The organism is Aeromonas sp. R4-3, assembly GCF_040908275.1.
Taxonomy (GTDB): Bacteria; Pseudomonadota; Gammaproteobacteria; order Enterobacterales; family Aeromonadaceae; genus Aeromonas; species Aeromonas rivipollensis.
This window is the reverse complement of sequence record NZ_JBFODK010000033.1, coordinates 1-42332: the sequence shown is the minus strand read 5'-3', so window position 1 is coordinate 42332 and position 42332 is coordinate 1. Positions and strand designations below refer to the sequence as shown.

The window sequence follows — 42332 nt, the reverse complement described above, 5'->3', positions numbered from 1 at the left end:
GGGGGGGGGGATCTCCCTGCCTGAGCCATTTCCGGGCGGGCCCTCTCCACCACCACGGCACCCCGGGAAGTACATCGTGATGTCACAAATTATTTACATCTGTGGCAGTCAGCCGACCTCGGGGTCGGCTGCTTTTTTGATGGGCAAGCCGTTACAGTGATCCTGAAGAGCAACGACAAGGGGCCTTTAGGGGCCGAAGATGGCAGGGATCATGGCAAGTAGCTACACAGCACACCAACCGGACGATCAGGGCTGCATCCACTACTCGGAGGAAGAGCAGGGGACCTGGCAGATCCTGATCGCGCGCCAGCTCGCGGCGCTCGATGGCAAGGCCTGCGACGCATACCTGGCGGGGCTGGATAGGCTGGCACTGCCCCGGGATCGTATCCCGCAACTGGGGGAGATCAACGCCGCCCTGACCCCCACCACCGGCTGGTCGGTGGCCGCCGTGCCGGCGCTCATCTCCTTCGATCGCTTCTTTGCCCTGCTGGCGGATCGCCAGTTTCCGGTGGCTACCTTCATCCGCCGCCGGGACGAGCTCGACTACCTGCAAGAGCCCGACATCTTCCACGAGATCTTCGGCCACTGTGCCATGCTGACCAACCCCGCCTTCGCCCACTTCACCCACCTCTATGGCCAGCTCGGGCTGAATGCCAGCAAGGAGGAGCGGGTCTATCTGGCGCGGCTCTACTGGTTCACCGTGGAGTTTGGTCTCCTGCAGGAGGGGGAGGGGCTGCGCATCTACGGTGGCGGCATCCTCTCCTCCATCGGCGAGACCGCCTATGCCCTTTCCGGCAAGCCGGTGCTGCAACCCTTCGATCTGCTGGAGGTGCTGCGCACCCCTTATCGCATCGACATCATGCAGCCCGTCTATTTCGTGCTGCCAAGCCTGGATTGCCTCTACCGCCTGGGGCCGCAGCAGATCATGGCGGCGGTGGCCGAGGCCCGTCGCCTCGGTCTGCGTCCGCCCCGCTTTGCCCCGGCCTCTGGCCGGCAGGCGAGCTGAATCCGTTTCCAACCCATTCCATTGATGAAAGGAGTCCCGAATGTCTGAACTGGCAAATCAGCGGTGCGAAGCGTGCCGCGCCGATGCCCCCAGGGTGACCGAGCAGGAGCTGAGCGAGCTGATGCACGCCATCCCCGACTGGCAGCCCCTGGTGGTGAACGGCGAGCTGCAACTGAGGCGAGAATTTGCCTTTCGCAACTTCAAGGAGGCGCTGGCCTTCACCAACCGGTTGGGCGAGCTGGCGGAGGTCGAGTTCCACCATCCGGCGATCTTGCTCGAGTGGGGCAAGGTGACAGTGAGCTGGTGGACCCACAAGATAGGAGGATTACATCGCAACGACTTCATCATGGCGGCACGCACGGACGAGCTGCTGAGCTGAGATCCTGCGCCTCTGCATCTCCATTGAGAGGGCCTGCCCGGTGAAAACGGGGCGGGCCCGCATTTTTATGGGGGAGCGCTCGCACTGGCGGGATCGAGTCTGTATCATCCGGCTATTCAGAATGTTAGCTAGGAAGTGTGTGCCGAATGCGTCTTGAAGTCAGCTGTGAAGACCGTCTGGGCCTGACCCGGGAACTGCTCGACCGACTGGTGGAGCACAACATCGATCTGCGCGGCATCGAAATCGATACCTCAGGCATCATCTATCTCAATTTCCCCGAGCTGGAGTTTCGCGATTTCCAGCATCTGATGCCGGAGATCCGCCGCATTCCCGGCGTCTATGACGTCAAGACCATCCCCTACATGCCCTCCGAGCGGGAGCATCACGAGATAGAGGCCCTGCTCAAGGCGCTGCCGGATCTGGTCTTCTCCCTCGACAGCAAGGGGCGGGTGACCCAGGCCAACCAGGCCGCCCTCACCACGCTGGCGCTGCCGCCGGAAGAGGTGCGCGGGTTGGCGCTCGGCTCCCTGGTCAAGGGCTTCTCCTTCGCCCGCTGGCTGGAGGCGAGCGAGATCAAGCCCCAGACCTGCAAACTCAGCCTCGGCGGCGAGGAGTACCTCGGCGATCTGATGCCGCTGTTCGTGGCCGAAGAGAAGGGCAAACAGGCCCTGGCCGGCGCCGTTGTGGTGCTCAAATCCGCCCGCCGGGTCGGCATGCACTTCAGCGCGCTGCACGCGGTGGAAGTCGGGGGCTTCGAGCACCTGCAGGCCGAGAGCCAGAAGATGAAGGAGGTGCTGGCCCAGGCCGCCAAGCTCGCGATGCAGGATGCCCCCTTGCTCATCGTGGGCGAGACCGGCACCGGCAAGGAGTTGCTGGCCCGTGCCTGTCACGGCGCCAGCCTGAGATCCAGCCATCCCTTCATGGCGCTCAACTGCGCCGCCATGCCGGACAACGTGGCCGAGAGCGAGCTGTTTGGCTACGCCCCCGGCGCCTTTGGCAACAACACCGAAGGCAAGCGCGGCGTGCTGGAGCTGGCGAGCGGCGGCACCCTGATGCTGGACGAGATAGGCGACATGTCCCCCCATCTGCAGACCAAGTTCCTGCGGGTGCTGCAAGACGGCGTTTTCCGTCGGGTCGGGGACGAGCAGGAGGTGAGGGTCAACGTGCGCTTCATCTGCACCACCCAGAAGCAGTTGCTGGATCTGGTGCACGAAGGCAAGTTCCGGGAAGATCTCTACTACCGCCTCAATGTGCTGAGTCTGGCGCTGCCCCCCCTGCGCGAGCGCAAGGCGGACATCATGGCCCTGGCCCAGCAGTTCGTCTCCCGCTTTGCGAGCGAGTTGCAGCGCCCGCGTCCGCGCTTTACCCGCAACATGGCCGAGTACCTGACCGCCTACCGCTGGCCCGGCAACGTGCGCCAGCTGCGCAACTGCCTCTACCGGGCCATGACGTTGCTGGAAGGGGACGAATTAGGCCCCGAGCATGTGGACCTGCCGGTGGCGGCCGACGCCATGCCCCTTATCGACGAGTGGTTCGAGGGGGGGCTCGACGAGGCGGTGAAGCGCTTCGAGAGCCGGCTGCTGGAGCGGCTCTACCCGGCCTTCCCCTCTACCCGGCAACTGGCCAAGCGGCTCGGGGTCTCCCACACCGCCATCGCCAACAAGCTGCGCGAATATGGGATTGGCAAAAAGTAACCCTGAAGGCGTGCCCCCGGGGCGCCCGTCCTGGTCTGTGGCGTTGCCCTCGCTGCGTCGGCCGCTGACGCAGCCGATGCCAGTACGGATAGGCAGCCGCTGGGCGGCTGATAAGCTCGGTGCGACTCCTCTCTGGCACTCCCTCCATGGGCGTCGGACCACCCAGGTACCGATGTGGGCATAAGCGCGGGCATCATGCAGTTTTTCTCCTCCTTTCGGATCCTGGCGTGGCTCACGCCCCTTTGCTGCCTCTGGGTGCTGACCTGCGAGGCGGCACCGGCGACCTCGGCGGAAGTGCGCAGCGAGCTGGTGCGGCAAACCGTGCTCGATATCCTGAGCTACACCCGCTGGCCCAGCGAGCCTGCCAGGTTGCGGCTCTGCGTGGCCGCGCCCACGGAATATGCGGCGTCGCTGCTCACCATCCGCCAGCAGGCCAATGGCCGCCCGGTCGATGTGCATCGCTACGAGGTCGACGACGAGGCGCTGATCCAGCGCTGCGATGTGATCTATCTGGGGGTGCTGGTTCCCGAGCAGCGGCTCTCCCTGTTCGAGCGTCTGCGGGGGTACGCCATCCTCAGCATCAGCGAGCAGAGCCGCGAGTGCATCGCCGATGCGGTGTTCTGCCTGCAGGCCGGCAAAGAGAGGGTCCGTTTTCGGGTCAACCTGGATGCACTGGCCCGCAGCGGCGTGCGGGTGCACCCGGCCGTGCTCAAGCTCGCCAGAGCGGGTGCGGAGGCGCGATGACCATCAATCACGCCAGCCCCCGGCTCACCCTGCGCCAGAGCCTGGGGCGCACCCACATGATGATCTCCCTGACAGCCGTCTGTATGGCGGGCCTCTTCCCGACCATCACGGCGCTGCTGGCCCTGCGCCTCTATGCGGATCACAACCTCAAGCTGGTGGCGCGGGCCATCAGTTACACCGCGGAAGCGGCCGTGGTGTTCGATGACAAGGATGCGGCCAAGGATGCCCTGGAGGCCATCACCTCCCGGGAGGACGTGGCCAGCGCCCGCATTCTGCTGCCCGGCGGTCAGGTGCTGGCGAGCTGGCGCCGGGACATTACTACCCCCTGGAGCAGTCTGGAGCAGCATCTGGCCCAGCTTATCCTGCCGGGACCTGTGGAGCAGCCCATAGTGCGGGAGAACAAGGAGATAGCCCAGGTTCACCTGGTCGGTCACGGCCAGCACCTGCTGCGCTTCCTGTTGCAGACCCTGATGGCGACCCTGCTGTGCCTGCTGCTCAGTATCCTGGGGGCGCTCTATGTGGCGCGCCGGATGCAGCGTTCCATCACGGCGCCCCTCAAGGCCCTGACCGAGGTCGCCTACAACGTCAGCCGCCAGCGCGCCCTCAAGCAGCGGGTGCCGGAGGCCAACATCGCCGAGCTGCACGAGCTCGGGGAAGACTTCAATTCACTGCTCGACGAGCTGGAAGCCTGGCAGGCCCACCAGAAGCGGGAGAACGCCACCCTGCTGCACCAGGCAACCCATGATCCCCTCACCGGTCTGCCCAACCGGGCGCTGTTCGAGGCGCGGCTGGAACAAGCCATCCTGGCCGGGCGCACCCGGCAGGAGCGCTTCGCCCTGCTCTATCTGGACTGTGATCGCTTCAAGCAGATCAATGACAACCTGGGCCATGCAATCGGTGACGAGGTGCTCATCACGCTGGCGCGGCGGGTGCAGCATCAGCTCAGGCCCATGGACCTGGTGTGTCGGCTGGGCGGGGATGAGTTTGTGGTCCTGCTCTTTCCGGTGCATCAGGGGAGTGAGGTGCAGGATGTGATGATGCGGATCCAGCAAGCGATGAGCACCCCCGTGGTCTTGAGCGATGGCCGTCATCTGGGGGTCGGCATCAGCGTCGGCGCCGCCCTCTACCCCGAGCAGGGGGAGACGGCGGATACCTTGTTGCAGGCCGCCGACGGCGCCATGTATGAAGCCAAACGACAACGCAGGGAGGGACACAGAGACGACCAGACAACCACGTGAAATTGATATGGAAAATAATGAAAGGACAAGAATGATGACGTTTTTCAACCTGATGAGAGCAGGTCTGTTCGCACTCTTGCTCGGTGGGCTGGCGGCTTGCCAGAGCGCTCCCCAGGGCCTCACGCAGGCGCAGATCGCCGCACTCAAGGAGCAGGGGTTTCACCTGACCGACGAGGGCTGGACCCTGGATATCTCCAACAAGGTGCTGTTTGCCAACAACGTGGGGGCCCTCAATCCCGGCACCCGCCAGGTGGTGGAAGCCTTGGGCAGGGCCCTGATTGAGGTGGGGCTGAACCGGGCCCGGGTGGACGGTCACACCGACTCCAACGGCGAGGCGGCCTACAACGAGCAGCTCTCGTTGAAACGGGCCCAGTCCGTGGCCGAGGTGCTGGCGTCTGTGGGCATGCCCGCGGCCAACCTGGACATCCGTGGACGCGGTGAAGAGGCGCCGATCGCCGATAACGGCACCGCCGCCGGACGGGCGGAGAATCGCCGGGTCGCCATCATCATAGACAACGGCTGATCTGCCCAGCCCGGCGTCAGCGCCCTGATCCCGCCGCCGGGATCCTTCCTCTGGCCTGATCGCGTGTGTGCCACCACTCTCCCGCCGGAGAGTGGCTCTCTTCCTGCCATTCCTCCTGCATGATCTCGCTTTACATCTGCTCTCGCGCCCAGGCAGAGGGGGAGATGACGCCCTCTCAATGCCCCTGACTTGATCCAGCACAACACAGGGCTTAACTGATATTCGTTATCATTTGCATTATTTCCAGACGGTAACCTGCCAGTGATGACGCCACAGTTCACCCCGACCATGACGGGGCTCGCCACCCCGGATCCCCTGAAGTTCGCCTTCACCGCCAAGACCTCGGCCCATGCCAGCCGGGGCGGCGCAGGCCCCCTGACGCTGGACGACGCCGGCTGGCAAGCCTGGTGGCAACGGCCGAGCGAGGCCCGGGAGCGGGCGCTCTATATCCATGTTCCCTTCTGCCGCAAGCGCTGCAGCTTCTGCAACTTCTTCGAAAATGGCGCCAACCCGGCGCGCATGAGCCGCTATATGGCGGCCCTGTGTGACCAGCTGAGCCGGGCGGCGAAGACGCCGTACGCGCAGAGCAAGCCCTTCTCGGCCGTCTATGTGGGAGGCGGCACACCCACCGACATGGCGGCGGATGATCTGGCGCGCCTCGCCGAGGCTATCCGTCGTTTTCCGCTGACGGCCGATGCGGAAGTGACCCTGGAGGGGCGGCTCAACGGCTTTGATGACGAGAAATGGCAGACGGCCCTGGCGGGGGGCTTCAACCGTTTCTCGTTCGGGGTGCAGAGCTTCAACACAGAAGTGCGCCAGCAGGCGGCCCGTTTCGATGACAGGGAGACACTGCTCGCCCGGTTGGAGGAGCTGACCCGGGATGACGCCGCTGTCATAGTGGCGGATCTCATCTTCGGCCTGCCGGGGCAGGATGACGCCCTGTGGCGCCAGGACATCGCGGATGTGATGACCAGCGGCGTGCACGGGGTGGATCTCTATCAGCTCGTCGCCATGCAGGGCACCAATCTGGATCGGGCGCAGGAGAAGGGCCGACTCGGCTGGTCCGCCGATGGTCAGCAGCGGGCGACCATGTATGCCTATGGCGCCCGCACCCTGGAGCAGGGGGGCTGGCAGCGCCTCTCCTGCAGCCACTGGCGGCGAAGCGAGGCAGAGCAGAGCCGCTACAACCAGATGGCCAAGCGCGGCGCCGAGATCCTCCCCTTCGGTGCGGGGGCGGGGGGCAGCATTCATGGCCACGGCCTGATGTATGGCCGGGATCTAGGGGCCTGGCACCAGGCGCTGGCCGCCGATCTGCGAGCGCCCGGCATGGTGATGAGGCCCAACCCCAACGGGCCCATCGACGGCCTGCTGCGCGGTAGCCTCGATACCGGCTGGCTTGCCCTCGGGCGCTTGCCATCCCCCGTGCGGGCGCATCTGTTGCCGCTTTTTGAGCGCTGGCAGCAGCATGGCCTGGCCGAGCTGACCGGGGAGGCACTGGCGCTGACCCTGGCGGGGCGCTTCTGGAACGTCAATCTGCAGGCGGGCTTGTTCGAGTATCTGCAGTCAAATCCCATGGGAGGGGAGGCGGCAACCCCCGCCGCTCATCCGGGCGGGGCCCGGCATCATTCGCGGGTTTAGCGGGCAGGGGCAAGAGAAGGAGGGAACGAAAGGGGGCCGCTTGACGGCCCCCTTTCGTTATTGGTTGTGCACTTCCTCCACCCGCACCCGCAGCTCCCCCTCTGCGAGCATGGTGACCAGTTGCTGGCCCGGGCTCACCTGGGCGGCGCGGCTTATCACCTCGCCACTTGGCGTGCGGGTGATGGAGTAACCCCGCCCCAGGGTGGCCAGCGGGCTCACCCCGTCGAGCCGCGCACTCAGCATGGCGAGACGGTGGGCGGCCAGATCCTGGCGCTTGCTCATCAGGCTATGGAGCCGCTCGTCCGCCAGCTGGTGGCGGCGCTTGCCGGCGGCCAGCAGCGTTGAAGGGCTCCTGGCCTGCAGCCGCAGCTCGAGGTTCGCGAGGCGCCGCTCCCCCTGATGCAGGCGCAGATTGAGCAGCTGCTGCAGGCGGCCGGACAGCTCGTCCAGACGTTGGGACTGCTGCTCCAGCCGGCGCTTGGGATCCTGGTGATCCAGCCGCTTTTGCAGCAGCGCGAAGCCATGGCGGGCGGCGGTCTGGCGCCGGGAGATGGCCTGCAGCAGACGCTGCTTGAGGTGAACCAGGCGCTGGGCGCGGGCGCTTCTGTCCGGTGCCACCAGCTCGGCGGCGGCGGAAGGAGTGGGGGCGCGCAAGTCGGCGGCGAAGTCGCTGATGGTGACGTCCACCTCGTGGCCCACCGCGCTCACCACCGGAATGGCGGAGCCTGCGATGGCGCGGGCCACCGCCTCCTCGTTGAAGCACCAGAGATCTTCAAGGGAGCCGCCGCCGCGACCGACGATGAGCACATCCACCTCGGCGCGGCGGTTGGCAAGAGTGATGGCCGCGACTATCTGGGAGGTGGCGGCGCTGCCCTGCACCTGGGTCGGGTAGATGAAGACCGGCAGATCCGGCGCCCGGCGCTCAAGCACCGTCAGCATGTCGTGCAGGGCGGCGCCGGTGGCCGAGGTGACCAGCCCCACGGCGCGGGGCTCGCGGGGGAGCGGGCGCTTGCGGCCCTCGTCGAACAGCCCTTCGGCGCCGAGGCGGCGCTTGAGCTCCTCGAAGCGCAGGGCCAGCATGCCGTCCCCGGCGGGCTGCATCGATTCGATGATGAGCTGGTAGTCGCCGCGGGGCTCATAGAGGGAGACCCGCGCCTGCACCAGTACCTGCATGCCATCTTGCGGTCGGAACGGCACCCGGCGGTTGTTGCCCTTGAACATGGCGCAGCGCACCTGGGCCGAGATGTCCTTCAAGGAGAAATACCAGTGGCCCGAGCTTGGCATCGCCAGGTTGGAGAGCTCCCCCGTCAGCCACACCAGCCCCAGATCCTGCTCCAGTATCATGCGCACGGCGCTGTTGAGGCGGGTGACGGTGAAGATCTGCTGTTGCCTGCTCTGGCTGGATTCGTCGAGGTGGTTCAAGGCTGGCCCTGCTGCTGTGTCCGCCGGAGCGGGGAGAAAACGATGGGGCACATCTTACCCCAGTTCAGCCCATCCGCCGAGTCCGTGTCTGCGGCAGCAGCGGCGTCTGGCTTCAGTCTGCCTGTGCCAACATCCGAGCCACGGGGCCCGGCAGATGGCATTCAGCCCTGTGGCTGCGCTTTGGCCGGTTTGGCGGCCCTGCTCGGGCTCACCACCAGCCAGACCGCGAGACAGACGATGGCGCCGCCCGCCACGAAACCGCCGGTGAGGGGCTCGCCCAGCACCAGATAGCCCCACAGGATGCCAAAGGGCGGGATCAGGAAGGTGACCGTCAGGGAGCGCAGGGGCCCGATATCGGCGATCAGCCTGAAGTAGATAAGATAGGCGAGGGCGGTGCAGATGAAGCCGACCGCCAGCACGCTGGCCCACACCTCGGGGAGGGCCCAGTTGACGGCGGGGCCTGTCACCAGGGTGTAACCGAAGAAGGGGAGCAGGAAGAGGCAGGCGCCGAGCTGGCTGCCAAAGGCCACCAGCTTGGCATCGAGGCCGCCCCGCTCGCTGATCCAGCGCCGGGTCAGGAAACCGGCGCAGCCATAGCAGGCGGTGGCGATGAGGCAGGCCAGCACGCCGGTGACGAGATTGCTGGTCAGGTTCACCTCTCCCGTGGTGGTGATGAGGGCTATGCCCATCAGCCCCAGCATGACGCCGCTCCACTTGCGCAAGGTCAGCGTCTCGTTGAAGAAGGAGAAGCCGATGAGGGCCCCCATCAGCGGCGTGGTGGCGTTCAGGATGGCCGAGTAGCCGGCGGGCAGCCAGAGAGCGGCGATGGCGTACATCAGGAAGGGCACGCCCGAGTTGATGATGCCGAGCACCATGATGGATTTGAGCTTGCCCTGGAACTGCATGGGGGTGCGCAGCAGCAACAGCATGGCGGCGAGCCCGACCAGGGCGAAGAAGACCCGCAGGAAGGTGGTGTTGACCGAGCCAAAGGCGGGCGCCGCTATGCGCATGAACAGGAAGCTGGCGCCCCAGATGGCCGCCAGCACCAGCAGCCGCACGTAATCCGATGTTCTCATCTTCTCTCCTTGAAATGAGGGGTATGCGCCCGGGACCCTGAATGCAGAGTCCGCATCATGCGGGGGTGTCCCTCTCTTGGCAACCGGGGAATGGGGGCAATGAACCAGGCATCATCCGATGCCCGGTGGCGTCAGCCGTCCAGCCCCCATCTTGGGGATCCGTCTGTGTGGCTGGCTCATCGAGATCATCTGGCGCTGGCCCCGAGCCTCACTCGTTTTCCGGCTGACTCACGAAGGCAATCTTGTGCAGCCCGTGCCGGGAGGCCTGGGCCATGACCTTGGCGATGAGGCCGTACTCGACCCCCTTGTCGATGCGCAGCTGTATTTCGGGGATCTCGGGCTTGGTTTCGCCAGCCTCGCTCATCCGAGTGAGCAGGGTCTGCTCATCGACGGCCTGGTCGTTCCAGTAGATCTTGCCGGCGCCGTCGATGGAGAGCACCACATCTTTTTGCCTGGGTTGATGGACCTGGCTGCTGGCCTCGGGCAGCTCGAGCTTGACCGCGTTGGTGAGCAGGGGGGCCGTGATCATGAAGACGATGAGCAGCACCAGCATGACATCTATCATGGGGATCATGTTGATCTCGGACAGCGGCTGATCGTCCGAGTCACCTGGGAGTTTGCCAAAGGCCATTACATCTGCCCCTGTCTGGCGCTGTCGACGGCGGCCAGCGGCGTCACCCTGGCGCTGGTCTGTTCGACGCCGGTCACCAGCAGGGCGAAGAGGTCATAGGCAAACTCGTCCAGAGCCGCCAGCTTGAGGCGATTGCGCCGCACGAAGAGGTTGTAGACGAGCACTGCCGGCAGGGCGACGGCGAGGCCGAAGCCGGTCATGATGAGGGCCTCCCCGACCGGGCCTGCCACCTTGTCCAGGCTGCTCTGGCCCGCCGCTCCTATGGCCAGCAGGGCGTGATAGATGCCCCAGACGGTGCCAAAGAGCCCGATGAAGGGGGCCGCCGAGCCGACGGAGGCGAGGAAGGTCAGCCCCTGCTCTAGGCGAAGACGCTCGGCGCTGATGGCCTGGCGCAGGGCGCGCAGCAAGAATTCGTCGGGGGAGCTCAGTGTGAGGGAGGCGGCCCGTCCCTGGGAGCGCTCAATCTGGGCAACCGCCGTCAGCGCCGCCCCCGTTATCCTGCCGCAGGCTTCCCTTGGGGGCGTCTGGGCGAGCTGGTGCGCCATCGCCTGCACGCTCCCATGCTGCCAGAACTCATCCAGGAAGCGAGCGTTTTGGCGCTGCTCGCTATGGTCAAGCCAGAGCTTGAGCAGCCCGTAATAACAGGTGCCGAGCGACATCAGGACCAGCAAGATCAGCGGGACCAGGCCCACCCCAGTGTTTTGGCTGAGCAGATGAGCCATGCCCATGCCGCTTGTTTCGATTTCCGGATTCATGACTTATGCCCCTAACTTGAAAATAATGGTGACCCCGGCCCAGGCTGCGACGGCGTTGTCATTCTGCCTGGCCGGAATGAAACGCCAGCGGCTGACCGTCTTGCGGGCAACCATGTCCAGGCGCCGATGACCGCTGCTGCGCTCGACCTCCACCGACTCCGCCGTGCCCTCTTTGCTGACACGGACCTTCAATACCACCCGTCCCTCTTCTCCCCGTCTGCGTGACTCCGGGGGGTAGGGGGGCTCTGGGTTGTTCAATCTGGCGTCCCGGGCGATGGGGGCGCTGCTGCCCCCGCCTGTCCCGCTCTGGCTCGTCTTGACCGGGGTGCTGTTGCTGCCGGGACTCAAGGGATTGGCCGCGGTCAGCTGTGCGGCTGGGGCCGCCGGTGCCGTCACCGGCTTGGCCTTGGCGACAGGTTTGGCCACGGGCGCTGGCGGCGCCTTGGGCACCGGCCTGGGGGCGGGCTTCTTGACCACCGGCTTGGGCTGCTTCTGCTTAACGGGCGTGGGCGGCTTGACGACCTTCGGCGGGGCCGGGGTGAGCGCGGGCGCCGCCGGTCTGCCCGGCGCGTCATGCTGGTTCGACTCCCCGGCCCAGCGGGCAGAGAGGGTAATGGGGTCGGGGGGCGTGACGGGGGCGGGGCGGCTGCCTTGCATCAGCCACATGAGGGCGAGGTGCAAGACAAGGGCGACGGTCAGGCAGGCAAGGTGAACCGGGCCCAATCCCTGCTGGTCGCGGCCGTGGGTCGGCCTCATTGCGCAGGCATCCATCAGCCTGCCTCCTTGCTGGTCGTCATATTCGTACTCAAATGCCCATGGAATTGGTCCCGGATCCGGGCCTTGGCGCCCAGCATGCGCCATCGGATAGTGTGCAAACAAGAAACATTATCAATCGCGTTTTAATCGCAACCCTCAGTAAACAGGCACTGCCGGACCCTGACAGGGGCGCGATAAAGCGATGGGATGCTAGTGGCAGGCGCCGGGCTTCACCCCGGCCCGCGGCCTAAGCAGAAATGAAAGCGCTATCAATCACATATGCATTATTTGCGGGGCGATTCAGGTCACATTTCATACGTATCGGCCATGAGTCGGCTTGTGCACGCCCTAGACTGGCGTGACTCATTCGAAGGCGGGAATGTAGCGGATGGGGAATGCCGGGGCACACCGGCATCACACACAAAAAATGAAAATAAAGGACTATCAATGGCTAGATGGATACTCGCGGCCGGATTGTTGGGAACCCTGATCACGGCGCCCTGCGGGGCGGCGGCGGAGTGGTTCTTCCGGGGTACCGCGAATGGTTGGGCGGCGACCGCCATGGTGTCGACCGATGGGCTCAACTTTGATACCTGTCAGTTCTTCCTGGGCGGGGACGCCAGCGGCGGCCCGCGCTTCAAGATCGACCGATACGGCAACTGGCAGCAGAGCTACCCAACCGCCGACTACGCGGTCACTGCCAACACCCACTATCAGATCCGCATTCATGCCGGCACCCAGGCCATCACCACCACGGCGGTGGCGAGTTGCGAGGCCGCGGGGTTTGCCAGGACGCTGCCGCAGCTTCAGGTGCGCGGCACCTTCAATGGCTGGGCCAGCCTGCCCATGACGCTGGTGGCCGACCACCTGTGGCAGGCCGAAGCCTATATGGATGGCAAGGCCAACCAGCGGCTCAAGTTCGATCAGGCGGGGGACTGGGCCATCAACTTCGGCGACAGCAACGCCGATGGTGTGCTGGAGCGCAGCGGCGGCGACATCCTCTGGAGCGGCACGGGAATGGTGCGCTTCCAGGTCAATGACGAGACCCAGGCCTACAGCATCACGCCGCTCGGGGACGACAACCAGCCCCCCATCGCTGTCATCACCCCGGGCGGCACCCTGAATGTCGCTGTGGGGGATGTGCTCACCTTAAGCGGCAGCGACTCCACTGATCCCGATGGCCAGATTGCCAGCTATCTCTGGAGCAGCGGCGAGAGCACGGAGAGCATCAGCGTCAACACGGCTCAGGCGGGCACCTTCACCTATGGCCTGACGGTCACCGACGATCAGGGGGCCAAGAGCAGCAGCAGCGTGAGCCTGGTGGTGGCCGCCCCCCAGACCGGCGGCAACTGGTATTTCCGCGGTACTCCCAACAACTGGGGCCTGACCGCCATGACCAGCGAGGACGGAGTGACCTTCTGTACCGAGCAGGCCTTTGGCAGCAGCAATCCCCGCTTCAAGATTGATCGCAAGGGGGACTGGACCGAAGCCTACCCGGACCAGGACTACAAGGTGAGTGCCAACACCAGTTACCGCATCTGCTTCGATAGCCAGGACAAGACGCTGGAGGTGGCCCCCCTGGCCGGCGCCGACAATCAGGCGCCCACTGTGACAGCCACCCCGGCCCCGGGCAGCTATGCAGAGGCGCAGTCCATTACCCTCTCGGTGAGCGACGATAACGACAGCGCCCCCAGGGTCCATTTCACCACGGACGGCAGCCAGCCCACCACTGCGTCCCCCCTCTACGCCGGCCAGGCCATTGTCGCCAGCGACAAGGGTAGCGGCACCGATCTGGTGATCAAGACATTGAGTGTCGATGGGACCGGTAATCAAGGGGAGCAGAGCTTCAGCTATCAGATTGGCGAGAGCCCGGTGGCGGGGGGCGATTTTCGTGGCGAGAGCATCTATTTCCTGCTGACCGCCCGCTTCTACGATGGGGACGGGAGCAACAACTATTACAACCGGGACCGCTACAAGGCGGGGGATCCCCACTGGCGTGGCGACTTCAAGGGGCTCATCGAGAAGCTCGACTACATCAAGGATCTCGGCTTCACCGCCATCTGGGTGACGCCGCCGGTGGAGAACCGCTCCGGCCTCGACTATCACGGCTATCACGCCTACGACTTCTATCGGGTCGATCCCCGGCTGGAGTCGCCGGGGGCGGGCTACCGGGAGTTCATCCAGGCCGCCCACGCCAAGGGGATCAAGGTGATACAGGATGTGGTGATCAACCACTCCAGCCAGTACGGCCTGCGTGGCAAGACCTGGATCGATCGTCTGCCGGTCAAGTACTACGTGCCGGCAGGATCCAGCCAGGGGCTCATCAACAACGGGCCCTATCAGGGCAACCTCGGGGACTACGCCAGCGCCAACCGCTGTGACGATGACAACCCCGCCGCTCCCGACTGGTACAAGGCCCGCTGCCAGTCCGATCCGGCCGGCACCCAGCCCCTGATCGATCCCAAGACAGGGGCCAGCGTGCCGAGCGCAGGCTACAACCCCAACCGCTTCTTCGGCATCGATGCCCAGACCCTGGATCCCAGCTGGTATCACCTGGACGGTTTCATGTCCGGCGGCGACTGGGAAAACCCGCTCGCCCTGCAGCGCAAGCACATGGCGGGGGACTGCATCGATCTCGCCACCGGCAACCAGAACGTCAAGGATTACCTCAACGGCGCCATTCGTCAGTACCTCGACATGGGGGTGGATGCCATCCGTATCGATACCCTCAAGCACATAGAGCGGGACGAACTGCTGACCTATGTGCACGACTGGCAGGCCCACAAGCCGGGGCTGTTCGTGTTCGGCGAGAACCTGGTCAAGGGCACCGGCTGGGGATCCGAGCTGGCCAACGACAACGCCTCCGCGGTGATCCGCCCCTGGTGGTACACCCGCACCACGGCGAACCCGGCCAATCCTCGTGCTGGCGGAGATTCGGGTCTCTCGGTGCTGGACTTCTCCCTCTTCTCCACCTTCCGTGACAACGTCACCAAGGGGAGCTTTGGCGGAGTGGGGGGGATCTTCGCCATGGACTGGGTCTATGGGGATGCCACCAAGCTCATCACCTTCTTCCAGAACCACGACGTGGGGCCGGACAATGACTTCAAGTACCGCTATGGCGGGGAAGAGGGCAATGCGGCCATGACCTATAACCTGCTCTGGACCGCCCGCGGCATCCCGACCCTCTACTACGGGGAGGAGGTGATGTTCCAGGCCGGCAAGCCGCAAGACATCGACGGGGCCACCATGACGGTGGATCAGACAGGCCGTGCCTACTTTGGGGATGTGCTGGACAACCCGGCCACCCCGAGCCATCCGCTTTACCAGCACATCAAGCGCCTGAACCAGATCCGCAAGGCGGTGCCCGCCCTGCAGAAGGCGCCCATGAGCCAGGTGAACGAGTGGGGAAGCGGCATCAGCTTCGTGCGCGATCTCGGTGCCGAGGGGAGCTACGCCGCCGTGGGCCTCGCGGCCAACTCTGCCCAGCAGATAAGCCTGAGCGGCCTCAAGAACGGCACCTACAGGGATGCGGTTACCGGCACCACGGTCAGCGTCAGCAACGGCAACCTGAGCTTCCAGGTGCCCGCCTACTCTGCCCGAGTCTGGGTGCTGAACGGCCCCGGCAAGGTGGGGGCAGACGGTAAATACCTCAAATAAGGGGTGCCTGTGATGGTGTGCAGCGAGTCAGCCTTGGGGCCGACTTTTTTATGGCGCCGAGGCATGACGCGGGGGATGAGGGCTGGCGCATCCCACCTAGGTCGCACCGGGCGAGGCAAGCGCAGGGCCCAAGTTGCACACCTTTGGTGCGATTGCCCTGATATGGTGCATTTCCTTGTTGTTTGCCCTTGCGCCCAATCCCGCAGAAACATGTCAGACAGCCCCATGGCGCCCTCCTGGCGGGCATCTTCCATGCTGTAAAGTGACATTTTATCGGCATGATCAACCGAATAAACGGGTTTATTAGGAAGGACCACGACATGTTTTTGGGTTAATTGGGTAAACATGCTGATCCAGCACGGGAGTCGATCCCAGGATTGGTATGATCCATCTGTTTTTTGATGGATATACGGAATTTAAATTCGATTTTTGATGGTATATCGGACTCTTGTTTTGATTGGCGCTCTTTTTGCTGTGACTTGTCAGGCCCATGATGGCGATGTCAGGGGCAGGGGGCCGCAAGGTCGGGGGCTGGTGCCAGCAGGCTGAATGCACCGCCGCCATCCGTGCCGGAACGGTCTGGTTTTCGGGCAAGGGACGCCACAATCAATTCGTGTCAAGGAGTCATATGGAAGGTGAAATGACCATGCAGCCGGCGGCTGTGGGCAGAGGGTTGGCCCACACCCTCAAGGACGACGTCTACGGCATGATCCTCGGGGTCATGTTCATCGCGGTCGGCCTCAATCTGCTCAAGTGCTCCGGCATGATCACCGGCGGCATAGCGGGCATAGCCCTGCTGCTCGCCCACGTCAGCAGCCTGCCCATAGGGGTGCTCTTCTTCCTGGCCAACCTGCCTTTTCTGGTGTTCAGCTACTTCACCATGGGGCGGGGCTTCATGCTCAAGACGCTGGTGGTCAATGTGGCGCTCTCAGCCGCGACCCAGGGGGTGCCGCTGCTCTTGACGGTGAGCTACATCCACCCGCTGTTTGCCGCCCTGGTGGGGGGCACCTTCCTCGGCATGGGGGTGCTCTCCCTCGCCCGCCACAACGCCTCCGTGGGGGGCATAGGCGTGGTGACGCTCTGGCTGCAAAGGCGCACCGGCATCAACGCAGGCAAGAGCCAGATGCTGCTCGATGTGCTGGTGTTTGCGCTCTCCCTGCTCACCTTGCCGCTCTCTCTGCTGCTCTGGTCCACCTTGAGCGCGCTCGCCATGAACGCCATGCTGATGAACTGGCACAAACCCGGTCGTTATCAGGGGGGCTGAGTGGCGGCCCCGAGAGGGGGAGGGAATTGTTAAAAAGTGACCCTAGGTGCGCCTGGCGGGCATTTGGCTGCCAACGGCAAAAAAGATCATCTTGTCGCGAAAAAAGGCATGGTTACGCCTGAATTTATTGGTTTTTTGCCCCGTTGGCGGCGTTAAACCGGGCTACACCATAAAAAATTCAAAAAACTTCTTTACCAGTGACCAATGCATGAGTAAAATTTGTCGGCAATATTTTACACCCCCACTCCTCAACGGTGAGATATTGCCATGCTCAGGATTGCCAAAGAAGCGCTGACCTTCGACGATGTACTGTTGGTTCCAGCACACTCCACTGTTCTTCCGAATACCGCCGACCTGCGTACCAAGCTCACGTCTGCTATCTCCCTGAATATCCCGATGATTTCCGCTGCCATGGACACAGTGACCGAAGCCCGTCTGGCTATCGCACTGGCCCAGGAAGGCGGTATCGGCTTCATTCACAAGAACATGTCCATCGAGCAGCAGGCTGCCGAAGTGCGCAAGGTCAAGAAGTACGAGAGCGGCGTGGTCTCCGACCCCGTCACCGTACGCCCTGACATGACCATTGCCCAGGTCAAGGAGCTGAGCCACAAGAATGGCTTTGCCGGTTACCCTGTGGTCACTGACGGCAACCAGCTTGTCGGCATCATCACCGGCCGTGATGTGCGCTTCGTGATCGATCTCTCCCAGACCGTTGAACAGATCATGACCCAGAAGGATCGTCTGGTCACAGTGCGTGAAGGGGCCCCTCGCGAAGAGGTGGTTGCCCTGATGCAGAAGCACCGTATCGAGAAGGTGCTGGTGGTGAACGCCGACTTCAAATTGAAGGGCATGATCACCGTCAAAGACTTCCAGAAAGCCGAGCGCAAGCCGAACGCCTGTAAAGACGAGCGCGGCCGTCTGCGGGTCGGTGCCGCCGTCGGTGCCGGTGCAGGCAACGAAGAGCGCGTCGTCGCCCTGGTGGAAGCCGGTGTGGACGTGCTGCTGATTGACTCCTCTCATGGCCACTCCCAGGGCGTGCTGGATCGCATCAAGGCGACCCGCGACGCCTATCCTGAGCTGCAAATCATCGGTGGCAACGTGGCCACCGCCGCCGGCGCCCTGGCGCTGGTCGCTGCCGGCGTCAATGCCGTCAAGGTCGGCATAGGCCCTGGCTCCATCTGCACTACCCGCATCGTGACCGGTGTTGGCGTACCCCAGATCACCGCCATCTCCGACGCTGTTGACGCCCTGGAAGGCACAGGCGTGCCTGTGATTGCCGATGGCGGCATCCGCTTCTCCGGCGACGTGGCCAAGGCCATAGCCGCGGGCGCCAGCTGCGTCATGGTGGGCTCCATGTTTGCCGGTACCGAAGAGGCGCCGGGCGAAATCGAGCTCTATCAGGGCCGCTCCTTCAAGTCCTACCGCGGCATGGGGTCCCTCGGCGCCATGTCCAAGGGCTCCAGCGATCGCTACTTCCAGACCGACAACGCCGCCGACAAGCTGGTGCCGGAAGGGATCGAAGGGCGCGTGCCGTACAAGGGCCGCCTCAAAGAGATCATTCACCAGCAGATGGGCGGCCTGCGCTCCTCCATGGGCTTGACCGGCTGCGCCACCATAGACGACATGCGCACCAAGGCCGAGTTCGTGCGCATCTCGGGCGCCGGGATGAAAGAGTCCCACGTCCATGACGTGACCATCACCAAAGAAGCCCCCAACTACCGGATGGGCTGATGAAACGGGGCTCTGGCCCCGTTTCTTTAACACGTTTTTATCCCCACGCTTTTTGTGATAAATCAGCCTGATGCAGGAATAAAATGACTAAAGACATTCACCAGCACCGCATCCTCATCCTGGATTTCGGTTCCCAGTACACCCAGCTCATCGCCCGTCGTGTCCGTGAAATCGGCGTCTACTGCGAGCTGTGGGCCTGGGACGTAACCGAAGAGCAGATCCGCGAATTCAATCCGAGCGGCATCATCCTCTCCGGCGGCCCGGAATCCGTGACCGAGGCGGGCAGCCCCCGTGCCCCCGAGTACGTTTTCAACGCCGGTGTGCCGGTATTTGGCATCTGCTACGGCATGCAGACCATGGCCGAGCAGCTGGGCGGCAAGGTGCAATCCTCCACCCTGCGTGAATTCGGTTATGCCCAGGTCGAAGTGCTGGGCCACTCCGGCAAGACCAGCGCCCTCTTGCGCAACATCGAAGACGCCATCGCAGAGAACGGCCACGCCCTGCTGGACGTCTGGATGAGCCACGGCGACAAGGTCACCGAGATCCCGGCCGGCTTCACCACCATAGCCCAGACCGCGACCTGCCCCCATGCGGCCATGGCCGATGAGGCCCGTCGCTTCTACGGCGTGCAGTTCCACCCGGAAGTGACACACACCCGTCAGGGTGCCCGCATGCTGGAGCACTTCGTCAAGGAGATCTGTGGCTGCGAATGCCTCTGGACCCCGGCCACCATCATCGACGACGCCGTCGCCCGCATCCGCGAGCAGGTGGGTGACGATGAAGTGATCCTGGGCCTCTCCGGCGGCGTGGACTCCTCCGTGGTCGCCATGCTGGTGCACCGCGCCATCGGCGATCGCCTGACCTGCGTCTTCGTCGACAACGGCCTGCTGCGCCTGAACGAAGGCACCCAGGTCATGGAGATGTTTGGCGATCACTTCGGCCTCAAGATCGTCAAGGTCGATGCCGAAGAGCGTTTCCTCTCTGCCCTGGCAGGTGAAGACGAGCCGGAAGCCAAGCGCAAGATCATAGGCCGCGTCTTCGTAGAAGTGTTCGACGACGAAGCCAAGAAGCTGAAAAACGCCAAGTGGCTGGCCCAGGGCACCATCTACCCGGATGTCATCGAATCCGCCGCCAGCAAGACCGGCAAGGCCCACGTCATCAAGTCTCACCACAACGTCGGCGGCCTGCCGGAAGAGATGAAGATGGGTCTGGTGGAGCCGCTGCGCGAGCTGTTCAAGGACGAAGTGCGCCGCGTTGGTCTCGAGCTCGGTCTGCCCTACGACATGCTCTACCGTCACCCCTTCCCGGGCCCGGGTCTGGGTGTGCGGGTGCTCGGCGAGGTGAAGAAAGAGTACTGCGACCTGCTGCGCAAGGCTGACGCCATCTTCATCGAAGAGCTGCGCAAGGCCGACCTCTACAACCAGGTCAGCCAGGCGTTCGCCGTCTTCCTGCCGGTGCGCTCCGTTGGCGTCATGGGCGATGGTCGCAAATATGACTGGGTCATTGCCCTGCGCGCCGTCGAGACCATCGACTTCATGACAGCCCACTGGGCCCATCTGCCCTATGACTTCCTCGGTCATGTGTCGAACCGCATCATCAACGAGATCAACGGCATCTCCCGCGTGGTGTACGACGTCTCCGGCAAACCGCCCGCAACTATCGAATGGGAATAAGCGGTTAACGCCTCTCCCTGTCGATAACGTAAAACTGTCAAAAAGGCGCCCTTGAGGCGCCTTTTCTTTTTTCAATCGTTTGCGCCACACATCTTCTTTTTCCGAGCAGCTTTTTCGCCGCTTTGCCCCTGTCATATGTGACAGGGGCATTTTCGCGATCCCGCACCAGGCTCTCTCATGCCAATTGAGCCCGTTATCATCAATCGCTCGTGGCAAGGGGGGGGCCTACGTTCATGTGTAGACAGCCGCGAAAACTGGCCCATCGTCATCACGCCAAGCGGCACTGATGGCACCCCGGTGGTGACCGGACACCACTTGAATCAACGGGGCGGAACCCGAACAGCCAAACGAGCAGGGACAAGAGATCACGGAGGGTTTGTTATGTCAGAACAAGCAGTGCTGTTGGGCGGATGGACTGCCTACCACAAGCTGAGTGCCAAGGATCAGGCCGTATTCAACCAGGTGCTGGAAGGATTTGTCGGGGTGCAGTACACACCCTTTGAAGTCTCCACCTAGGTCGTCGCCGGTACCAACTACCGTTTCAAATGCAAAACCACAGTGCCCTTGCCCAACCCGATCCACGGGGAAGCCGTGGTGCAGATCTTCCAGTCTCTGGATGGCTCTGCTCATATCACCTCCATCACCCCGATCTGATTGGGTTGTGGGGCAAGGCGGGAAGGGGGAAAAGTCACCAACCGACTAGCCTCCAAACCTAACCAATAAGAAAGACGCCCGAGGGCGTCTTTTCTTTTTCCAATCGTTAGCGTGGTAAAGTAGCTTTCCTAACACTGCAAGTAACATAGAAAGGAGAAGTCGATGGCGAGTAAACCTTCAGCGATGAAGATGCCCGAACTATTGGTTTTCGCGAGGATGCTCTTTATTGGCTTTGTTGGAGCTGAAGTTGCACGTATCTTTTTCCTATTAGGAACTAGCTTCGCCCAGCAACTTGTTGATGTATCTCTCTGCCTAAAGGCGATGGGAGTACTGACAGGTTTAGGTATTTCTCTGCTTTACGCAGTCAAGAGAAATGCTCACTTGGCAGCTATGCACATAGTTCGGAGTTATCGTGTTGACTTGTTGGTAGGGGTAGTTATTGGAGTTTGGTCAAACAAATTGGCTTCGCCTTGGCTTGCAAAGATACATGCTGCGTTCAAGTCTGCGGATCCGCAATGGGCTCCGGCTATTCTCCTTCTTTTCTGTTTTATTCTGCTATCGCCATTTTTGCAAAAAAGATCAAGCTCTAAAAAGCAGACTTCCCAGCTCTATTTCATTGCAGACGAGGAAATTGAGGATAAGAAGGACGATTTACTTACAAATGAAGTACAGGCTAAATCGTTTGCAGAGACTGTTCTTGCAAGTGGCTCACATCCGGGGCTGGTCTTCGGTGTTGATGGCCCATGGGGTGTAGGTAAAACGAGTTTTATTAATCTGGTTGAGCGTTATTGGGACGATGCTGCTGACAAGGTTCTTGTTTGTAGATTCGAGCCGCTACGTTATGCCTCTGAACCTGATCTTGCTGACCGCCTAATTCGCGATCTATCTGCTGTGATTCAAGACAAGGTATTTGCGCCAGAATTTAGACCGGCAGCTTCGCGATATTCACGGCTCATCAAGGGAAAAGCCGACGTTTCATTCTTGGGGTTCAAGCTTTCGCTAGAGCCTTCACAGGAAACAGTCGATGAACTTCTCGACGATATTGACGAGGTCCTGCGCCGTATAGATCGGCGTGTAATCATCGTGATTGATGATCTAGACCGTTTGGACGCGAAGACGATGAACAATGTTCTATTTGCAACGAGGAGGACGTTCAAGCTGTCTCAGGCAACATATGTTCTTTGCTATGACACGGAAATACTTACTGGAAACAAAGAGGAAGGGGAAAGAGCGCGCGAGTTTTTGGAAAAATTTGTAACAGTCAAGCTAAGCCTGTTCGTGGACACCTCCAGTCTTTGTGACTTTTTGCGACGTGATTGGGCGCGCGATGAGAACCAACTTGGTTCGGTGTCCTCTGACACAATGATCAAACTCGGTGTCGTACTAAACGAACTGGCGGATATTTTGGGGAGTGATTTGGCGGCTAATTATCTGCCCTTTGTTGGTAATTTGCGCAAATTAAAGCGATTCGTCAACGCAATGCTCCTGATGCAAATCGAGAAAACTGACTTGGGGAGAACAGACTTTCACAAGCGGGATCTTATCAACCTGATGCTACTGCATTTGAACTACCCAGGGCTGTTTCGACGTATCTACGCAGAAGAAATAGATGGGCGAAGTGGTACTTTTTCACTGCGGCGAGGAGAAGGGTTCAAAAATGCTGAGACGTTTGCACCATTAAAGGATGAGTTACCTACTGCTGCTTGGTTCTTATTATCGCAGTTGTTTGACGCAAGCATTCTGGATATTGGCTCTGGCAGTAATGTTAATGAGTTGGATCTTCGCTCCAGGGCATGTTTTAACAACAATGGTTTTAGGAATTTAGAGGCATACCTCAAGCTGATAGTTCGTTTCGTAACACCAGAGCCACAGAAAACATTTGTTCTGTACCAAAGTGCAGTAGAGCGAGTTAAAAAGGGGGTATCGATCGCTTCAATACTCACGTCGCCAGACTTTGAGTTGATACGCGGAGAGCATGCTCACGATCAGTTTTGGCGTGTACTGGTCAATCAATCCCATGATTTCAAAAATGCACAGGCAGAAGATGCCATAAGCACGCTCATTAAGTATCTGCCACATTATTCTGCATTCAATAGCGACGATCAGGGGTTGCGTCAGCGGTCAATTTACTCTCTGTTGCGGTTGTTGGATCGTGTAGGCTGGGGCAGATTCTCGGGAAGACGACCTTCGAATAATGCTGACCATATCATAGAGATCGCGTGGCGGTTATTCGGAGAAAATGCATATCGAGGGAAGAGTCTTCTTGAACGACTTGTAAGCCCTGAGCGTGGAGTTCTTGGTTGGAATGATCTCATGATATTCAGGCTTGAGTGTTCCTCTGATCGTGGAGGACAACTGTACAACCTGCAGAAAGCACTTATTGTGCATCAAGATAAGAGTGCCGCCACATCAGGGCTAGTCAGTGAACTTGCCTTGATGGGAATGAGGAAACTCTCGCAAGAAGTATTTTCCCTCTTCAAGCGAACTTATATCGATTCACAACGAAATTTCTTTGCAGAGGTTAATGATGAGCCAGTTGATATATTTCTTGGGACTGCCTTTGTTGAGCATGTCGGGGAGGCATCACAAAATTCTGAGTTAGCAGAAGAGGGCTCACTTTCTCGGAAAGTAGCCATTGCGCGCAACATAGTTAACATATTCGTTATCTACCAGCTTAGTAATTCAAATCCGCCCAATGGTTCAGGAGTTGGCTGTGGGTACTATGACGAAAGTGGGTTTGGAGACGGAGGTGGTATAGCCAAGGCGATGAACGACTACGTGTTTGGTACCTGCTTCACTCCCGAAATTCATGAGAACAACGTGCTTCTTTTCCTTGACCACTGTTTGTCAAATCTAAGTAGTACATTCTTTTTGGGCAGAGATGAAGATGGTTATATTGCAACCAAAGGAGCACTTCCTGGAGGCCTGGATTCGAAAGCGATGGGACATTATTGGGTTAAATATCGCAAGCAGATTCGTGAGCTTAAGCTACATACTATCGAACGATGTGTCTTCACATCGAATTACACCGCCTTCTATAGTGATGACCTTGATGGCGTATTCACAGTGCTCGATGAACTGGCTGACGAATGTTCTATGTCGTGATTGATTACTCATTACGGCTCCGTCTGGGGTTTGAGCAAATGACGATTAAATATAATAAAGGGGCGATCTTAGCCCCCAATTCTCTATAATGCCCCCTTTAAAACCGCCGGGCCCATGTCCGGCGGTGCCATATGGTCTGCTTTAGCGCCGCTAGGCAGGGCCACGACAAGATTGAGAAATGGTTATGCATACCCTGGAACAGCTGCGCGCGGGCGAACTCTGCGGCGCTCGCCACCTTAAGCTCGCTGAAAACCTGACGGTTTTCCCCCCCGAGATTTTTAGCCTCAAAGAGACACTGGAGGTGCTGGATCTCACCGGCAACCAGTTGAGTCGGCTTCCTGACGAGCTGGCCGAGTTCAGCAAACTGCGCATCATATTCTGCTCCGAGAACCGCTTCACCGAGTTGCCCGAGGTGCTGGGGCGCTGCCCGGCACTCACCATGGTGGGCTTCAAGGCCAACCGGATTGCTACCGTCTCGGCCGCATCCCTGCCTGCAGGCTTGCGCTGGCTGATCCTGACCGACAACGCCATCGAGCAGTTACCCGACGAGCTGGGCCATTGCCCCGCCCTGCAAAAGTTGATGCTCTCTGGCAACCGCCTGCGCGAGCTGCCGGCAAGCCTTGCCAACTGCCATCGTCTGGAGCTGCTGCGCATCGCCGCCAACCGGCTGGAGGCACTCCCCGAGTGGCTGCTCGGTTTGCCGCGCCTCGCCTGGCTGGCCTATGCAGGCAACCCCTTTAGCGACGAGCAGGAGCGCCGACTCGGCGAGACGGCAGTTGCGGCCGAGATCCCCTGGCAGGCGCTGACGTTGGGGGAGCAACTGGGGCAGGGGGCGTCCGGCGTTATCCACAGCGCAGCACTGCGCTCCGATGAGGGGACGCAGGGGGTGGCGGTCAAACTCTTCAAGGGGGCCGTGACCAGCGATGGCCTGCCTCGCTGCGAGCTGGCGGTGTCGCTCGCCGCAGGCAGGCACCCCAATCTCATCGGGGTGGCGGGCCGAGTCAGCGATCACCCCTCCGGCATGCCGACCCTGGTGATGACGCTGATAGACCCCCGGTTTGTCAATCTGGCCGGGCCGCCGAGCCTGGACTCCTGCACCCGGGATATCTATCCGGCGGATCTGACCTTCACCCCGAACGTCCTGATTGCCATGGTGCAGGGGGTGGCCGCCGCCGCCCGCCATCTGCATGAGCGGGGGATACTGCACGGGGATCTCTACGCCCACAACATGCTGCACTCTCTGCTGCACTCTGTTCAGGAACAGGGCCGGGTGCTGCTCGGGGATTTCGGCGCCGCCTCCTGTTATGACGGCGCCGACCGCAAGCTGGCTGCCCGGCTCGAGTGTCTGGAGGTCAGGGCCTTTGGCTGCCTGCTGGAGGAGCTGCTGGCGCGCTGCCACCCCAATGACGAGGCGCTTGGGGCGCTCCACTCACTAGCCGAAGCGTGTCTCCTGGCGGCTGTGTTGCAACGCCCCTCGTTTGCAGAGATTGCTGCCCGGATAGACGCCGTGGCGACCACCATGGTGGCGGAGCCCATCTGTGCATGAGCCAGGCCGCCTGGACGTCACCGGGCCGTCGCTCCCGATATAGACCCTGACCAGGATGAATATCTCGTTTGCAAAAAGGCGGGGCAGGGGGCAACAAGGGTTGCGCCGCCCCGATGAAGTTGTGATATTGATGCATCATTGCAGATGACGAGAGGATGATGATGGAAGCGGCGTTTTGGCATCAGAAGTGGAAAGAGAACCGGATTGGCTTTCATCAGGCAGATTTCAACCGCTGGCTGCAATCCTGGTGGTCGGCCCAGCAGCAGGGTGAGCCCGTGCTGGTGCCCCTGTGCGGCAAGTCCCGCGACCTGCTCTGGCTGAGCGGTCAGGGGCATCCGGTGGATGGTTTCGAACTCTCGGCCCTGGCCATCAGCCAGTTTTTCAGCGAGAACGGCTTGACCGAGGCACTGACCGAGGTGGGCCCCTATCGGTGTCACCAGCACGACGATCTGCGCATCTATCAGGGGGATTTTTTCGCCGCCCCTGAGCTGGGGCGCCGTTACCGGCTCGCCTACGACAGGGCCGCCCTTATCGCCCTGCCGACGGCCATGCGCCGCCAGTATGCGACCCTGATGAGCCGCATGATGGAGGCGGGTGGTCAGGTGCTGCTGGTGACCCTCGAGTATCAGCCGGAGCAGCAGGTGCAGCCGCCGTTCTCGGTGGGAGAGATGGAGGTGCGTACCCTGTTCGAGCGCGACTTTAGCGTGGAGGTGCTGGGGCGCGCCGCCGAGCTGGATCACCCCAGGGTGCTCTCGGGGCAGCTCTCCTATTTCGATGAGGTGGCTTATCGCCTGATCCGTCGGGGCTGAGGTGACAATGTGATCCCGCCACTGAAGAGGAGAAGCGAGCTTCTTTACCTCCTTTGACATAGATCAACGTGACAAATCGGGGGAATGCCTAAGATGAGGCTGTTTCTCAATCACTGCAGGTGTCGACCGATACGCTCTGGTTTGAACCATTCGGCCGTTCATCGACTCAGTGTCTGATTTTCACGCTCATGTTCACTTTTGGCGGCCCCGGTCGCAATTGATTATGGTTTTTCCAGCCGACCCCCAGGGGTCGGCTTTTTATTGTCTGCAATCTGTCGTGGGGCGGGGAAATGGGACGGGTATCGAGGCCCGATCAGGCCTCGAAGGTGGCGGCATTGAGCCGGAACGCCTTGGGATCGTCGATGAACTGGCCGGTGATCCGCTCGTCGTGCTCGTGGCCCAGGCCATAGCTGCAGAGGATCAGCCGATCCGAGGTACGCGAGCGCAGCTGGGTGATAAAGCGCACCAGATCGGCGCGGCTGAGCCTGCCCACCTCCTCGCGTACCCGCTCCCGCTGATCGAAGCCCAGATCCTTGTTGCCTATGCTGACCCAGAGCCGCTGGCCGCGGCTGCGCAGGTTGGCATCCCGCTCGCTGAGCTGGGCCTGCAGGCCCGCCTTGCTGTCCTGCCACTGCTGCTCGGTGAACTCCAGCATGGCCAGCGGGAAGAGATCGATGAACTCCTCCACCGCGTCCAGCAGGATCTGCGGCCCGGCCACCGGCGACTGTATATAGAAGATGAGGCCGGGATGACGGTTGAGGGGCAGGTTGCCGGCCCCCACCACGTAGCCCAGTTGCTGGCGGGTGCGCAGCTCGTGGAAGAAGGTGGAGGACATGATGTGGTTGGCCAGGGTGAAGCAGGCGAGATCCCGCGCCCGGGTGGTGCGGGACTGGTAATAGACCAGGAGCGCCGAGTCTTCGTGATCGCACCCCTGCTCGCGAATGAGGGTCCCTCTGTCCTGGATGGAGATGAGGGGGCGGCGGGTCTCGGCACTGGGCTGGCTGCTGACGCCGAGGTGACGCTCCAGCAGGGCGGCCAGCTCAAGCGCCTCGGCGGCTGTCCAGTCGCCGTGCACCAGGGTCTCTATGTGCACCTCGGCAAAGAGTCGGGCGACGAAGTCGGGCATTTCGTCGAGTGCTATGGTGCGCAGATGACGCAGCAACTGCTCGAACGGCGGGTTGTTCGGTTGCAGCAAACTGGTGAGCTGGTTGAACAGCTGGGAGATGGGCCTGGTCTTGGACTGGTTCTCCCAGTTGCGGATGAGCTGTTCCTTGATTTCGCTGAAGCGAGCCGGATCCGGATAGCCCAGGGTACGGTTGCCGAGGATCATGTCGAGCAGCAGCGGCAGCTTGTCGGCAAAGCCGCTCAGGTTGATGGTAAAGCCCCCCTGATGGGCATAGATCTGGTAGCCGAGCCCGGCGAGTTCGGCCGGGTAGGTGAGGGCATTGAGGTGATCCGTGAGCAGCTCCACCGCCAGCCTGGCCATGGCGATGTGGCGCGGGCTTCTGACCGCATGCTCGCTGTCGATGGAGATATAGAGGCTCCCCTTGGGCACCCCAAACAGGTGCTCGTGCAGGTGCCAGAGGCGAAAGCCGGGGCGGTCGACCAGGCAGGCCGGCATGTCGGCACTGAGGGACGGCGTTCTGGCATCGAGGCGGTTGCTGATAAAGGGGTTGGGGGAGGGCAGGTGCAAGGCGGGATCCGGCTCGCTCTGCTGCCAGCGGATCTTCTCGGCCTCGGTGATGGTCTGGACGCTGTAAGGAGTCTGATACCAGCGGGCCAGGCGATCCGTGCTCACCTCCGGCGCCTGTATGGTCACGCGCAGGTTGTGGGGGGTCAGCTTGGCGAGGAAGCGCCGGATCAGGGGCTCATCGTACTCGCGCATCATGTAGTCGCCGTGGAGCAGATCGTCCGGGGCATAGCTGAACAGGTTGAGTACCAGCCCCGAGACAGTGTCCAGCGCCCGGCCTCGCTCCTGGAACCGGAAGGCGGATTCCAGCACGCTGCGCTTCTCGTCATAACGCCAGGCTTGCAGGCCATGGCGTTCGATGAGTTTCAGGTAGCCGAACAGGGCGGCGATGATGTCGTCCACATGGGCAAGCCCGAGGGGCGTGAGACCGAAGCTGATGCCGAAGTCCTTGAAGTTGGCGCCGCTGATGCCGCCTCCGGCGGCGAGCTGGTTGACCCAGCCTCTCGCCTTGAGCAGGGAGAGCAGGCTGCCTTCCCCTTCGTAGCCGATGAGGTGGCTCAGGAAGGTGAGGGGCTTCTTGTCGTAGAGGGCATCCACGCTCGGCAGCGGGAAGGTCAGCGCCAGCTTGCGGGTCTCCTTGACTGGAGCTATCTGGATGCGGATGCCGAGATCATCGAGCCGGTAGAGGGGCGCCGTGAGGGCGGGGGGGCCCAGGCGGCGATCCGGAATTGTGCTGAAGAAGCGATCACACCACGCCAGCTGGGTTTCTATGGATGCCGGAGAGAGCATTACCAGCGCCATGCGATCCGCACTGTAGTGGCTTTCGTAGAACGCTATAAGGTCGGAGCGCAGATCCCGGCCGGGCAAGTCCGCCAGGGTATCCAGGTTGCCGACCGAGAACTTGGAGAAGGGGTGGGCCGGGTTGACCGTCTCCTTGTGCACCTGATAGCTGCGGCGCACATCGTCCTGCAACTTGAGGCGGTATTCGGAGTCGACCGCGTTGCGCTCCTTGTCGACCCACTCGGGGGCGAAGGTGGGGCAGATGAAGAACTGGGAGAAGCGATCCAGCCCCGCTTCGAAGAAGCCGTTGTCGATGTCGAAGAAGAAGTTGGTGAACTCGGTGCCGGTCCAGGCGTTGTTGCTGCCCCCGTGGCGGCTCATGAACTGCTGGTATTCGCCGGGTTTGGGATAAGTACGGGTACCGAGGAACAGCATATGCTCAAGGAAATGGGCCATGCCCTGGCGATCGACAGGGTCATCGAAGTGGCCGGTGTTGACGGCCAGGGAGGCGGCCGATTTATCGGTCTCGGGATCGCAGATCAGCAAGACCCTGAGCCGGTTTGCCAGCTCCAGATAGTGATACCGCCGATGGTCGTTGGGACTGGCATATGGGCTCATTGGGGCGTGACTCGCGGTGAATTTATTTGAATTTAAACATGATTATCGACCTCGCTATCTCACGAGGCAAACCCTTTTCTGAGAGGTAGCGCAATTGTTTCCCCCTGCATGGCGGGGTAAGATCCCCCCGCTATTTAAACAGGCCCCCTGGGCGAGGTTGTAATGAAAATCTACATCATGCGTCATGGCCAGGCTGGCATGAACGCAAAGACTGATGAACAGCGTCCACTGACCGAGCAAGGCATCGAAGAGTCCATCCACATGGCGAGCTGGTTGGCCCCTCAGCTGGCCGGCTCCCTGAGCCTGGTGATCCACAGCAACTACCTGCGTGCCAGACAGACCTGGCAGGCCATCTCTGCCGAGCTGCCCGAGGCCCTCAAGGTCGAGGAGAGCGGCGAGATCACCCCCTATGGGGATCCGGCCTTCGTGGCGAGTTATCTCACCGCGCTGGCGGCGACCCACGACAACATCCTGATGGTCAGCCACCTGCCCCTGGTCGGGTATCTGGTGCAGAGCCTCTGTCCGGCGGCGGGTGCGCCCATGTTTGCTACCTCGGGCCTGGCCTGCATCGAGTGGCAAGATGGCAAGGGGGCCTTGCTCTGGTTGGAAGGACCGCATACAATACGGTAAAAGTTAATAAAAAGTTACAGATTGGTTTTTTGGGGAAGAGAGAGTCGATTTTTCCGGTTTTTTATACAAATTTAACGGAATTATCTCGCATAAGCTGCTGTCATACGGATACAACTGCAAGAGGTTGCAAACGATGAGAGTGTTCAAGAAGTACCTGCCACTGATGGTGGCAAAACATGTCAAAACCTTCTTCAAGGGACGGATCTACATCCACGGCAGGGGGCGCTTCGATTTCCAGTCGGGCCTGCTGATGATGCCACTGCAAGCCGATATTCCCCACCGTCAGACGGTGCTCGAAGTCAACGAGCTGATATCGAGGCTGCACATGGATGCCGCTTGAATCGCATCTATGGTGTCATCTCCCCCTCATGCCCGCCCAGTGCGGGCATGATTGCATCTGGGCCTCTGTGACAACTCTCAGGCCTCTTCAAATCGATTTTCGAATAAGGTTGCCGCGCCCCGCATCAGGGTGCTTGCTTATCCTGTTTGCCTCTCTATACTCCCGCGAAATATCCGCCCCCTTTCTCTGGACATAGCGATGCCCCTTGCTTTCCTGTTCCCCTTCTCCTGCATGGCCATCTGGGCCGGCAACGGCATCGTCAGCAAGCTGGCGGTGGGGGTGCTCTCGCCGGCCGCCCTGGCCTGGTCGCGTTGGATGGTGGCGGCCCTGGTGCTGACCCCCTTCCTCGCACGGCGGGCCTGGCGCATGCGTGACAAGCTGCGGGCCGGTTTCTCCCGGCTGGCCATGCTGGCCCTGCTCGGCATGGTGCTGAACCAGACCTTCGGCTACTACGCGGCCCAGACCCTGGGGGCCACCGAGATCGGGCTGATGATGGGGCTGACCCCGCTGATGACGGTGCTGCTCAGCATCTGGCTGCTGCGCGAGCGCCCCACCTGGGGCGCCCTCGTTGGAGGCGTCATCTCCATCCTGGGGCTCGCCATCCTGTTGGGGCAGGGGGATCCAACCCGCTTGTTCACCCAGGGCATTCACATCGGATCCGTCTACATGCTGCTGTCGGCGGCCACCTATGCGCTCTACAGCGTGCTGCTCAAGCGCTGGGATCTGGGGCTCGACAACTGGTCCATGCTCTACGGCCAGGTGCTCTGCAGCCTGCTGTTCCTCACCCCCTTCTACCTGCTGGTGGATGGCAAGTGGCCGGATGGCAGCGCGCTCTGGCTCATCCTCTATGCGGGGATCCCGACCTCGGCCCTATCCCCCTGGCTTTGGATGCAGGGGATAGCCCTGCTCGGGGCCAGCCGTACCGCCATCTTCATGAACCTGTTGCCTGTGATGACGGCGGCCCTGGCCATCAGCTGGCTGGGAGAGACGCTCACCAGCTATCACCTCATCGGCGGCGGCATGACACTGCTGGGGGTGCTGCTGGCACAGCTGCTGGTCAAGCCCGTGGTCGTGCGGCGGCGGACCCGGCTCGCGATGGCCGGCTGCCAGGAAGATTGAACGAAAAGACCGCCCTTGGAGGCGGTCTTTTGCTATCTGGGGGGCGCTTACTGCGCCGTCAGATAGAGGTCTTTGGCATAGACCAGATCTTGCGGGTTATGGTAGGGGTAGCCCTTGACGAAGGGCTTGAGCAGCCGTGACTTCACATAGAAGTAGACGGGGGCTATGGGGGCCTCCTCGTCGATCAGCGCCTCGGCCTGCTGATAGAGCCGGTTGCGCTCGGCCGGATCCTTGGCGTCATGGGCCTTGGCCAGCAGGGCGTCGTACTTCTTGTTGAACCACTTGCCGCTGTTGGCGCTGCTGTTGGAGGTCATGATGTCGAGGAAGGTGGAGGCATCGTTGTAATCCCCGTTCCAGGAATAGCGACTGACCCCGAAATCCCCTTCGTTCAGGGCCGAGACCATGGTCTTCCACTCCATGTTGTTGAGCTCGGCCTTGACCCCCAGGTTGTGTTTCCACATGGAGGAGATGGCCAGCGCTATCTTCTTGTGCCCCTCGTTGGTGTTGTAGAGGATGTCCACATCCAGCGGATTTTGCGGCCCGTAGCCCGCCTCGGCGAGCAGCGCCTTGGCCTGTTTGATGCGCGCCTCCTTGCTCATCAGCTCGCTGGCCGGGCGCTTGAGCTCGAAGCCATCGACGCTCGGTGGGGTCAGGCTGAATGCCGAGAGCTGTCCCTGTCCCAGGATCTTCTCCGTGATGGTGTCTCTGTCTATGGCAAGGGAGAGCGCCTTGCGCACCCTGACGTCGTCGAAGGGTTTGCGCTGGGTGTTGAACACGTAGTAGTAGGTGGCGAGCATGGGGGCGCTCACCAGATCGTCCGGGCTCTGGCGCTTGATCTGCTGATACTGCTCCAGGGGATAGGTGGTGTAGTGCAATTCGCTCGCGCGATAGCGGTTGTAGGCCGCGGTATCGGAGACGATTTCGAGGTAGATCACCTTGTTCAGCACTGTGTGCTCATTGTCCCAGTAGTGGGGGTTGCGCTCGGCGATGAGCCGCTCGTTGGGGGTCCACTCCTTGAGGGCGAAGGCGCCGTTGGAGACTATGTTGCCCGGCTTGACCCACTCGTGGCCGAACTTCTCTATGGTGGCCCTGGGGGCCGGGAAGGTGGTGTAGTGGGAGAGGGTCTTGAGGAAGAAGGGGACAGGGGCCTTGAGGGTGATTTGCAGGGTGTGATCATCGATCGCCTTGATCCCCAGGGCATCCGGGCTCTTCTTGCCCTGCACCACCTCGCTGGCGTTGGCGACGCCGGTCAGCTCGATGAACCAGGCGTAGTTGGAGGCGTTTTTGGGATCGGCCGCCCGTTGCCAGCCATAGACATAATCCGCCGCCGTCACCGGCTCGCCGTTGGACCACTTGGCATCGGGTCTGAGCTTGAAGGTGTAGATTGTGCCGGTGTCATCGAGCTCGTAACCGAGTGCCCCGGCCGCCTGCAGCTTGCCGTCGCCATCCAGGGTGTAGAGCCCCTCGAACAGATCGTTGACTATGTCGCTGCCCGCACTCTCTTCCACCATCTGGGGGTCGATGGAGGCGGGTTCTGTGCCTATGTTGCGCACGAAGGTTTGCTGGGCACTGGGTAGCAACTTGGTGCCTGCGGGTACCTGGGCCGCCAGGGCGGGGAGGGAGATCAGGGCGGCAACCGCGCCGGCAATGAGAGTCCTTTTCATTGAATATCCTTATGTTTTTTTGCTTCCAAAGCCGAGCCAGTGTGCTGGATTGAGGAGGAGATCTCAAGAGGGGGGAGCGGCGGACGCCGGGGGAGAGAACCGGATGGGGAGGGGCGGGGTGAAATGGCATTATTGTCACGAATTAACATGATAAAAGACGCCGATTGAAGCCCGATTTTCAGCGCTAAGCCCCCTGCTGACGGGGTTTTCTGGCGATTTATACGGCGGCTTAATTCGCTGCAAAAACAAAAAACAGGCGTTACATTAGGTTACAAAACAACGCTGCCGAGGATCGGCACTTTTTTTGCCGACACTTGCAAACGTTTTCAACGGCCAACGGAAACGATCTTAAAGGAACAAGAATGCGAAACATGATCACCATGGGCGAGTTCATCGTCAAAAAGCAGGCGGACTACCCTACCGCGACCGGCGAGCTGACCTCCTTGCTCAGCTCCATTCGTCTGGCTGCCAAGGTGGTGAACCGGGAGATCAACAAGGCGGGGCTGGCGGACATCATCGGCTCCATGGGGGCCGAAAACGTGCAGGGGGAGGTGCAGCAGAAGCTGGATGTCTACGCCAACGAGCGCTTCAAGGCGGCGCTGGAGGCCCGTGGCGAGGTGTGTGGCATGGCATCCGAGGAGGAGGAGGACTTCGTCTCCTTCGATTCCGAGCTCTCCCGTCACTCCAAGTACGTGGTGCTGATAGACCCCCTGGACGGCTCCTCCAACATAGACGTCAACGTCTCGGTCGGGACCATCTTCTCCATCTATCGCCGGGTCAGCAAGCCGGGCGCCGGGGTGACCCTGGAGGACTTCCTGCAACCGGGCAACCGCCAGGTGGCCGCCGGTTACGTGGTCTATGGCTCCTCCACCATGCTGGTCTACACCACGGGCTTCGGGGTCAACGGCTTCACCTACGATCCTTCCATCGGTTGCTTCTGTCTCTCCCACGAGAACATCCGCATCCCGGAGGAGGGCAAGATCTACTCCATCAACGAGGGCAACTACATCAAGTTCCCGGACGGGGTGAAGAAGTACCTGAAATATTGCCAGGAGCGGGACGAGGCGACCCACAGGCCCTACACCTCCCGTTACATTGGCTCTCTGGTGTCGGATTTCCACCGCAACCTGCTCAAGGGCGGCATCTACATCTATCCGTCCGGCACCAACTCCCCGAACGGCAAGCTGCGCCTGCTCTATGAGTGCAACCCCATGGCCTTCCTGGTGGAGCAGGCCGGTGGCAAGGCGTCCGACGGCTTTGGCCGCATCATGGACATCCAGCCCACGGCGCTGCACCAGCGTACCCCCTACTTCGTCGGCTCCACCAGGATGGTGGAGCGGGCCGAGGCCTTTATGCGTGAGTTCTCCGCACACGAGGATCCGGCCAACCAGGGGTGATGCCCGGATGTCGTGCCAGCGATGAGCAGATAAAAAACGGGAGCCAATTTGGCTCCCGTTTTGTTTGGCACTCGCTGCCACTAGAGGCTGTTGTTGGCGAGATCCGTCAGCAGGGCATCCACCAGTTTCAGGCGCATGGCTCTGTCCTGGTTCGGTACCTGGAAGCGCAAGCGGGTAGGTCCATCCATTTTATAGATACGTGGCTGGCTGGAGAGCAGTTTTACCAGATAGGTCGGGTTGACGCGGGTCTCCTGGGTGAAGTCCAGGTAGCCGCCGCGATCGCTCATCTCCACCCGGCGAATGCCAAGGGCCGTGGCCCGCTGGCGGAAGGCCGCGATCTCCATGAGGGTCTTGGTCGGCTCAGGCAACAGGCCGAAGCGATCGATGAGCTCCACCTTCAGCTCGCGCAGCTCCTGCTCGTCGGCGGCGCTGGCGATGCGCTTGTACATGGAGAGACGCATGTTGACGTCCGGGATGTAGTCGTCCGGCAAGAGGGCGGGCAGGCGCAGCTCCACCTCGGTATGCTGGCTCATCAGCTGCTCGAGGGACGGCTCCTTGCCATGTTTGAGGGCCTCCACCGCCTGCTCCAGCATCTCCATGTAGAGGGTGAAACCGACCGATTCGATCTGGCCGCTCTGATCGTCCCCCAAGAGCTCGCCCGCGCCCCGGATCTCCAGATCGTGGGTGGCGAGAGCAAAGCCGGCCCCGAGATCTTCAAGGGAGGCGATGGCTTCGAGCCGCTTGGCGGCATCCTTGGTCATCAGCTTGGGATGGGGGGTGAGCAGGTAGGCATAGGCCTGGTGGTGGGAGCGGCCGACCCGGCCCCGCAGCTGGTGCAACTGGGCCAATCCCAGGTGATCCGCCCTGTCCATGATGATGGTGTTGGCGCTCGGCACGTCTATGCCGGTCTCTATGATGGTGGTGCACACCAGCAGGTTGAAGCGCTGGTGGTAGAAGTCCGACATGATGCGCTCAAGATCGCGCTCGCGCATTTGGCCGTGGGCGATGCCGATGCGCGCCTCCGGCACCAGCTCGGCGAGATCAGCCGCGCACTTCTCTATGCTCTCGACGTCGTTGTGCAGGTAGTAGACCTGACCGCCCCGTTTGAGCTCCCGCAGTACCGCCTCGCGTACCACCGCCGGCTCGTGCTGGCGCACGAAGGTCTTGATGGCGAGCCGCTTGGCGGGCGGGGTGGCGATGATGGAGAGGTCCCGCATGCCGGACATCGCCATGTTGAGGGTGCGCGGAATAGGTGTTGCCGTGAGGGTGAGGATGTCCACGTCGGCGCGCAGCGCCTTGATCTTCTCCTTCTGGCGCACCCCGAATCTGTGCTCCTCGTCGACGATGAGCAGCCCCAGATCCTTGAAGGTGAGGTCGGAGCCGAGCAGCTTGTGGGTGCCTATGATGATGTCCACCTTGCCATCGGCCAGCTCCTTGAGCACGGCCGTCTGCTCCTTGGCGGAGCGGAAGCGGCTCAGCACCTCCACCCGTACCGGCCAGTTGGCGAAGCGATCGCGGAAGTTGTCGTAGTGCTGCTGGGCCAGCAGTGTGGTGGGCACCAGCACGGCCACCTGCTTGCCGCCGTGCACCGCCACGAAGGCGGCGCGCATCGCCACCTCCGTCTTGCCAAAGCCCACGTCGCCGCACACCAGCCGGTCCATGCTCTTGGCCTGGCACATGTCGCCGAGCACCGCATTGATGGCATTGAGCTGATCCTCTGTCTCCTCGAACGGGAAGCTGGCGGCAAACTGGCGGTAGCTCTCCTTGTCGTGCTTGAAGGCAAAGCCGGCCCGCGCCGCGCGTATGGCATAGACATCGAGCAGCTCGGCGGCCACGTCGCGCACTTTCTCCGCCGCCTTGCGCCGCGCCTTGACCCAGGCCTCGCCGCCGAGCTTGTGGCTGGGGGGGTTATCCGAACCCGTGTAACGGCTGATAAGGTGCAGGTTGGTGACCGGCACGAACAGCTTGTCGCCACCGGCGTACTCCAGGGTGAGGAACTCGGTGGGCAGGCCGCCGGCATCCAGGGTCTCGAGCCCGAGATAGCGGCCGACCCCGTGATCCAGATGCACCACGGGCTGGCCCTGGGTCAGCTCGCCGAGGTTGCGGATCACCGCATCCGAGCTCAGGTTCTTGCTCTTCTCCCGCTGCCGCTTGCTTCTGATCTTGCCGCCGAGCAGCTCGGTCTCTGTGATGAGGGCCAGGGCCTCTGCCCCGGCAGGCTCGAGCAGGAAGCCCCGCTCCAGCGGACTGACCAGCAGGCCATGACGCGCCTTGCTCCCGACGAACTCCTCGAGGGAGGCGAACTCCTTGGGTTGCAGGTTGATCCGTGCCAGCAGATCGCCTAGCCCCTCGCGCCGCCCCTCAGACTCCACCGCGAACAGAGTGCGGCCGGCAAAGCCTTGCAGGAACTGGCTGAGGGCCAGCAGGGGTTGCTCCTTGCTGTGATCGAGCTGCAAGTCGGGCAGGGGGGCTATGGGCAAGTCGTGCTGGCCCGCGCCGCCGTCGGTAGCCGCCTCCTGCAGGCGCACGGCGCCGTACTGGCCGAGGGCGGCGAAGAGCTGCTCTACCGGCAGGTAAATTTGCTGGGGAGGCAGCAGGGGGCGGGTATTGTCCCAACGCCTGTCTTCATAGCGCTGGCCTATGTCGTTCCAGAAGCGCTGGGCCGCCGGGTAGATCTCCCCCACGGTGAGCAGCAGGGTGTTGTCTGGCAGGTAGTCAAACAGGCTGGCGGTCTGGCTGAAGAAGAGCGGCAGATAGTATTCGATGCCGGCGGGCCAGCGCCCCTTGCTCACCTCCTGATAGACGGATCCCTCCGCCCGCGACAGCTCGAACTGCTCGCGGAACTGACCGCGAAACAGCTCGATGGCGGCCTCGTCGGTGGGAAATTCCCGGGCGGGCAGCAGGCTGACGCTCTTGACCGGCTCGCTGGAGCGTTGGCTCTCGGGATCGAAGGGGCGGATGGAGTCCACCTCATCGTCGAAGAAGTCGATGCGATAAGGGCGGCTGCTGCCCATGGGGAAGAGATCCAGCAGGGAGCCGCGGGCGGCGAACTCACCGTGTTCCAGCACCTGCTCCACCGCCACATAGCCCGCCTCGGCCAGCCGTCCCCGCAGCTGTTGCAGGTTGAGGCGCTGGCCGCTGGTCACCATCAGGCTGTATTTGTCGAGATAGGCCTGGGGCGCCGTGCGCAGCATCAGGGTGGAGATGGGTACTATCAGCACGCCGCTGCTCATCTGCGGCAGCGTATAGAGGGTCTCGAGCCGCTGGGAGATGATGTCCTGATGGGGGGAGAAGGTGTCGTAGGGCAGGGTTTCCCAGTCCGGGAACATCAGCACGGGGCAACCCTGATCGGCCAGCAGGAAGCTGAGCTCCTGTTCGAGGCGCAGGGCGCTCGGGGTATCGGCGGTCACCAGCAGGACGGGGCGGTTGGCCTCCCGGGTGAGGCGGGCGGCAACCAGCGCCAGGCTGCTGCCGACCAGCTGGCCCAGGGTTATTTTCTGGCCCGCTTTGGCGGGCAAGGCGGGGAGTTTCATTGGCATCGTTCGATTCTTTTAACGTTGACGTTGGCTGTGATTAGCGCTGACGCTCTTGGGCACGCAGTTTGAGCTGCTTGGATTGCACATGCAGGCTGGCACGCACCAGCAGCTCCCTGTCATCCTCGCGGATCCGCACATAGTCGAGCACCACATGGGTGCCGTGCTCGCCGGGCTCCCGCTGCTTGACTTCGCCATAGCAGTAGACGGCGGAGGCCTCTTCCCGCAGGAAGATCTTGAGTCGTACCAGCTGGTGCAGCTGCGGCGGCTCGCCGTGGCCCTGGCGCGGGTGCAGGTAGGTGAGCTGGCCGGCGCCAAAGCGCAGGGTGTGGAAGCGATGCTCGGGGTGATCCTGCGCCGCCAGCACGAAGCCCATGATCATGTCGATCTTGCGGGACTGCTGGTTGATGATCTCCACCAGGTCGTGCATGGACTCGTTCTGGTTGCGCAGCAGGCGGCTGCTCACCAGATCGATGGAGGTGATGGCGGAGGCGATGCGAAAGGGCTCGGGCAGCTCGGCATCAAGGGCCTCCAGCGTCGGCAGGTGAAAGTCGGCCGGCATGGGGATCACATTGACCGGCGTGGCATGGGTGACGCTGAAGAACTGTTCCTGCATGGAGGCTATCCCTTGTTGTCATAGACGATTTCTAACGGCGCTGTTGACCTTGCCCCGCGGCGGCGTCCCCGGCCTGGCGTGAGACGCCATGTCTGGCCGTACCTTGGGTGCTCCCGTCACGACGGGACGCGCAACATGGCGGCGGGGGCCTGCGCATTGGGCGAAACATGGCGCCATGGGCTGCCTTTAAGGCTCAGGAGAATGGGCCATTGCGCCTGCCCTGGCGTCATCTGCTGCGGCAACGCGGCTTGCGTTGAGGCGTCAACAGACCCTATTATCCGGCATCTTATTTTGTTGGCAACGTAGATATCCTTGAAGACTGGACTTTTTCAGCCACTCTCGCTGGCCATAGGCCTGCGTTATGCAGGCTCACGACGCAGTAACCGCTTCGTCTCCTTTATCTCCCTGTTTTCCACCTTTGGCATCGCCATCGGGGTTGCGGCCCTGATGGTGGTCATTTCGGTGATGAACGGTTTCGAGGGGCAGCTCAAGGGGCGCATTCTCGGGGTGATCCCCCACGTGGTGGTGACCAATCCGGCGGGGCGCATCGATGCCCATCCGCCAGGCCTGCCCGATCTCGACAAGCTGCCCCACGTGGTGGCCACGGCCCCCATGCTCGACAGCGAAGGCATGTTGCAAAGCCCGGGCCAGCTCACCGGCGTGAGCGTGCAGGGGATAGACCCGGCCCGCTGGCCCAAGGATGACATCCTCCATGCCCAGATGCTGGGGGGACGGCTGGACAGCCTGCAGCGCGGCCAATACCACATAGTGCTGGGGCAGGGGGTGGCCAACCGCCTCAAGGTCTCCATTGGCGACGAGGTGCGTCTCATCCTGACCGAAGGGACCCGCTTCACCCCCTTTGGCCGGGTGCCGGCCCAGCGGCTCTTCACCGTCTCCGGCATCTTCGGGGTCGGTGCCGACGTGGACAGCCAGGTGGCGCTGATTGCCCTTGGGGACGCCCAGCGCCTGCTGCGCCTGCCCGAGGAGACGGTGGGCGGCATCCGCCTCTGGCTCGACGATCCCTTCGCCGCCGACGAGGTGGTGAAAACCGCGCTGCCGGACGGGCTGGAGTGGCAGGATTGGCGCCGGGAGCGAGGTGAACTCTTCCAGGCCGTGGCCATGGAGAAACGCATGATGGGGCTGATGCTGGTGCTGATCATCGCGGTCGCCACCTTCAATATCCTCTCCGCCCTGGTGATGGTGGTTACCGACAAGGAAGGTGAGGTCGCCATACTGCGTACCATGGGCATGAGCGAGTCGGGGATAGTCAAGATTTTCATGGTGTTGGGGGCGTCGAGCGGCGTCATCGGCGCCCTGTTTGGCGGTCTGGCGGGGCTGGCCCTGTCGTTCGGACTCAACCCCCTGCTCGATGCGGTGGGGCTCAACCTCTATATGGCGGCGGGGGGCAGCGGTCTGCCGGTCATCGTCGAACCCGCCCAGGTCATGACCATCTTGCTGGGTGCCGTGCTGCTGAGCTTCAGTGCCACCCTCTATCCGGCGGCCCGTGCGGCCCGGGTCAAACCGGCCGAGGCATTACGTTATGAATAGCGCCGTGAATCCATCATCTTCTGTTGTTACCTCCGGTGCGAGTGCCGGCGTTGTGACCGGTGCCAATGTTATCACCGGTATAAGTGGAGCCCCTGTTATGAATGAACCCCAGTCCTGCGAGCCTCTGCTGCGCTGCCAGGCCCTCAACCATGTCTATAAAGAGGGCAATCTGGAGACCCAGGTGCTCAAGGGGATAGATCTCTGCGTCGCCCCCGGCGAGATGCTGGCGGTGGTGGGGAGCTCGGGCTCGGGCAAGACCACCTTGCTGCACCTGATGGGGGCGCTGGACAACCCCTCGAGCGGCGCCGTGCTGTTCAAGGGGCAGGACATCCACCACTGGGACAGCAAGACCCAGGCCCGTTTTCGCAATCAGGAGCTGGGCTTCGTCTACCAGTTCCACCACCTGCTGGCCGAGTTCACCGCGCTGGAGAACACCGCCATGCCGCTGCTGATCGCCGGCGAGTCGGTGGCGAGCGCCACCGACAAGGCGACCCGCATGCTGGGACGGGTGGGGCTCTCCCATCGTCTCAATCACAGGCCTTCCGAGCTCTCCGGTGGCGAGCGCCAGCGGGTGGCCATCGCCCGTGCCCTGGTCAACGAGCCTAGCCTGGTGCTGGCGGACGAGCCCACCGGCAACCTGGATCACGCCAGTGCCACTGCGGTGTACGAGCTGCTCTGCGAGCTCAACCGGGAGCTGGGTACGGCCTTCGTGGTGGTCACCCATGACTTGAGCCTCGCCGCCAAGCTGCACCGCCGGGTGACCCTGGTGAGCGGCATCATGGCGGAGGTCGCCTGATGTTCAAGCCGCTGCCCCTCTTTCTGGGCCTGCGTTACAGCCGCTCCCGCCGTCGCAACGGCTTCATCGCCTTTATTTCCGCTTCTTCCCTGATTGGCATAGCCCTCGGGGTGATGGCCCTCATTCTTGGCCTCTCCGCCATGAACGGCTTCGAGCGGGAGCTCAAGAACCGGGTGCTCTCGGTGGTGCCCCACGGGGAACTCATCGGCATGGAGGCGCCGCTGCCCGACTGGCCGAGGCTTAGGGACTACCTGCTGGCCCAGCCCGGGATCGAGGCCGCGGCCCCTGTCATCCGCCTCGATGGCCTGCTGGAGCACGGCTCCGCCATCAAGGGGGTGCAGGTGCGTGCCGTGCTGCCCGAGCTTGAGGCGAACCTGTCGGATGCGGGCAACTACATGACGGGGCTGGGGTTTCGTGAACTGCAGGCGGGCGAGCACGGGGTGATCCTCGGCAAGACCATAGCCGACAAGCTAGGGGTCAAGATAGGTGACCCCGTGACCCTGCTGCTGCCCCAAGGGGGAGACGAGACGGGGATCAAGAATCCCCGGCGGGAGACCCTGACCGTGGTGGGGCTGCTGGAAATAGGCGGCCAGCTCGACGGCGTGCTCGGGTTCATGCACCTTGCCGATGCCCAGTCCATCACCGGCATGGGCAGCGCTGTGGAGGGCTTCAGCCTCAAGGTGAACGACGTGCTCAAGGCGCAGTCCATCACTGTGGCGGCCGCCCGCAAATTCCCGCACTACGTCTACATCAGCAGCTGGATGAGTCGCCAGGGGTATCTCTATCAGGACATCCAGATGGTGCGCACCGTCATGTACGTGGTGATGCTGATGGTGGTGGCGGTGGCCTGCTTCAACATAGTCTCCACCCTGGTGATGGCGGTGAACGAGAAGCGCAGCGAGATCGCCATCCTCAAGACCATGGGGGCGAGCCCGGGCCAGATCCGGCTCACCTTCGTCATCCAGGGGATGGTGAACGGGGTGGCGGGCGCCTTGCTCGGTGCCCTGCTGGGGGGCCTGCTTTCGAGCAAGCTGACCCAGATCCTGGGCGTTATCGAGAAGCTCATCGGCCATCGCTTCTTGAACCCGGACATCTATTTCATCGACTTCCTGCCGACCGAGCTGCACATGCAGGATCTGGTGATTGTGACCAGTGCCGCCATCCTGATGAGCCTGCTGGCCACCCTCTATCCCGCCTGGCGGGCCAGCGGTCTGGTGCCCTCCCGGGAGCTGGGTCACTGATCCGTGAGCCAGGTTTGCCAAGCCTGACAAGATGCTGAAAAAGAGGGGCCCGCCGGTGC

The 42332-nt window shown here is 62.0% G+C and carries 30 protein-coding genes and 1 pseudogene; 22 read left to right on the top strand and 9 right to left on the bottom strand.

Annotation, left to right across the window (positions count from 1 at the left end; all coding sequences use genetic code 11):
• Positions 1-211: 211 nt before the first annotated feature.
• The 7 genes from phhA to hutW all read left to right on the top strand — a co-directional run bounded on the left by phhA (position 212) and on the right by hutW (position 7222).
• A complete protein-coding gene (gene phhA / locus AB5Y91_RS11455) occupies positions 212-1006 on the top strand; it encodes a phenylalanine 4-monooxygenase (protein WP_171276051.1) in 795 nt (264 codons plus the stop codon).
• A gap of 40 nt (positions 1007-1046) precedes the next feature.
• A complete protein-coding gene (locus AB5Y91_RS11450) occupies positions 1047-1385 on the top strand; it encodes a 4a-hydroxytetrahydrobiopterin dehydratase (protein WP_368169845.1) in 339 nt (112 codons plus the stop codon).
• A 146-nt stretch (positions 1386-1531) separates the two neighbouring features.
• A complete protein-coding gene (tyrR, locus tag AB5Y91_RS11445) occupies positions 1532-3079 on the top strand; it encodes a transcriptional regulator TyrR (protein WP_368169844.1) in 1548 nt (515 codons plus the stop codon).
• Positions 3080-3274: 195 nt separating this feature from the next.
• On the top strand, positions 3275-3823 hold the full coding sequence (locus AB5Y91_RS11440) for a YfiR family protein (protein ID WP_368169843.1): 549 nt from the start codon (positions 3275-3277) through the stop codon (positions 3821-3823).
• Positions 3820-5061, top strand: coding sequence for a diguanylate cyclase (locus AB5Y91_RS11435; protein WP_368169842.1), 1242 nt, complete (start codon positions 3820-3822; stop codon positions 5059-5061). Before AB5Y91_RS11440 ends, AB5Y91_RS11435 begins: the two co-directional genes overlap by 4 nt.
• A 34-nt stretch (positions 5062-5095) precedes the next feature.
• On the top strand, positions 5096-5584 hold the full coding sequence (locus AB5Y91_RS11430) for an OmpA family protein (protein ID WP_106887963.1): 489 nt from the start codon (positions 5096-5098) through the stop codon (positions 5582-5584).
• Between the two features lie 264 nt (positions 5585-5848).
• Positions 5849-7222: a heme anaerobic degradation radical SAM methyltransferase ChuW/HutW gene (gene hutW, locus AB5Y91_RS11425; protein WP_368169841.1), complete on the top strand. Its 1374-nt coding sequence runs from the start codon at positions 5849-5851 to the stop codon at positions 7220-7222.
• 57 nt (positions 7223-7279) lie between these two features.
• On the opposite strand, the gene xseA is transcribed toward hutW, so the two are convergent.
• The 5 genes from xseA to AB5Y91_RS11400 form a co-directional block, all read right to left on the bottom strand.
• A complete protein-coding gene (gene xseA / locus AB5Y91_RS11420; RefSeq protein WP_368169840.1) occupies positions 7280-8644 on the bottom strand; it encodes an exodeoxyribonuclease VII large subunit in 1365 nt (454 codons plus the stop codon).
• A gap of 161 nt (positions 8645-8805) precedes the next feature.
• Positions 8806-9720, bottom strand: a complete 915-nt coding sequence (locus tag AB5Y91_RS11415) for a DMT family transporter (protein WP_368169839.1) — start codon at positions 9718-9720, stop codon at positions 8806-8808.
• A gap of 208 nt (positions 9721-9928) precedes the next feature.
• Complete coding sequence (locus AB5Y91_RS11410; protein ID WP_368169838.1) at positions 9929-10351, bottom strand: ExbD/TolR family protein; 423 nt, start codon at positions 10349-10351, stop codon at positions 9929-9931.
• A complete protein-coding gene (locus AB5Y91_RS11405; protein WP_368169837.1) occupies positions 10351-11106 on the bottom strand; it encodes a MotA/TolQ/ExbB proton channel family protein in 756 nt (251 codons plus the stop codon). Before AB5Y91_RS11405 ends, AB5Y91_RS11410 begins: the two co-directional genes overlap by 1 nt.
• A 3-nt stretch (positions 11107-11109) precedes the next feature.
• Positions 11110-11877, bottom strand: coding sequence for an energy transducer TonB (locus AB5Y91_RS11400; protein ID WP_368169836.1), 768 nt, complete (start codon positions 11875-11877; stop codon positions 11110-11112).
• A gap of 432 nt (positions 11878-12309) precedes the next feature.
• Here AB5Y91_RS11400 and AB5Y91_RS11395 point away from each other — a divergent pair, with 432 nt between their 5' ends.
• From AB5Y91_RS11395 to AB5Y91_RS11360, 8 genes and pseudogenes are all read left to right on the top strand, one after another.
• The gene (locus AB5Y91_RS11395) at positions 12310-15519 is read left to right on the top strand and encodes an alpha-amylase family glycosyl hydrolase (RefSeq protein ID WP_368169835.1); all 3210 of its coding nucleotides are present in this window, start codon (positions 12310-12312) and stop codon (positions 15517-15519) included.
• A 628-nt stretch (positions 15520-16147) separates the two neighbouring features.
• Positions 16148-16783: a YitT family protein gene (locus AB5Y91_RS11390; protein ID WP_106886946.1), complete on the top strand. Its 636-nt coding sequence runs from the start codon at positions 16148-16150 to the stop codon at positions 16781-16783.
• Between the two features lie 267 nt (positions 16784-17050).
• Positions 17051-18514 (top strand): IMP dehydrogenase, encoded by a 1464-nt coding sequence (guaB, locus tag AB5Y91_RS11385; RefSeq protein ID WP_368169834.1) that lies wholly within the window; start codon positions 17051-17053, stop codon positions 18512-18514.
• Between the two features lie 83 nt (positions 18515-18597).
• The gene (gene guaA, locus AB5Y91_RS11380) at positions 18598-20187 is read left to right on the top strand and encodes a glutamine-hydrolyzing GMP synthase (protein WP_368169833.1); all 1590 of its coding nucleotides are present in this window, start codon (positions 18598-18600) and stop codon (positions 20185-20187) included.
• Positions 20188-20568: 381 nt separating this feature from the next.
• A pseudogene (locus tag AB5Y91_RS11375) lies at positions 20569-20841 on the top strand (hypothetical protein).
• 162 nt (positions 20842-21003) lie between these two features.
• Entirely contained in the window at positions 21004-23946 is a 2943-nt protein-coding gene (locus tag AB5Y91_RS11370) for a KAP family NTPase (RefSeq protein ID WP_368169832.1), read from the top strand.
• A gap of 184 nt (positions 23947-24130) precedes the next feature.
• Positions 24131-25492 carry a leucine-rich repeat-containing protein kinase family protein gene (locus tag AB5Y91_RS11365; protein WP_368169831.1) on the top strand — a complete coding sequence of 454 codons (1362 nt, stop codon included), beginning with the start codon at positions 24131-24133 and terminating at the stop codon, positions 25490-25492.
• A gap of 161 nt (positions 25493-25653) precedes the next feature.
• Complete coding sequence (locus AB5Y91_RS11360) at positions 25654-26301, top strand: thiopurine S-methyltransferase (RefSeq protein WP_368169830.1); 648 nt, start codon at positions 25654-25656, stop codon at positions 26299-26301.
• A gap of 313 nt (positions 26302-26614) precedes the next feature.
• Here the strand turns inward: AB5Y91_RS11360 and AB5Y91_RS11355 are convergent, their stop codons facing one another.
• Positions 26615-29389, bottom strand: a complete 2775-nt coding sequence (locus tag AB5Y91_RS11355; protein WP_368169829.1) for an insulinase family protein — start codon at positions 29387-29389, stop codon at positions 26615-26617.
• A gap of 162 nt (positions 29390-29551) precedes the next feature.
• On the opposite strand from AB5Y91_RS11355, the gene sixA reads away from it, so the two are divergent.
• The 3 genes from sixA (at position 29552) to AB5Y91_RS11340 (ending at position 31478) form a co-directional block, all read left to right on the top strand.
• Positions 29552-30019 (top strand): phosphohistidine phosphatase SixA, encoded by a 468-nt coding sequence (gene sixA / locus AB5Y91_RS11350; protein WP_025326806.1) that lies wholly within the window; start codon positions 29552-29554, stop codon positions 30017-30019.
• Between the two features lie 133 nt (positions 30020-30152).
• Positions 30153-30359, top strand: coding sequence for a DUF1107 domain-containing protein (locus AB5Y91_RS11345; RefSeq protein WP_005324080.1), 207 nt, complete (start codon positions 30153-30155; stop codon positions 30357-30359).
• A gap of 198 nt (positions 30360-30557) precedes the next feature.
• The gene (locus tag AB5Y91_RS11340; RefSeq protein WP_368169828.1) at positions 30558-31478 is read left to right on the top strand and encodes a DMT family transporter; all 921 of its coding nucleotides are present in this window, start codon (positions 30558-30560) and stop codon (positions 31476-31478) included.
• A gap of 47 nt (positions 31479-31525) precedes the next feature.
• Here the strand turns inward: AB5Y91_RS11340 and AB5Y91_RS11335 are convergent, their stop codons facing one another.
• Positions 31526-33142: a peptide ABC transporter substrate-binding protein gene (locus AB5Y91_RS11335; protein ID WP_368169827.1), complete on the bottom strand. Its 1617-nt coding sequence runs from the start codon at positions 33140-33142 to the stop codon at positions 31526-31528.
• 362 nt (positions 33143-33504) lie between these two features.
• On the opposite strand from AB5Y91_RS11335, the gene fbp reads away from it, so the two are divergent.
• Complete coding sequence (fbp, locus tag AB5Y91_RS11330; protein ID WP_025326809.1) at positions 33505-34539, top strand: class 1 fructose-bisphosphatase; 1035 nt, start codon at positions 33505-33507, stop codon at positions 34537-34539.
• Between the two features lie 80 nt (positions 34540-34619).
• Here the strand turns inward: fbp and mfd are convergent, their stop codons facing one another.
• Both mfd and AB5Y91_RS11320 read right to left on the bottom strand, forming a co-directional pair.
• Positions 34620-38072, bottom strand: coding sequence for a transcription-repair coupling factor (mfd, locus tag AB5Y91_RS11325; RefSeq protein WP_289983360.1), 3453 nt, complete (start codon positions 38070-38072; stop codon positions 34620-34622).
• Positions 38073-38112: 40 nt separating this feature from the next.
• Positions 38113-38688, bottom strand: a complete 576-nt coding sequence (locus AB5Y91_RS11320; RefSeq protein WP_106886938.1) for a PilZ domain-containing protein — start codon at positions 38686-38688, stop codon at positions 38113-38115.
• Positions 38689-39000: 312 nt separating this feature from the next.
• Between AB5Y91_RS11320 and AB5Y91_RS11315 the strand changes: the two genes are divergently transcribed.
• The 3 genes from AB5Y91_RS11315 to lolE all read left to right on the top strand — a co-directional run bounded on the left by AB5Y91_RS11315 (position 39001) and on the right by lolE (position 42273).
• On the top strand, positions 39001-40236 hold the full coding sequence (locus tag AB5Y91_RS11315) for a lipoprotein-releasing ABC transporter permease subunit (protein WP_139745702.1): 1236 nt from the start codon (positions 39001-39003) through the stop codon (positions 40234-40236).
• Between the two features lie 97 nt (positions 40237-40333).
• Positions 40334-41032 (top strand): lipoprotein-releasing ABC transporter ATP-binding protein LolD, encoded by a 699-nt coding sequence (gene lolD / locus AB5Y91_RS11310; RefSeq protein WP_042650389.1) that lies wholly within the window; start codon positions 40334-40336, stop codon positions 41030-41032.
• Complete coding sequence (lolE, locus tag AB5Y91_RS11305) at positions 41032-42273, top strand: lipoprotein-releasing ABC transporter permease subunit LolE (protein WP_106886935.1); 1242 nt, start codon at positions 41032-41034, stop codon at positions 42271-42273. The genes lolD and lolE overlap by 1 nt, the downstream gene beginning before the upstream one ends.
• The last annotated feature ends 59 nt before the right edge of the window (positions 42274-42332 follow it).

Bases quoted from the DNA above. Each gene is read 5' to 3' on its own strand.
- phhA (WP_171276051.1), top strand. From the start codon at position 212: ATGGCAAGTAGCTACACAGCACACCAACCGGACGATCAGGGCTGCATC.
- AB5Y91_RS11450 (WP_368169845.1), top strand. From the start codon at position 1,047: ATGTCTGAACTGGCAAATCAGCGGTGCGAAGCGTGCCGCGCCGATGCC.
- tyrR (WP_368169844.1), top strand. From the start codon at position 1,532: ATGCGTCTTGAAGTCAGCTGTGAAGACCGTCTGGGCCTGACCCGGGAA.
- AB5Y91_RS11440 (WP_368169843.1), top strand. From the start codon at position 3,275: ATGCAGTTTTTCTCCTCCTTTCGGATCCTGGCGTGGCTCACGCCCCTT.
- AB5Y91_RS11435 (WP_368169842.1), top strand. From the start codon at position 3,820: ATGACCATCAATCACGCCAGCCCCCGGCTCACCCTGCGCCAGAGCCTG.
- AB5Y91_RS11430 (WP_106887963.1), top strand. From the start codon at position 5,096: ATGACGTTTTTCAACCTGATGAGAGCAGGTCTGTTCGCACTCTTGCTC.
- hutW (WP_368169841.1), top strand. From the start codon at position 5,849: ATGACGCCACAGTTCACCCCGACCATGACGGGGCTCGCCACCCCGGAT.
- AB5Y91_RS11415 (WP_368169839.1), bottom strand. From the start codon at position 9,720: ATGAGAACATCGGATTACGTGCGGCTGCTGGTGCTGGCGGCCATCTGG.
- AB5Y91_RS11410 (WP_368169838.1), bottom strand. From the start codon at position 10,351: ATGGCCTTTGGCAAACTCCCAGGTGACTCGGACGATCAGCCGCTGTCC.
- AB5Y91_RS11405 (WP_368169837.1), bottom strand. From the start codon at position 11,106: ATGAATCCGGAAATCGAAACAAGCGGCATGGGCATGGCTCATCTGCTC.
- AB5Y91_RS11400 (WP_368169836.1), bottom strand. From the start codon at position 11,877: ATGGATGCCTGCGCAATGAGGCCGACCCACGGCCGCGACCAGCAGGGA.
- AB5Y91_RS11395 (WP_368169835.1), top strand. From the start codon at position 12,310: ATGGCTAGATGGATACTCGCGGCCGGATTGTTGGGAACCCTGATCACG.
- AB5Y91_RS11390 (WP_106886946.1), top strand. From the start codon at position 16,148: ATGGAAGGTGAAATGACCATGCAGCCGGCGGCTGTGGGCAGAGGGTTG.
- guaB (WP_368169834.1), top strand. From the start codon at position 17,051: ATGCTCAGGATTGCCAAAGAAGCGCTGACCTTCGACGATGTACTGTTG.
- guaA (WP_368169833.1), top strand. From the start codon at position 18,598: ATGACTAAAGACATTCACCAGCACCGCATCCTCATCCTGGATTTCGGT.
- AB5Y91_RS11370 (WP_368169832.1), top strand. From the start codon at position 21,004: ATGGCGAGTAAACCTTCAGCGATGAAGATGCCCGAACTATTGGTTTTC.
- AB5Y91_RS11365 (WP_368169831.1), top strand. From the start codon at position 24,131: ATGCATACCCTGGAACAGCTGCGCGCGGGCGAACTCTGCGGCGCTCGC.
- AB5Y91_RS11360 (WP_368169830.1), top strand. From the start codon at position 25,654: ATGGAAGCGGCGTTTTGGCATCAGAAGTGGAAAGAGAACCGGATTGGC.
- AB5Y91_RS11355 (WP_368169829.1), bottom strand. From the start codon at position 29,389: ATGAGCCCATATGCCAGTCCCAACGACCATCGGCGGTATCACTATCTG.
- sixA (WP_025326806.1), top strand. From the start codon at position 29,552: ATGAAAATCTACATCATGCGTCATGGCCAGGCTGGCATGAACGCAAAG.
- AB5Y91_RS11345 (WP_005324080.1), top strand. From the start codon at position 30,153: ATGAGAGTGTTCAAGAAGTACCTGCCACTGATGGTGGCAAAACATGTC.
- AB5Y91_RS11340 (WP_368169828.1), top strand. From the start codon at position 30,558: ATGCCCCTTGCTTTCCTGTTCCCCTTCTCCTGCATGGCCATCTGGGCC.
- AB5Y91_RS11335 (WP_368169827.1), bottom strand. From the start codon at position 33,142: ATGAAAAGGACTCTCATTGCCGGCGCGGTTGCCGCCCTGATCTCCCTC.
- fbp (WP_025326809.1), top strand. From the start codon at position 33,505: ATGCGAAACATGATCACCATGGGCGAGTTCATCGTCAAAAAGCAGGCG.
- mfd (WP_289983360.1), bottom strand. From the start codon at position 38,072: ATGAAACTCCCCGCCTTGCCCGCCAAAGCGGGCCAGAAAATAACCCTG.
- AB5Y91_RS11320 (WP_106886938.1), bottom strand. From the start codon at position 38,688: ATGCAGGAACAGTTCTTCAGCGTCACCCATGCCACGCCGGTCAATGTG.
- lolD (WP_042650389.1), top strand. From the start codon at position 40,334: ATGAATGAACCCCAGTCCTGCGAGCCTCTGCTGCGCTGCCAGGCCCTC.
- lolE (WP_106886935.1), top strand. From the start codon at position 41,032: ATGTTCAAGCCGCTGCCCCTCTTTCTGGGCCTGCGTTACAGCCGCTCC.